At 57.5% G+C, this 57,321-nt stretch carries 54 protein-coding genes (1 of these 54 only partly in view); 21 read left to right on the forward strand and 33 right to left on the reverse strand.

What is annotated here, in order from left to right; genetic code table 11:
• From acnA to RJT48_RS15310, 3 genes are all read left to right on the forward strand, one after another.
• Positions 1-2,497: aconitate hydratase AcnA (gene acnA / locus RJT48_RS15300; protein WP_311173222.1), on the forward strand; the 2,497-nt coding region annotated here is incomplete at its 5' end.
• 160 nt (positions 2,498-2,657) lie between these two features.
• Positions 2,658-3,212 (forward strand): DoxX family protein, encoded by a 555-nt coding sequence (locus RJT48_RS15305; protein ID WP_311173223.1) that lies wholly within the window; start codon positions 2,658-2,660, stop codon positions 3,210-3,212.
• Positions 3,213-3,245: 33 nt separating this feature from the next.
• Entirely contained in the window at positions 3,246-3,947 is a 702-nt protein-coding gene (locus RJT48_RS15310) for a methyltransferase family protein (RefSeq protein ID WP_311173224.1), read from the forward strand.
• A gap of 300 nt (positions 3,948-4,247) precedes the next feature.
• On the opposite strand, the gene RJT48_RS15315 is transcribed toward RJT48_RS15310, so the two are convergent.
• Complete coding sequence (locus tag RJT48_RS15315; RefSeq protein WP_311173225.1) at positions 4,248-4,397, reverse strand: hypothetical protein; 150 nt, start codon at positions 4,395-4,397, stop codon at positions 4,248-4,250.
• A gap of 32 nt (positions 4,398-4,429) precedes the next feature.
• On the opposite strand from RJT48_RS15315, the gene RJT48_RS15320 reads away from it, so the two are divergent.
• From RJT48_RS15320 to RJT48_RS15330, 3 genes are all read left to right on the forward strand, one after another.
• Entirely contained in the window at positions 4,430-4,729 is a 300-nt protein-coding gene (locus RJT48_RS15320; protein WP_311173226.1) for a hypothetical protein, read from the forward strand.
• 91 nt (positions 4,730-4,820) lie between these two features.
• Positions 4,821-6,125, forward strand: a complete 1,305-nt coding sequence (locus RJT48_RS15325; protein WP_311173227.1) for an APC family permease — start codon at positions 4,821-4,823, stop codon at positions 6,123-6,125.
• A gap of 60 nt (positions 6,126-6,185) precedes the next feature.
• Entirely contained in the window at positions 6,186-6,707 is a 522-nt protein-coding gene (locus RJT48_RS15330; protein WP_311173228.1) for a metal-dependent hydrolase, read from the forward strand.
• A 134-nt stretch (positions 6,708-6,841) separates the two neighbouring features.
• Here the strand turns inward: RJT48_RS15330 and RJT48_RS15335 are convergent, their stop codons facing one another.
• From RJT48_RS15335 to RJT48_RS15375, 9 genes are all read right to left on the reverse strand, one after another.
• On the reverse strand, positions 6,842-7,282 hold the full coding sequence (locus tag RJT48_RS15335) for a cupredoxin domain-containing protein (RefSeq protein WP_311173229.1): 441 nt from the start codon (positions 7,280-7,282) through the stop codon (positions 6,842-6,844).
• 77 nt (positions 7,283-7,359) lie between these two features.
• Positions 7,360-7,668 (reverse strand): cupredoxin domain-containing protein, encoded by a 309-nt coding sequence (locus RJT48_RS15340; RefSeq protein WP_311173230.1) that lies wholly within the window; start codon positions 7,666-7,668, stop codon positions 7,360-7,362.
• Positions 7,669-7,803: 135 nt separating this feature from the next.
• Positions 7,804-8,538, reverse strand: coding sequence for a CPBP family intramembrane glutamic endopeptidase (locus RJT48_RS15345; RefSeq protein ID WP_311173231.1), 735 nt, complete (start codon positions 8,536-8,538; stop codon positions 7,804-7,806).
• Positions 8,535-9,272 (reverse strand): DUF1405 domain-containing protein, encoded by a 738-nt coding sequence (locus tag RJT48_RS15350; protein WP_345784756.1) that lies wholly within the window; start codon positions 9,270-9,272, stop codon positions 8,535-8,537. Before RJT48_RS15350 ends, RJT48_RS15345 begins: the two co-directional genes overlap by 4 nt.
• A 13-nt stretch (positions 9,273-9,285) precedes the next feature.
• Positions 9,286-9,735: a hypothetical protein gene (locus tag RJT48_RS15355; protein WP_311173232.1), complete on the reverse strand. Its 450-nt coding sequence runs from the start codon at positions 9,733-9,735 to the stop codon at positions 9,286-9,288.
• A gap of 11 nt (positions 9,736-9,746) precedes the next feature.
• Positions 9,747-10,748: a DUF63 family protein gene (locus tag RJT48_RS15360; RefSeq protein ID WP_311173233.1), complete on the reverse strand. Its 1,002-nt coding sequence runs from the start codon at positions 10,746-10,748 to the stop codon at positions 9,747-9,749.
• Entirely contained in the window at positions 10,745-10,969 is a 225-nt protein-coding gene (locus tag RJT48_RS15365; protein WP_311173234.1) for a DUF7123 family protein, read from the reverse strand. Before RJT48_RS15365 ends, RJT48_RS15360 begins: the two co-directional genes overlap by 4 nt.
• Before the next feature lie 22 nt (positions 10,970-10,991).
• Entirely contained in the window at positions 10,992-13,592 is a 2,601-nt protein-coding gene (locus tag RJT48_RS15370; RefSeq protein WP_311173235.1) for a heavy metal translocating P-type ATPase, read from the reverse strand.
• A 92-nt stretch (positions 13,593-13,684) separates the two neighbouring features.
• On the reverse strand, positions 13,685-14,275 hold the full coding sequence (locus RJT48_RS15375; RefSeq protein ID WP_311173236.1) for an AsnC family transcriptional regulator: 591 nt from the start codon (positions 14,273-14,275) through the stop codon (positions 13,685-13,687).
• Between the two features lie 134 nt (positions 14,276-14,409).
• Between RJT48_RS15375 and RJT48_RS15380 the strand changes: the two genes are divergently transcribed.
• Positions 14,410-14,607 (forward strand): heavy-metal-associated domain-containing protein, encoded by a 198-nt coding sequence (locus RJT48_RS15380; protein WP_311173237.1) that lies wholly within the window; start codon positions 14,410-14,412, stop codon positions 14,605-14,607.
• A gap of 276 nt (positions 14,608-14,883) precedes the next feature.
• Here RJT48_RS15380 and RJT48_RS15385 read toward each other — a convergent pair whose 3' ends face one another.
• Positions 14,884-15,093, reverse strand: coding sequence for a hypothetical protein (locus tag RJT48_RS15385; protein WP_176329441.1), 210 nt, complete (start codon positions 15,091-15,093; stop codon positions 14,884-14,886).
• A 33-nt stretch (positions 15,094-15,126) separates the two neighbouring features.
• On the opposite strand from RJT48_RS15385, the gene RJT48_RS15390 reads away from it, so the two are divergent.
• Genes RJT48_RS15390 through RJT48_RS15405 form a run of 4 tightly spaced genes read left to right on the forward strand, consistent with a single transcriptional unit; the run spans position 15,127 to position 19,982 of the window.
• On the forward strand, positions 15,127-17,076 hold the full coding sequence (locus RJT48_RS15390; RefSeq protein ID WP_311173238.1) for a copper-translocating P-type ATPase: 1,950 nt from the start codon (positions 15,127-15,129) through the stop codon (positions 17,074-17,076).
• On the forward strand, positions 17,073-18,179 hold the full coding sequence (locus tag RJT48_RS15395) for a saccharopine dehydrogenase family protein (RefSeq protein ID WP_311173239.1): 1,107 nt from the start codon (positions 17,073-17,075) through the stop codon (positions 18,177-18,179). The genes RJT48_RS15390 and RJT48_RS15395 overlap by 4 nt, the downstream gene beginning before the upstream one ends.
• 10 nt (positions 18,180-18,189) lie before the next feature.
• Complete coding sequence (locus RJT48_RS15400) at positions 18,190-19,323, forward strand: succinylglutamate desuccinylase/aspartoacylase family protein (RefSeq protein WP_311173240.1); 1,134 nt, start codon at positions 18,190-18,192, stop codon at positions 19,321-19,323.
• Positions 19,320-19,982, forward strand: a complete 663-nt coding sequence (locus RJT48_RS15405; RefSeq protein WP_311173241.1) for a class I SAM-dependent methyltransferase — start codon at positions 19,320-19,322, stop codon at positions 19,980-19,982. Before RJT48_RS15400 ends, RJT48_RS15405 begins: the two co-directional genes overlap by 4 nt.
• 69 nt (positions 19,983-20,051) lie before the next feature.
• On the opposite strand, the gene RJT48_RS15410 is transcribed toward RJT48_RS15405, so the two are convergent.
• Positions 20,052-20,402: an SAM-dependent methyltransferase gene (locus RJT48_RS15410; protein ID WP_311173242.1), complete on the reverse strand. Its 351-nt coding sequence runs from the start codon at positions 20,400-20,402 to the stop codon at positions 20,052-20,054.
• A gap of 747 nt (positions 20,403-21,149) precedes the next feature.
• Between RJT48_RS15410 and RJT48_RS20645 the strand changes: the two genes are divergently transcribed.
• The 3 genes from RJT48_RS20645 (at position 21,150) to RJT48_RS15420 (ending at position 25,096) form a co-directional block, all read left to right on the forward strand.
• On the forward strand, positions 21,150-21,425 hold the full coding sequence (locus RJT48_RS20645) for a halocin C8-like domain-containing protein (protein ID WP_345784758.1): 276 nt from the start codon (positions 21,150-21,152) through the stop codon (positions 21,423-21,425).
• 353 nt (positions 21,426-21,778) lie between these two features.
• Positions 21,779-23,362: a transposase gene (locus RJT48_RS15415; RefSeq protein WP_311173243.1), complete on the forward strand. Its 1,584-nt coding sequence runs from the start codon at positions 21,779-21,781 to the stop codon at positions 23,360-23,362.
• A gap of 450 nt (positions 23,363-23,812) precedes the next feature.
• Positions 23,813-25,096: a tyrosine-type recombinase/integrase gene (locus RJT48_RS15420; RefSeq protein ID WP_311173244.1), complete on the forward strand. Its 1,284-nt coding sequence runs from the start codon at positions 23,813-23,815 to the stop codon at positions 25,094-25,096.
• An 86-nt stretch (positions 25,097-25,182) separates the two neighbouring features.
• Here the strand turns inward: RJT48_RS15420 and RJT48_RS15425 are convergent, their stop codons facing one another.
• Positions 25,183-25,755, reverse strand: coding sequence for a DUF8160 family protein (locus tag RJT48_RS15425; RefSeq protein ID WP_123623062.1), 573 nt, complete (start codon positions 25,753-25,755; stop codon positions 25,183-25,185).
• On the reverse strand, positions 25,752-26,552 hold the full coding sequence (locus tag RJT48_RS15430) for a ParA family protein (RefSeq protein ID WP_311173245.1): 801 nt from the start codon (positions 26,550-26,552) through the stop codon (positions 25,752-25,754). The genes RJT48_RS15425 and RJT48_RS15430 overlap by 4 nt, the downstream gene beginning before the upstream one ends.
• A gap of 637 nt (positions 26,553-27,189) precedes the next feature.
• Between RJT48_RS15430 and RJT48_RS15435 the strand changes: the two genes are divergently transcribed.
• Complete coding sequence (locus RJT48_RS15435) at positions 27,190-28,350, forward strand: restriction endonuclease (protein ID WP_311173246.1); 1,161 nt, start codon at positions 27,190-27,192, stop codon at positions 28,348-28,350.
• 194 nt (positions 28,351-28,544) lie between these two features.
• Here the strand turns inward: RJT48_RS15435 and RJT48_RS15440 are convergent, their stop codons facing one another.
• Both RJT48_RS15440 and RJT48_RS15445 read right to left on the reverse strand, forming a co-directional pair.
• Positions 28,545-29,447 carry a hypothetical protein gene (locus RJT48_RS15440; RefSeq protein WP_311173247.1) on the reverse strand — a complete coding sequence of 301 codons (903 nt, stop codon included), beginning with the start codon at positions 29,445-29,447 and terminating at the stop codon, positions 28,545-28,547.
• 68 nt (positions 29,448-29,515) lie between these two features.
• A complete protein-coding gene (locus RJT48_RS15445) occupies positions 29,516-29,809 on the reverse strand; it encodes a PadR family transcriptional regulator (RefSeq protein ID WP_049984640.1) in 294 nt (97 codons plus the stop codon).
• Positions 29,810-29,938: 129 nt separating this feature from the next.
• Between RJT48_RS15445 and RJT48_RS15450 the strand changes: the two genes are divergently transcribed.
• Positions 29,939-30,106, forward strand: coding sequence for a DUF1931 domain-containing protein (locus RJT48_RS15450; protein ID WP_311173248.1), 168 nt, complete (start codon positions 29,939-29,941; stop codon positions 30,104-30,106).
• 78 nt (positions 30,107-30,184) lie between these two features.
• Positions 30,185-30,745: a TATA-box-binding protein gene (locus RJT48_RS15455; RefSeq protein WP_311173249.1), complete on the forward strand. Its 561-nt coding sequence runs from the start codon at positions 30,185-30,187 to the stop codon at positions 30,743-30,745.
• 74 nt (positions 30,746-30,819) lie between these two features.
• Here RJT48_RS15455 and RJT48_RS15460 read toward each other — a convergent pair whose 3' ends face one another.
• Entirely contained in the window at positions 30,820-31,629 is an 810-nt protein-coding gene (locus RJT48_RS15460; RefSeq protein WP_311173250.1) for a PD-(D/E)XK nuclease family protein, read from the reverse strand.
• 138 nt (positions 31,630-31,767) lie between these two features.
• Here RJT48_RS15460 and RJT48_RS15465 point away from each other — a divergent pair, with 138 nt between their 5' ends.
• Positions 31,768-32,286 carry an ArsR/SmtB family transcription factor gene (locus RJT48_RS15465; RefSeq protein ID WP_312620712.1) on the forward strand — a complete coding sequence of 173 codons (519 nt, stop codon included), beginning with the start codon at positions 31,768-31,770 and terminating at the stop codon, positions 32,284-32,286.
• Positions 32,287-32,871: 585 nt separating this feature from the next.
• Here RJT48_RS15465 and RJT48_RS15470 read toward each other — a convergent pair.
• The 3 genes from RJT48_RS15470 to RJT48_RS15480 all read right to left on the reverse strand — a co-directional run bounded on the left by RJT48_RS15470 (position 32,872) and on the right by RJT48_RS15480 (position 34,783).
• The gene (locus tag RJT48_RS15470) at positions 32,872-33,228 is read right to left on the reverse strand and encodes a hypothetical protein (protein WP_311173252.1); all 357 of its coding nucleotides are present in this window, start codon (positions 33,226-33,228) and stop codon (positions 32,872-32,874) included.
• A 14-nt stretch (positions 33,229-33,242) separates the two neighbouring features.
• Positions 33,243-33,614, reverse strand: a complete 372-nt coding sequence (locus tag RJT48_RS15475) for a hypothetical protein (RefSeq protein WP_311173253.1) — start codon at positions 33,612-33,614, stop codon at positions 33,243-33,245.
• Positions 33,615-33,871: 257 nt separating this feature from the next.
• Positions 33,872-34,783, reverse strand: a complete 912-nt coding sequence (locus tag RJT48_RS15480; RefSeq protein ID WP_311173254.1) for a hypothetical protein — start codon at positions 34,781-34,783, stop codon at positions 33,872-33,874.
• A gap of 9 nt (positions 34,784-34,792) precedes the next feature.
• Here RJT48_RS15480 and RJT48_RS15485 point away from each other — a divergent pair, with 9 nt between their 5' ends.
• The 3 genes from RJT48_RS15485 to RJT48_RS15495 all read left to right on the forward strand — a co-directional run bounded on the left by RJT48_RS15485 (position 34,793) and on the right by RJT48_RS15495 (position 40,494).
• Complete coding sequence (locus RJT48_RS15485) at positions 34,793-35,260, forward strand: hypothetical protein (protein WP_311173255.1); 468 nt, start codon at positions 34,793-34,795, stop codon at positions 35,258-35,260.
• Positions 35,261-35,808: 548 nt separating this feature from the next.
• Entirely contained in the window at positions 35,809-36,507 is a 699-nt protein-coding gene (locus tag RJT48_RS15490) for a zinc ribbon domain-containing protein (RefSeq protein WP_311173256.1), read from the forward strand.
• Positions 36,508-36,792: 285 nt separating this feature from the next.
• Entirely contained in the window at positions 36,793-40,494 is a 3,702-nt protein-coding gene (locus tag RJT48_RS15495) for a hypothetical protein (protein WP_311173257.1), read from the forward strand.
• An 88-nt stretch (positions 40,495-40,582) separates the two neighbouring features.
• On the opposite strand, the gene RJT48_RS15500 is transcribed toward RJT48_RS15495, so the two are convergent.
• The 13 genes from RJT48_RS15500 to RJT48_RS15560 all read right to left on the reverse strand — a co-directional run.
• On the reverse strand, positions 40,583-43,633 hold the full coding sequence (locus RJT48_RS15500; RefSeq protein ID WP_311173258.1) for a VWA domain-containing protein: 3,051 nt from the start codon (positions 43,631-43,633) through the stop codon (positions 40,583-40,585).
• Positions 43,634-43,720: 87 nt separating this feature from the next.
• On the reverse strand, positions 43,721-45,223 hold the full coding sequence (locus RJT48_RS15505; RefSeq protein WP_311173259.1) for an AAA family ATPase: 1,503 nt from the start codon (positions 45,221-45,223) through the stop codon (positions 43,721-43,723).
• A 242-nt stretch (positions 45,224-45,465) separates the two neighbouring features.
• Positions 45,466-46,305: a hypothetical protein gene (locus RJT48_RS15510; RefSeq protein WP_311173260.1), complete on the reverse strand. Its 840-nt coding sequence runs from the start codon at positions 46,303-46,305 to the stop codon at positions 45,466-45,468.
• 179 nt (positions 46,306-46,484) lie between these two features.
• Positions 46,485-47,999, reverse strand: a complete 1,515-nt coding sequence (locus RJT48_RS15515; RefSeq protein WP_311173261.1) for a hypothetical protein — start codon at positions 47,997-47,999, stop codon at positions 46,485-46,487.
• Positions 48,000-48,168: 169 nt separating this feature from the next.
• The gene (locus RJT48_RS15520; RefSeq protein WP_311173262.1) at positions 48,169-48,465 is read right to left on the reverse strand and encodes a hypothetical protein; all 297 of its coding nucleotides are present in this window, start codon (positions 48,463-48,465) and stop codon (positions 48,169-48,171) included.
• 104 nt (positions 48,466-48,569) lie between these two features.
• Positions 48,570-49,037 (reverse strand): hypothetical protein, encoded by a 468-nt coding sequence (locus RJT48_RS15525; protein ID WP_311173263.1) that lies wholly within the window; start codon positions 49,035-49,037, stop codon positions 48,570-48,572.
• Positions 49,038-49,147: 110 nt separating this feature from the next.
• Entirely contained in the window at positions 49,148-50,374 is a 1,227-nt protein-coding gene (locus tag RJT48_RS15530) for a hypothetical protein (RefSeq protein WP_311173264.1), read from the reverse strand.
• A 168-nt stretch (positions 50,375-50,542) separates the two neighbouring features.
• Positions 50,543-50,917 carry a GIY-YIG nuclease family protein gene (locus tag RJT48_RS15535; protein WP_164471138.1) on the reverse strand — a complete coding sequence of 125 codons (375 nt, stop codon included), beginning with the start codon at positions 50,915-50,917 and terminating at the stop codon, positions 50,543-50,545.
• 256 nt (positions 50,918-51,173) lie between these two features.
• Entirely contained in the window at positions 51,174-52,205 is a 1,032-nt protein-coding gene (locus RJT48_RS15540) for a transcription initiation factor IIB (protein ID WP_311173265.1), read from the reverse strand.
• A 140-nt stretch (positions 52,206-52,345) separates the two neighbouring features.
• Positions 52,346-53,848: a hypothetical protein gene (locus tag RJT48_RS15545; RefSeq protein ID WP_311173266.1), complete on the reverse strand. Its 1,503-nt coding sequence runs from the start codon at positions 53,846-53,848 to the stop codon at positions 52,346-52,348.
• 137 nt (positions 53,849-53,985) lie between these two features.
• The gene (locus RJT48_RS15550; RefSeq protein WP_311173267.1) at positions 53,986-56,604 is read right to left on the reverse strand and encodes a DEAD/DEAH box helicase; all 2,619 of its coding nucleotides are present in this window, start codon (positions 56,602-56,604) and stop codon (positions 53,986-53,988) included.
• 116 nt (positions 56,605-56,720) lie between these two features.
• Positions 56,721-57,053, reverse strand: coding sequence for a hypothetical protein (locus tag RJT48_RS15555; RefSeq protein ID WP_311173268.1), 333 nt, complete (start codon positions 57,051-57,053; stop codon positions 56,721-56,723).
• Between the two features lie 79 nt (positions 57,054-57,132).
• Positions 57,133-57,321 carry the 3' portion of a hypothetical protein gene (locus RJT48_RS15560; protein WP_311173269.1) on the reverse strand. 18 nt of this gene lie beyond the right edge of the window, so 189 of the gene's 207 nt are visible here — the last part of the coding sequence; its start codon lies beyond the right edge, outside the window; its stop codon occupies positions 57,133-57,135.

A 57,321-nucleotide genomic window follows, 5' to 3' on the forward strand; every position in this document is an offset into this window, starting at 1 on the left:
TCCCGCCGTCGTCGACCTCGCGGCACTCCGCTCGGCGGTTGAGCGCAAGGGCGAGGATCCAACCCTCGTCGAACCGGAGATCCCGTGCGATCTCGTCATCGACCACAGCGTTCAGGTCGACTACTTCGGCTCTGAGGACGCATACGAGAAGAACGTCGAACTGGAGTATGAGCGCAACGGCGAACGCTATCGAGCGCTCAAGTGGGCCCAACAGGCCTTCGACGACTTCCGCGTCGTACCGCCGGGAACCGGGATCGTCCACCAGGTGAACCTTGAATACCTCGGCCAGGTCGTCCACGCCCGAGAGCGTGATGGCGAGCAGTGGCTGCTCCCCGACACCCTCGTCGGAACTGATAGCCACACGCCGATGATCGGTGGTATCGGCGTCGTCGGGTGGGGCGTTGGCGGCATCGAGGCGGAAGCCGCGATGCTTGGCCAGCCCATCACGATGAAGCTCCCCGAGGTCGTCGGCGTCCGACTCACCGGCGAACTACCCGAAGGTGCGACAGCGACCGACCTCGTCCTCCACGTCACCGAGCAACTCCGCGAGGTCGGGGTTGTCGACCGCTTCGTCGAGTTCTTCGGACCGGGCGTGTCGAACCTCACTGTTCCGGACCGGGCGACCATCGCGAACATGGCACCCGAACAGGGTTCGACCATCTCGATGTTCGGGGTGGACGAGGCGACTCTCGATTATCTCGAGCTTACGGGACGCGACGAGGAGCACATCGAACTGGTCCGTGAATATCTCGACGCCCAGGGGCTGTTCGGCGAGCAGAACCCCGAGTACACCGAAACAGTCGAGCTCGATCTCTCGACGATAACTCCCAGTCTCGCCGGGCCGAAGCGGCCTCAGGACCGCGTCCCGATGGACGACATGAAGACGCACTTCCGTGGATTGGTCCACGGTGAATTCGAAGACGAATTGGACGAAATCGACGAGGACGCGCTCACCCGATGGCTTGGCGAAAGCAGCGCTTCCGATGACCGACCGGACCCCGATCTTCCGGAGCTGGACGTCGGCGACCTCGACAAACGGGTCGAAGTCGACGTACACGGCGAAACGACTGAAATCGGCCACGGGAGCGTCGTAGTTAGCGCCATCACCAGCTGTACGAACACGTCGAACCCTTCGGTGATGCTCGCGGCAGGACTCCTCGCTCGCAACGCTGTCGAGCGTGGGCTTGACGTCCCCGCGTACGTCAAGACGAGTCTCGCTCCGGGAAGTCGTGTTGTCACCCAATATCTCGAGGAATCGGGCCTCCTTCCGTATCTCGAAGACCTCGGCTACAACGTGGTCGGCTACGGCTGTACGACCTGTATCGGGAATGCCGGACCACTGCCCGAGCCGATCGAACGCGCGATCGACGCCGAAGACCTCTGGACGACGAGTGTCCTCTCGGGCAATCGCAACTTCGAGGCACGCATCCATCCGAAGATCCGGGCGAACTACCTCGCCAGTCCGCCACTCGTGGTCGCCTACGGCCTCGCCGGCCGCATGGACATCGACCTCGAACACGACCCGCTCGGAACGGACGCTGAGGGCGACCCAGTCTACCTCGCAGACATCTGGCCCGACCCCGACGAGATTCATACGGCGGTTCACGATAGCGTCGACTCGGCGATGTTCGAGGAGAAGTACGCCGAGGTGTTCGAGGGGGACGAGCACTGGGATGCGCTCGATGCGCCGAGCGGTGACGTCTACGAGTGGGACGAGTCTTCGACGTATATCCGAGAGCCGCCGTTTTTCAAGGACTTCCCGCTGGAGAAACCCGGCGTGGCGGACGTTGAAGACGCCCGCACACTCCTGTTGCTCGGGGACACGGTCACCACGGACCACATCAGTCCCGCCGGACCGTTCAGTCGCGAGCAACCGGCTGGGGAATGGCTCGTGGAGCGCGGTGTCGAACCGCACGAGTTCAACACGTACGGTGCTCGGCGAGGGAATCACGAGGTGATGATGCGCGGGACGTTTGCGAACGTCCGCATCGAGAATCAGATGCTCGACGACGTCGAAGGTGGCTACACGATTCACAACCCCACGGACGAACAGACGACGGTCTTCGAGGCCAGTCGTCGCTACCGCGAGAACGACACGCCGCTTGTCGTGTTCGCTGGCGAGGAACTCGGAACGGGATCGAGTCGTGACTGGGCTGCGAAGGGGACGGATCTGTTGGGAGTCCGTGCTACCATCGCCGAAAGCTACGAACGAATCTTCCGTGACAATCTCGTCGGTATGGGTGTCCTCCCGCTGCAGTTCCAAGAGGGAGACTCGTGGGAGTCGCTCGGCCTCGACGGCTCGGAGATCGTCGCGATCCGTGGCCTTGATGACGGGTTAGACGTGAACGACGAGCTGACCGTCCTCGCAGAACGGGCTAATGGATCGACCGTCGAATTCCCGGTTACTGCCCAGGTCGGTACGCCTGCAGCCGTTCGATACGTCGAAAACGGAGGCATCCTTCATCTCGTCCTCCGACGGCTACTCTCCCAAAAATAGGGACACTTCCCCGTTTCTCCGCTCGAACTCGAGACAGCTTGAAGATTGCCGGATGTGATACACTACGGAGCCGGCTCCTTCTCGAAAAACAGTGGCACCTCCTCACGTGAATCGGAGGGGAGACGCATCTTTATATAATTCCTACGAATCAGTCTACGGTATGTCATCACAAGAAATCCAACTACAAAGCTCAATTGGCGGATTTACGGCGAGCGGGAAGCTTCACACCCTGAGCGTCTGGTTCATCCTTGCACTACGACTGATGATGGGGATCGCGTTCTTCCAGAGCGGTGTAGATAAGGTCCTTTCCGGCAGTTTCAACGCGGCCGGCTACCTCCAGAATGCGCCGCCCGCGAACGGCAGTCCGCTCGCCGATCTCTTCGTCTCGATGGGCCAGACGGGTTGGTTCGTCGACTTCGTCAACATCGCCGTCCCGTGGGGCGAGGTTCTCATCGGCCTCGGCCTGATCGTGGGTTTCCTCACCCGACTGGCCGCGTTCTGGGGCGCGTTCCTGATGCTACTGTTCTACTTCGGGAACTGGGACACCGCACACGGCTACATCAACGGGGACTTCGCGTACATGCTCGTTTTCCTCTCTGTCGCCGCTTTCGGCGCAGGACGTATCCTCGGTCTTGATGCGTATATTGAACAGTACAAGGTTGATGGTGTACCACTCGTGGAACGGTATCCCTGGACCCGATACATTCTAGGATGAGTTATTTACTCTGGTAGAGAATCGACCCATAGAATGTCTCTGAACGTCTTGATGGTTTCAGCAATCGATTTTTCCGTTACTAACCCCGCAGCCTGGGGACTCGCACTAATCGTTATCGTCGTGGTTTCCTGGTTCTTCTATCGGTATTTTGCTCCAGATAGCTGGCGCGAGTGGGTCGGGGCAGGTGTGGTGCAGGCGTTTATCATCGCGTTGTATGCAGAGATGTACGGATTTCCGCTCACGATCTATCTGCTAGTCAGATTTTTCGGGTTAGATCGGGAGTATGTCAGCACAAACCTCTGGTCGACGCTGATTGGTTTCGGCGAGGCCGGGATGCTTGTATCAATGCTGCTCGGCTACACGGTGGCATTCGTCGGCATCGGATTGTTTGCTCAAGGCTGGCGACAGGTCTACCGTGCACGGCAGGACGATCGACTTGTTACTGATGGACTTTACAGGTACGTCCGCCACCCACAATACACCGGTCTGTTCATTGCAATGTTTGGTGAAGGAATTATTCACTGGCCCACGATCTTTTCGGTCGCTCTGTTCCCCATCGTGCTCGTGGTATTCACGTGGCTTGCAAGGAAGGAAGAGCGCAATATGGTTGCTGCGTTCGGTGAGGAGTATCGAACGTATCAGGACAAGGTACCGATGTTTCTTCCCCGGGTGACTCAGTGGCGCGATCTTGTGGCCGAGTCTCGCACCCGCGGAAACGATTCGGAGAATCCCTGAGTTCAGTCAGTGATCGTCACGGTCTCGTTCTGTACTCTCTTCATACGGCTGGGCCTCTATCTGTAGAATATCTTGTTTTAGATTCCTCTAATCCTCTTGTCACTTTTTAATGGAAGCTAGAATTTAGGGGTGCGACATTTTCGATGCGGAGTAATGAACTTATAGCTGGCTGGTGAGAACAGCCATATGTTCACGTCCCCCAGCGAACTTCTCTTGACGAGTATCATCCTCGCGAGCACCGCGTACACGGCGAGCAAAACGCCCGCGATCTGGTCTCAGTACAAGGGACGATACGGCCACTTACTCGTTGGAGTGCCGCTCGTCACCCTCTTGTTCGGGATTGCCCATCTTGGGATGGTTACGCCGCTTTCGCACGGCCTGATCGCTGCCGTGGAAACAGGTGCTCTTCTCGGTGTTACTGCCGTAATCGGCGTACTCGGATACGTTCATCCGCGACTTGGATATTCTGGGGGAGAACTTCGATGACAGCGCTACTGCTTTCGCTCCTCTCGGCACTCGTCGCTGGTGGGCTTGCGTTCCTTTGCTACATCCTGCTCTATGGGGACACCGTGCTAGTGATTCAGCGTCCGTTCTTTTTCAGAATCGGTGTTGGTGCGCTCTGTGCTGCAGTCCTCGGGGTGAGCGCAGTAGCGGTCGACTGGGTTCCGACACACCTCGTTCACGCCGTCTTCGCCGTATCAGTCGCTGCGGCGGTCCAGGCAGTTCATACCGGTCTTCATCCAGACACTGAAGCGTGGTTCTACTCGCTCTTTCGAACCTGACCGTCGACGCAGCCGATTTCCGATTCAGGACTCGGCTGGTTTGGATTCGTAACGACAACTGGCCTAAACGGGGCACCCCAAGGGAGACACGATGAGCGAGAAGCTGGGCCTTCTCGGTGCAGTCTCGATTGCGCTAGGTGGCATGATTGGGGGTGGGATCTTTGCGGTGCTTGGCGTCGTTGCGGAAATGGCGGGGCCCGCGGCGTGGCTCGCCTTTACCGGCGGTGGTATCGTCGCTTTCTGCGCTGGCTACTCGTACGTTCGCCTCCAGCGGCTTGGGGACGTGACCGGCGGATCGGTCAGTTTCTTGGAGGAGTTCGTTGAGTCGACAACGGTCGCTGGGATAGTCGGTTGGACGCTTCTGTTCGGCTATATCGGGTCGATGGGTATGTACGCGTTCGCGTTCGGCAGTTTCGCGACGAAACTTCTTGGCGTCGAAACCGCTCTCGGCATTCCACTTCGCCCCGTCGTATCGGTGCTCAGCGTCCTTGGATTCGTGGTACTGAACGTCCTCGGTGCTCGGGCAAGTGGCGTGACCGAGGTGCTCCTCGTCGCCGCGAAGGTTGGGATTCTCCTCATTTTCGGTGTATGGGGCTTCTATTTTGGAGCACGGACAGGGCAGCTGACGACCGGACTCTCTTCCGTTGCTACCGGCGGATTGCTCATGTCCGCCGCCCTGTCGTTCGTCGCCTTTCAGGGTTGGCAGCTACTCTTCTACGACGAGGGAAGTCTTCGGAACGCTCGGACGACCATTCCACGGGCGATCTATCTCTCGATTCCTGTGTCCCTCGGGCTATACGTCCTGGTTACAGTCGTCACGACGGGCCTACTTCAGCCAGAAACGATCGCCGCGAATCCCGAGGTGTCGCTCGCTATCGCGGCCGAACCGTTCATGGGTCGGACGGGGTTCATCCTCATCTCTCTGGCGGCGCTGTTCTCGACTGGGAGCGCGATCAACGCGACGCTGTTCTCGGCGGCCCACTTTGCGTCGGGTATGCTTGAAGACGATCTCCTCCCCGATCGGATTGGAGACGCCAACGCTGACGGTATTCCTACGCGAACACTCCTCGTATTGGGCCTGATCACGGCTGTGTTCACCGCCTACGGGAGTCTTCAGGGGATCACGTCGTTCGCGTCGCTTGCCTTCATCACGGTCTTCGGGTCGATGAGTCTCCTCGCGTTCAGACATCGGGAGGGGTTCTCCACAGGTATTTTTCCTGTGGTCGGCGTGGTGGGTGCAGTACTGTTCTTTCCCTCGTTAGTGTACCACCTCGCAGTTATGGAGCCTGCCGTCTTTAGTGTGGTACTAGTTGTGACGGTCGTTCTTCTTGGACTGGAGGTCCTCTATTTCGAGCGCGAGACTATTCGCTCAGGAACCGACGGCATCCAACGATGACGGGATCGTGATCTCTCGTGGTGTTTGAATTATTATATAGTTCGAATCGTATTGTCGGGTGTGCTCTTTTGGGTCCACGCTGCAGTCGCGTATCTCGTTTACCGAACGAGTCTCTCTATTTCTGGACGTGGTGACATCGATAGAGGGGTGATGATTGCCCTCATGGCCGGTGCGTTGCTTCCTGATCTCATTGACAAACCGGTGTCATTCGTATTCTCGTCTGCCCCGAGCAGGTCGCTCGCCCACTCAATTTTCACAACAATTTTCCTCATCGCGGTTGTCGTCTACATTAGCCGTCGTCTCGGCCGCTCAAAGGACGCATTAGCCTATATTCTCGGTCACTTCTCCCATCTCGGTGCAGACCTCGTTGATTCTCTTTTTATTCCAGAGGAGACGTTCGTGTTCTTGTTCTGGCCGCTGATAACTGACTACCATCATATCGACACCGTTCAGGAGCTACTTTCCCTTGTCACACCCACGCCGTACGTACTTGCACAGACCGGAATAACGATTCTCGCAGTTGCTCTCTGGCTCTACGATGGGAAACCAGGGTATGGAAGTTTTGGTTCAACGAGATACTGACTATGATGGCTTTCAAGATAGCTATTGGATCGTACCCAAGGCAACCACCGCTATACAAAACAGCAATTGAAGACCACGGAAACTACGCTTCCCGTTCGACATGCGATACGACGCGTAATTTCTTCAGGGATCGTTCAGTATGGGTCTTCACCACTGCCCCCGCTGTCGCCACCGAGTGAACTTTCGATTGTGGCGTCGCCGACACCGACTTTCATGCCCATCCCCGATAGGTCAGATCCGCCGCGGATCGTACAATATACATCGTACACGCCATTGTTCTCGAACGTGTGTGTCGTTTGACCCTCACCAGAGACATTCGTGTCTTTGTCCCAGTTATCCGAAGCACTTGTGACAGTATGATCGAAGTCGTCGTCGTTCGACCACGTGACTGTCGTCCCAGCGTCGACGTGGATGTTCCGGGGTTGGAACTGGTTGCCCGTCATTGAGACATCCGATGTCTCTTCAACAGTAGCACCATCTCTCCCGCTTCCCCCGTTGTTTGCTCCCGTACACCCAGCTACGAGAGGGACTGTACTCGCGGCTGTAACTGTCAGGAAACGCCTCCTCCGAATCATATTTCTAGTTAACAAACTACATTGTTGCAGTCATTAGTTGTTTTGATGAGGACACCACATCCAGTTCAAACAGCGTCTCACTCCACGATGACGGTGCCGATCATCCCGTTCTCCTCGTGTGGAAGGCAGAAATACTGGTACGTCCCGGTAACCTCAAACGCATATTGATACGTTTCGCCGCGTTCGAGAAAGCCGCGTGCCGACGTGCTCTGTCGGACAGCCTGTTCGGATTCGTACCCACCGCTGGCAAAATACGCTGCTCCCTCTGGAAGCGACTCCTCGTACGCTGACGCCGTGTGAGGGGCCCCACTCTCGTTTTCCCACGTCACAGTCTCTCCAGATTCGATGGTGACCTCGGCTGGGTCGAACCGAAGGTCGTCAGTCATAGTCACGGTCGGGCCCGAAGAGCCACTGAGCCCACCGAGACACCCCGAGACGACGGACATTCCGGCCGCTACACCGATTCCACCTTGGCGAAGCACCGACCGTCGTGAGTGTGTGTTCGATGGCATCTGGGCATCTTACAATGCAGTACCCTGTGTAACCGTATAGTATGCAAGGCCGAACTGGGCTGCATTGTATGCGCCGTGGATAAGTGCGGGCACAGCGAGATTATCGGTGAGTTCGTACGTCACCCCGAGCACGAGGGCGAGCGTAAAGACCACGCCAATATATACGAGTTTCCCACTCCCCTGGAGTGAAAAGACGTGGACCATCGCAAAGATGAGGCTCGCCAAGACGACCGCTCGCATCGGATGGAACGATTCTCGCAATGTCCCCTGAATGAGCCCTCGAAACAGAAGTTCCTCGCCGGGGCCCACCAGCAGAAACGAGAGCGGGATCAGCACCAGAAAGACGGTTGGCTCTTCCCGCCCGACTTCGATGATCTGGTTGCTGGCGTGGTCGAATCCGAGATACGCGATGATCGCCGAGAGTGCCCGGACGGCAACCAGTAACATAATGAATCCCCCTGTGACCCAAGCGATATCACGGCGTGTTGGAACGCGAACCCGGATAAATTCCAAGCCAATATCGCGGGCCTGTAGATAGAAGAGGGCAACACCGCCAAACGTCACTCCCTGGAGTAACACTGTGCTCACTCCCAGACGGAGCGCCGGACGATCCGAGAGAGAAATCCCGACGGCACTGAGCGCCTGTGAAACGAGCATCAAGAGAATCGCCCCCACGACAAAGCTCCCGAGCGCGATCCCGAGAGTAATCCCCACGGCACGGATTTGCTGCCGACCGTTCGTCACGGCTCGACACCCCCTCCATTCGAATCAGTTGCCGATCCTCTCTGTTCTGGGGCAGGTGATCGTTGAAGCTCGATCTTTTTGACCCGTGTTGCCAGTGCGAGGAACGTTGCGACAAGCGTGAGCGTCACCGCGGCGGCCGCTGCGAGGTCGTGAGCCCGGAGCGCATGGTTGAGCGTGCCGTCGACGAGTTCGGCCCGCAGGAACGTGTGATGGAATTCCCCGACGAGTGGCACGAAGTAGTCAACGATATCGTTGAACCCGTACCAGACGGTTGCGACGGCGACCGCTCCGACCGAGAATTCGGCATAGCGATAGATCAGGAACGACTGGAGGCTCATCGCGAGATGGCTCACGATGAGGAACCAGTAGAGCCAGGGTTCGATACCCCCCGGACCGTTGAGAAACAGCTGGACGAACGGCGTCCAGAGTCCGAGTTTGATGTTGCCGAAGAAGGCGAGCATGTGGAGCCACTCAATGTCGAGGTCCAGTTTCCACGCCGCGAGACTGAGCGCGACGAGCAGCGTCGCGGCGGGGCTGTCAGGGACAAACGGCCACATGACCAGCGGAGTTTGGGCGAGCTGGAAGCGGTAGTACCAGAACCCGAACGCGGTCCCCGCGAGGTTTATTATGACAATGAGCCACGCATATCGGAGTGCAAGATTCTCCAGTTGCCGGGGGAGTGGGGCAAGGTAGTTAGGCAGACAATCTGTGGTCGCTGTAGGTGTGGAAGGCATTCGTCTCGCTGAATTACATCCCGGAACTGTCGGTTCGCCGGTTCGTCATAATAACCCCACTGAGAAGCATCAGCACTGCGAGCGCGACCATGCCGAGATCCCAGCCCATTCCGGCAGTCATCGACGAGCCCATTCCACTGCCCATCCCGCCGTTCATACCGCTGCCCATTCCGGAACCCATACCCCAGTCCATACTCCCGGTAACGCCGACGAGTGCCTGATTGAGCAACATTAGGAGCGAGTAGCCGATCATCAGCGGCCCACTCGCGTTCCCGAGCCAGCTCGCGTAGGGTGTCAGAAGAACGACTCCATGGACGAGCACGATGACACCAAGGAGCGCCATGAGGAGCCCGCTGTTCGAACTCATCATTCCACTGCCGGTTGTCACCGAGAGCAGCGAGTACAGTCCCGAGACGAGTGCGATTGCCGCGCCATACTGTCGTGTCGTATCATCTGTGTTCATCGTATCCATTGTCAGACACCGAGCATCATCCGGAGTGACCCACGGACTCCCATCGGGAGTCCGATCGCCCCGATGAAGAACGTCATGAGCCACCACCAGGTGTGGTTCATCTCGTCTTTCGCGTCCGCAAGGTACCAGACGATTCCGCCGGTCACGAGGAGTTTGAGGACGAACGTCGATCCGGAGAAGCCAGTCGCTTGATACACGAAGTTCGTGATGACCAGCTTCGGCGAGTAGCCGAGGAACGTGACGCCGATGAGGTTCTGTGCGGCGTCCCACGTCTGTCCGAAGACGGCCAGCAGGAAGAGTGGATGCCGGAGGTGTGCGACGTCGACGAAGCTCGTCCCCCAGTAGTAGAGAGCAGTCACGGTGAGGGCGATTCCCGTCGTCGCGACGGGGACCCACAGGCGAAGCGGGGTCGCCGTCGAGAGTCCGTACCAGAGTGCCCATCCGACGGCGCTGACGGCCCAGACTGTCCCGACGACTCCGACCGTTGCCGGGATGGATCCGATGCCTCTGTCGCGCACGAGTGTGCCAAGGCCGAGCGCGAAGACTGTGACGCCTGTGACGACGAAATAGATCGACGGGGTGATGAACCACACCGCGTAGTCACCGAGCAGTCCGATGTCCTCGAGTGCACGCATCGCCCCGCCGGCGACGATTATCGGCGCGAACCCGTATGCGAGTCGCGCGTCGAGCGTGACACCGAGGTGGTTGAGATACGCTCGGAGGCCGGGAAGGCTGTACACGACTGCACCGAGATAGGTCACCGTGTTCACGGCATTATACCCCCGGACGGCCCGTATCCCCTCGTGGGTGACCGGCTGGCTGGCGGCGTCTGCGACGACCGGCCCCCAGAGATACTGCCAGACGAATCGATCGTAGACGAGCGTTGGGAATGCGAGGAGCGCTGCACCGATGAGGACGACCGGGGCAAGCAGATACAGCGCCCACCACTCGCGAGTCCCCGTGTCGGGGAGGACGGTTTCGACGCGCTGTGTGACAGTGCTCACGACTCGTCCACCTCGACTCGCCACGTTGTGCTCTTCGACCGACCCCACTGTTCGAGCGAGACGTCGGCGAGGTCGTCCTGAAGCTGGCTCAGATACTGTGCGACGGCTTTCGGCGATCCGTTGAGGTCGCTGGCGATGTCACGCGCCCGGAGGTAGGTGGGCTCGGTATCGGCCGTCTCGACGAGGTATGCGTGTACCGCACGACGTGAAATATTGGACATGATGGACTGGAACGACGCGTGATTACCGGAGCTTCCCCAACAGTTCGTAATCGTGGTCGGGCGTGTACCGACGGAACAGCAGGCTGTTCGACAGCACCGAGATGCTGGAGAACGCCATCGCCGCCGCAGCCAGAACCGGTTGGAGCAGTCCGAGGGATGCCAGCGGGATCATCGAGGTGTTGTAGCCCAGTGCCCAGACGAGGTTCTGCTTGATCTTCTGCAGCGTCGCGTCGGAGATGCGGATCGCCTTCACCACGTCCAGCGGATCGTCCCGCATCAGCGTCACGTCAGCCGCCTCGATGGCGACGTCCGTCCCGCTCCCAATCGCCGTACCCACGTGTGCGACGGCGAGTGCGGGGGCGTCGTTGACGCCGTCACCGACCATCATCGCCTGCCGCTCCTCGGCCTGAATGGACTCGACGGCATCGGATTTGTCCTCTGGGAGCACCTCCGCACGCACGTTGGTCGGGTCGATACCGACCTGCTTCGCGACCGCACGAGCGGTCCGTTCGTTGTCGCCCGTGATCATCATCACGTCGACATTGCGCTCCTGGAGCGCGCTAACCGCGTCCTTCGCGGTTTCTTTGACCGTGTCGGCGTCGGCGACGACGCCCACCAGCTCACCGTCGACGGCGATCAGCATCGCAGTCTTGCCCTCGTTCTCGAGGCGCTCCATCGTTTCCGCTGCGGGCGCGGGGTCGATGTCGTTGTCGCGGAGGAGTTTGCGGTTGCCGACCAACACCTCGCTCCCGCCGACCGTGGCACGGATCCCGTGACCGGGGACGTTTTCGAAGTCCTCCGGGCCGGTGACGTCTAACCCGCGCTCCTCGGCACCCTCGACGATGGCGCGGGCGAGCGGGTGTTCGCTGCCGCTTTCGGCGCTGGCCGCGAGCCGCAACACGTCGTCCTTACTGAGTCGGTCACGAGCTGTCAGCTGGCCCCCATCGGCAGCAGGATCCCCACCGTCGGTGACAGGCTGGCCATCTCCGTCGAAGACGACGACATCAGTCAGCTCCATTTCACCCTCGGTGAGCGTGCCGGTTTTGTCGAAGACGACGGTGTCGACGTCCTTGGCGCGCTCGAGAATGTCACCACCCTTGAACAGGACACCGTTCTGTGCGCCGATTGTGGTCCCAACCATCGTCGCGGCGGGCGTCGCCAGCCCCAGCGCGCAGGGACACGCGATGAGGACTGCCGAGGCGAACACGATTATAGCGAACTCGAACACCGTGACGGTTCCGCCCACGGGCCCCCCGGCGACCTGCCCCCACAGCGGGAGCCAGTCGACGAAGCCAGCTAGTGCCTCCGGGAACAGGAACCAGACGACGCTCCACAGCACGGCATTCGCGATGACCGCCGGCACGAAGTATGCGGAGATGCGGTCCGCGAGATTCTGAATGTCGGGCTGACGGGACTGGGCCTCTTTGACCGTCTGGACGATCTGCTGGAGGGCGGTGTCCCCCCCAACTTTCGTGGCCTCGACGACGAGCACGCCGTTCTCGTTGATCGTCGAGCCGACAACCTCATCGCCCTCGCCTTTCTCGACGGGCACGGACTCGCCGGTCACCATCGATTCATCGACGGCCGACTGCCCGTCGACGACGACACCGTCGGTCGGGATCTGCTCGCCGGGCCGGACTTTCATCCGGTCACCGACTTTGACGTCTTCGAGCGGAATCTCCTCTTCGTTGCCGTCTTCGTCGACGACTGTCGCCGTCTCCGCCTCCATCTCTAGCAGCTTGCGGAGTGCTTCACCGGCCTGTCCCTTCGAACGGGCTTCGAGGTAGTTGCCCAGCGTGATGAACACGAGGATAAGCGCCGCCGTGTCGAAGTACAGACCGCCGGCGATCACCTCGAGTAGCACAGTAACGGAGTAGACGTAGGCGGTGGTCGATCCCAGCGCGATCAGCACGTCCATGTTGGCACGCTTGTTGTTCACCAGCGCATTGTACGAGTTCTTGTAGAACGGCCAGCCGAGAAGCGCCTGTACCGGTGTCGCGAGCAGGAACTCGACCCAACCGAGTTCCACGCCGAAGACGGTCTCGGGGACGAAGGCGCCGCCGAGAAGATAGTTGTCGATGAGGAAGAACAGCAACGGCGCAGAGAGGACTGCCCCGAACAGTGTCAGTCGGAGCTGTTTTCGTATTTCGGCCTGCCGCGCGGCGTCGCGCGCGTCCTCACCGGAGTCGCCGTCGTCGCCGTCCTCTCGGACGGGCGAGTAGCCCGCGCTCTCGATGGCATCGTAGAGCGCATCCAGCGACGTGTCCGCGGGATTGTACCGGACTTGGGCTTCGTCGGTGGCGAAGTTCGCCTCGGCTGCGATGACACCTGGCGTGTTCTCAAGGGCAGTCTCATTGGTCTGTACACAGTTGGCACAGGTCATATCGGAGATGCCGATAGTCACCGTGTCAGACACTGCCCCGTACCCGGCATCTTCGATCGCCTCGTATATCTCTTCGAGCGTTACCTCGTCAGGATCGTACTCGACGGAGCCCTCATCCGTGGCGAAGTTCGCGTTCGCCTCGCTGACGCCGTCGAGGGACTCTAGCGCGTCGCCAACTGTCGCCGAGCAGTTGGCACAGGTCATCCCTGTGATATCGAGATGTGTAGTTCGGCTTGTCATACTCATTCTACTATAGGGGGTCCATATTTAGACGGTTTTCTGTTACGAGAAAGCTGGTTTAGGCCCTGTCAAAATTAAGATTTCAAAGTCGGTTATACGCCTTCTTCTAATCGCTGATATCGGTCTTCGAACCGTGACAGACAGGACGAACAGCAGAAGTGATAGATCTCGCCGTCGATCCTCGTCGTCTCACCCTCATTATCGACGGTATTGTTACACTCGGTACACGTAAGAGCGAAACCAACCCCATCGACGGATGGTGTCCACTCGACGTCGTCAACGAGTGTGACTGTATACTCCGTTATCTCGATCTCGTCGAAGAGTCCATTCACCCACCGACGAATGTTCTGTGCTTCGACGCGAGCGTAGAACCAAAGTTCTCCCTCAGATGTCGTAAAGACGTGTTCGACGCCGTCTGACTCGCGAACCTGGGTACGGGCTGCCTCCAGCGATCCCGGACTGATCTCGGCTTGGATAAACACTGGAACACCGGCCCGGAGGTGGGCCCTATTGACATCGATCGTGAAATTTTTGATGATGTCCGCTTCCTGTAACCGTTTCACTCGATCAGAAACCGCTGGCCCCGACAGGTCGACTTCCTCGCCGATATCGCTAAACGGGCGGCGAGCGTTTTCAGCCAGTAACGAGAGAATTTCAAGATCGGTTTCATCCAAGTTGCGCATACTGATGCCTCGTCTCGCGGATTACATTATTGTTGTCCACAAGACGCCTTCGACACTACTGATCTACGACATAATTTACTTTGGAATCTAAGCAGAAAACCACATAGCATATCCTCCCCTATTCATTAGTGGATATGAGCCAGACCATCACCGTCGAAGGGATGAGTTGTGGGCACTGTGAACAGACTGTCGAAGATGCGCTTCAGGAGGTTAGCGGCGTAACTGATGCGAGCGCCGATCGCGAGTCCGGACAGGCAAACGTTGACGGCGACGCTGACGTCACGGCACTCGTCCAGGCCATCGAAGACGCTGGATATACGGCACACGCCTGAGAACCACCGAACCGTCGTCACCGGAGGCCCAGCCGTTCCTTCGACTCCGGATCTTCTTGACCTCCTTCGCGATGTCGGGGGCAGGACTAAATCATGGGGGACGGCACCAATACACAATAAATGAGCAACAATCCAAATCACGAGAAATCCGATACATCCGCATCGGATTCTCAGACATCTCCCCAGACCGACGGCCCCGTCTACTGCTGCCGAGTCTGCCAGTTACACGCAGACGAAGAAGCGCGTCCAACGGCTCGTGCGACATCCGAGCAGCACTCACATTCCCCAGAACACGATGCTCACGCGACAGGGGACGAGGCTCGTACTGAATCCGACTCCACGGAGGAACACGCACAGCACGATCACGACGCCGAACACGGTCACCATCACGCCGACACTGAATCGCCACCTTCTGCAGAGACAGAGCCTATTCACGACGGGCACGATCACGGTGCAGACGTCGACGAGGACGGACACGACGATCATAGCGGACACACGGATCACACTGGTCACGAGCAGATGTTTCGGCGGCGGTTCTGGGTGTCGCTCGTACTCTCACTACCAGTCATCTTCTTCAGCGAGTTCATCCAGGATGTCTTCGGGTACACTGCGCCGTCGTTCCCCGGCAGCGTCTGGATCACGCCGGTTCTCGCGGTGATCGTCTTCGCGTACGGTGGCGTGCCGTTCCTCTCGATGGCACGTACCGAACTGAAGACTCGCGAGCCAGGGATGATGATGCTCATCTCGCTGGCGATTACCGTCGCGTTCGTCTATTCGGTTGCGAGTCTGTTCCTCGAGGGGACGACGCCGTTCTTCTGGGAACTCGTGACGCTGATTGACATCATGCTGTTGGGCCACTGGGTGGAGATGCGGTCGGTCCGGGCAGCCTCCGGCGCGCTCGACGAGCTCGCGAAGCTTATGCCCGATACTGCAGAACTCGTCACTGAAAGCGGGGATACGGAAGAGGTCCCCGTCTCCACACTTGGCGAAGGCGACGTTGTTCTCGTTCGGCCGGGCGCGTCAGTTCCTGCAGACGGTGAGGTCGTCGAGGGCGAGTCCTCGGTCGACGAGTCGATGATCACTGGCGAGTCCCGCCCTGTGGGCAAGGAACCCGAATCTGAAGTCGTCGCTGGCACGGTCAATCAGGACGGGAGCCTCCGGGTCCGCATCACGAAGACCGGCGACGAAACAGCGCTAGCGGGTATCATGCGGTTGGTCGAGGAAGCCCAACAGTCGAAATCACGGACGCAACTCTTGGCCGACCGGGCCGCAGGCTGGCTGTTCTACGTTGCACTCGCTGTCGCTGCTATCACGGCCGTCGCGTGGGTCGTCGCGGTCGGATTCAACATTGCAGTCCTCGAACGCGTCGTGACGGTCCTCGTCATCGCATGCCCCCATGCGCTCGGGCTCGCTGTTCCCCTCGTCGTCGCGATCAACACCTCCACAGCTGCGCAGAACGGGATGCTCATCCGCGACCGCATTGCCATGGAAGAATCCCGTAATCTGGACACGGTGATGTTCGACAAGACCGGGACACTCACGAAGGGCGAACAGGGCGTCGTCGGTGTCGAGACGGCAAGTGACTGGAGTGAAGAGAGAGCGTTCGAAGTCGCCGCTGGTGTCGAGGGTGACTCCGAGCACATGATCGCTCGCGCCATCCGGGACGCCGCCCAGGAACGGGACATCCAGCGAGCGAGCGTTTCGAACTTCGAGAATTTCCGCGGTCTCGGCGTCAGAGCCACTGTGGACGGCGAGACGGTTCATATCGGTGGCCCGAACCTAATTGAGAAATTCGGTATCGAACGATCCGACGGCATCGCTGCCTTCGCGGAGGAAGCTGGCTCGAACGCAGAGACGGTTATCTACCTGGTTCACGACGAATCCGAAGTTGTCGCAGCATTCGCCCTCGCGGACGTCATCCGCGAAGAGAGCCGGCAGGCTATCGAGGCGCTACACGGGATGGATATCGAGGTGGCGATGTTGACTGGTGACTCCGAGGACGTCGCGAAGGCTGTCTCGGAGGAACTCGGCATCGACCAGTACTTCGCGGAGGTCCTCCCCGACGAGAAGGACACGAAAGTCGAACAGCTCCAGGCCGAGGGTAAACTGGTCGCGATGGTCGGCGACGGCGTCAACGACGCCCCGGCGCTCACGAGAGCCGACGTCGGGATCGCCATCGGCTCCGGGACCGACGTGGCCATCGAGTCGGGCGACATCATCCTCGTCGACAACAATCCCCTGGATGTCGTCCGTCTCATCAAGCTCTCGAAGGCAAGCTACCGGAAGATGCAGGAGAACCTCGTCTGGGCGACCGGCTACAACGTGTTCGCGCTCCCGCTCGCGGCGGGGATTCTCGCGCCCATCGGTATCCTCCTGTCGCCGGCGATCGGCGCCGTGTTTATGTCGCTGTCGACGATCATCGTCGCGATTAACGCCCGCCGACTCGGGGGAATCGACCTCTCGGTATGACAACGCTGATCATCGGTGGCTACGGGTCCGTGGGCCGGACGATAGCAAAAGAACTGGCCACGGCGTCCGATGGACCGAGCTCAGTGGTCGTCGCTGGCCGCGACGGGACGAAGGCGGCCACTGTCGCAGCTGAACTCGGTGAGAACGTCTCTGGCATCGCGTTCGACCTCCAGAGAACTGACTCGTACGCTCGTTTGCTCGAAGATATCGACCAAGTAGTGATGTGCGTGGACCAGTCCGGAACAGCGTTCGTCGAGGCGTGCCTCGAACGGGGAATCGACTACCTCGATGTGACGGCCTCCGACGAGTTCTTCCGCCAAGTCGAAAAGCTCGGTGCTGACGCGCAAGACAACGGTGCGACTGCGGTACTGAGCGTGGGACTCGCGCCCGGCGTCACGAATCTGCTCGCGAAACGCATGACCGACCAGCTATCGACGGTCTCGGAAATCCGGATCGGCGTGCTCCTTGGTCTCGGCGAGGCGTTCGGTCCTGCGGCGAGTCGGTGGACGCTCGAGCGAATCGGTCGAGAGTTCACGGTTCCCGACGCGGGACGCTCCCGGCCGGTCCGTGGCTTTGTGACGCCAGAATCGATAGAGTTCCCCGGGTACGGTCGTCGTCGGGCCTACAGCTTCGACTTCGCGGACCAACACGTCCTCCACCGGACACTCGACGTGCCAGCAAAGACGTATCTGTGCTTCGACTCCCGGGCCGTCACCACGGCAGTCTATGGGCTCTCACGATTCGAAGTGTACCGCCCTGCCGTCGAGGCAATCGGACTTGACCGGCTGACGGAACTCGTCTCGACACTCTCAGTTGGCGGGGACGACTTTGCCGTGACGGTTGAGGTCGATGGGGAGCAAGATTCGACCCCGAAGATGCTGCTGACGGCAATCGATGGGGAAGAACAGAGTCGGGTGACGGGACTCGTGGCGGCAACCGTATCGATGACTATCCGCGATACGACGGTCCCTGACGGCGTCCACCACGTTCACGAGATTCTCGATTCCGAACCGATACTTGACGTCCTGCGGGAACGGGGGTACCGTCTCACGAATAGCGAACGGATTCGCGGAACAAGCGATCCGGCCACCCCAACACCATGAAGAGGCAATGATGACGACACATTCAATCACCGTCGGTGGGCGTACAATCGACTCAGGCGAAAAGCGGACCTTCCGCTATGCGTGCAGCGAGACGTATCATGGGGATGCACTCGAAATTCCAGTCACAGTTGTCAACGGCACCTCGGAGGGACCGTGTGTCTTCCTGACCGCGGCAGTCCACGGTGATGAACTCAACGGCGTCAAAATCATTCAGGAAGTCGCGGATCGCTACGATCCCGAGGACATCCACGGGGCGCTCGTCTGCCTGCACGTGCTGAACGTGCCGGGATTCCTCGCCCAGCAGCGCTACATCCCGATCTATGATGAAGACCTCAACCGGTCGTTCCCCGGTAACGCCCGGAGTACGATGGCCAAACGGCTCTCGAACACGATTTACGAGGAGTTCATCTCGAAGTGCGATCTTGGCCTCGACTTCCACACGTCGACGCGCAACCGCACGACGATGTACCACGTCCGCGCCGACATGCGGGACCCGACCGTCGAACGGCTCGCTCGAGCGTTCGGAACGAGCGTCATCCTCGACGGCGAGGGGTCACGAGGGACACTCCGACGCGTGGCCTGTCGGGACGGTATTCCAACGGTCACGGTCGAGATGGGGCGGGCCCACCGATTCCAGACGGCGCACCTCGATCGGGCGCTCCACTGCGTCGCGAGCGTCCTCGCCGAACACGAGGTCCTGCCAGATCGACCGGTCTCCTGGCCCGGCTGGACGCGCGTCATCGCCCGTGATGGTGAGAAGACGTGGCTCCGCGCCGACACTGGTGGGCTCGTCGAGATGAAGTGGGGCCCACACCCCCTCGTTGAAGATGGCGAACCGCTGTTCACGATTTCTGATCACTTCAAAGACGAAGTCGAAGTCGTTCGTGCGCCGTCGACTGGCCTCGTCGTGGGGGTCCTTGAAAATGCAGTCGCATATCCGGGCCACCCGCTGTGTCACTTCGTGAGCGTCGACGAGACGACCGCTGACATCATACGAGACGACATCGAGCGGGGCGTTTTCGATGTCTACCGTGAAGGCGGTTTCCAGTGGCCCGAGTCGCAGTGGTACGCAACACATGGACATGGCACTAAGTCAAAACATGCAAGAAATATCTCAGAAACTGAACGGGAGGAAAACAGATGACTGACCCATCTCATCCGATATTCGCAAGACTGTACGATCCGGTGATGAAGCCGGCGGAGCTATCGGTACTTGCCGACCATCGACGCTACCTCGTGGACAAGCTCGCCGGAAGGGTTCTGGACCTCGGTACGGGGACGGGCGCGATGTTTCCGTACTTCACAGAAGCCGCTACTGATGGTGACGATCTCACGTTGTTCGCGATTGAGCCAGACCCCCACATGCGCCGGCAAGCAGTCGAACGAGCTCGCGAACTGGGACTCGATATCGAGATAGAGAGTGCCGGGGCGGAAACACTCCCGTTCGCGGACGACTCGTTCGATGTTGTCATCGCATCACTCGTGTTCTGCACCATCCCCGATTTCGATACTGCGCTCTCCGAGGTTGCACGGGTACTGAAGCCGGGCGGCGAGTTCCGGTTCCTCGAACACGTCCGCGGAGAGGGTGCTATCGGTGTCGCACACGACGTACTCGCTCCAGCGTGGCATACCGTCGCTGGCGGTTGTCACCTGAATCGCAACACCCACGAGATATTCCGGAACGACGAGCGATTCGAACTCGTCGATTACACGCGACTGGAGAACATCCCGCAGGTCGTTCCAACCGTCCGTGGAACGCTCAAACGCCGACGCGGAGGCTCGATTCTTTCTCGGTTCGTGTGAGGAGCGAAGGTCACCTCTTCGCAACAAGGATGACGTGCTGGAGGAACGGCAACGCGTGGTGCGCATTTCTCACCTGCTTGGTAATCGCCGCTCGATGTTGTACGGAACGAGGTCTAGTCCAGTGACGCTGAATCCGAATCGATCGGCGAGGTGGATCGCCGGACCACCCCGTCCACACCCCACACCGAGGAACCGAATGCCGTCCGTGGCGGGCAGGTACGACGCGACCCTCGATCCGACCTCCCCAACAAGGCGACGCTGACTCGACCCGACGACATGCGGTTGGTACCACTCCGAGTAGCCGAGATTAAGAAACTCGTCAGTGTCGAGCAGGAGGTCGAACGCCCGCCAGATGCCGGCCCGTTCACCGCGGTAGGAGAACTGGTCGGTGACACGCTTGCGGAGGGGGTTCTTATCCATAGAAGGCCTACTCGAGTCCGGAAACCTCCGAGTAACAGTACTCGGACTCGTCGCAGTAAGCGAGGTCGGCACACCCGCGGGGGCGCTGGTACTCTATTCCCTTGTGCCGGCGGAGATACGTCACGTATCCGTCGTCAACGCGGTCGAGAATGTCGTGACAAATCCACTTCTCACCAAACCAGTTGGCAGCCAAATTCCATTATGGACACAGGAAGATCGTCCGCTCAACTGAATCGACTTGCGGCGTCTCGACGATCCGGACGCCGACGATTCGGTACGCCACGCGGAGACGCTTGACGACCGATTCCGGTGTATTCGCGCCGACAAAGAGAACATATGCGATCACATATCCGATGTCGTAGAGGCAACGAGGATCCTCGAGTCATAATCGTTCCTTTCGAGCCCGTGGGTAACCGGGCAGTTGATCCGCGCGACACATCTGTACAAGGCGACCCAGCGAACGTCGGCGCATTGTTTGCTGTCACTATTGACCGAGATGATAAGCGCCGGGCGGCAACCGCCTTCGGTATCGCTTCTCACCCAACCCTGTCGGGGGCAAAAACAATCGAAAAGGTCAATAACGGTACTTCAGATGCTGAGCAGTTTCAGGCCGAGCTGATGACGTTCGGCCAAGATCAGAGCACAAAAGAGCCCGCAATGGTCGGAACCCGGACGACCAACCTTCCTATTCGAAACGCTCGCCGCCCGAATAGGGACCAGAGCGGTTCTGCTTCTGTGAACTCAGTGATGGGTGCCTCTGAGGCTTTCTCTACTGCTCAGGTCTCACAGAGTTCGCTGCTCTTCTGTTTCCAATGTACTACGCTGGTCGGTATCCTGTGTAAACTCGGGGGCGGCCGCCTCAGCCAAAGTACCTGTTTGGTTCGATGTCTACCCTTGATCACCACTATCGGAGGATATCTGATCTGTTCCGGGGCCTGTTTATTAGTCGTCGAGGCGATCTCACGTGATGGCTGTGGGCTTTCTTTGGGGTACGTCTGTATTGTCGCGGGCTATTGTAACTGAACGCTTATTTTTCCAGCGAATACAGCTAAGACATGACTCAGACAAACACAGATTCTGCGCGGTTTCGCACGGCTAAGATTGCCCTTTCTGTCATCGGTGTGGTGGCCGCCGCTGCCCTCGGTTACCTGCTTCGGGGCCCAGAGGTTGCACTCGCTATTGGCGCTGGCGTCCTCGTCTCGGAACTCTTTGTTCTGCTATATGGACACGTTCGATCAAAGTAACAGTTATTTGATCTAGCTCATATACTATTTATTTTTAGCCGTCCGGTTATATAGTACATTATCGATCTTACTACCTTTCCAAGCTAACGTATGGTCACTTCGAACGATTCATCCTCTACTGAAAATCCTCAAATGCGCTCCCTGTGTGAATCGTACCAGCTAGGAATCGCCATCCGGAACGAACTCAAAGAAACTGATCTCGTTACTGTGTTCGAGAACCTCGATCACGCGATAGACGCGATCGAAGACGGGTATCCAGCGTGGCATCCTGCGCCACTCTCCTTTCGCGCGATGATCCTCTCATTCGTGTTCATGGAGATCACTGGGGATTCGTACGCTGACTTCACTCGACGACTCACCCGGCAACCGGAAGTGGCGACTATCCTCGGTTTCAGCCGAGTGCCCGACGAATCGGCGTTCTCGCGGGCATGGCGGAACCGGTTCGACGACGAGACCCACGAATATGTCCACGCTGCTGCCCACTTTGTTATCAAAGAAGTTCACGATCGCGATATCTCAGCGTCTGAGGTTCGCCCCAAGAAAGAGATCGTCGAAGGTACTGAAGAAAACATAGACTCAGTCGAAGACGAATCATTCTCACAGAACGCAATCGTCCAGACAACGCGCCTCGCGCGTGATCACGCCTTCGGTCATTTCGACTCTGATCGGGCGTCAAACACTACCTACGAAGACACGCAATTTTTCGAGTTACAGACGTTCATGGGGATGGTTCGGTGCGGAACCGCGCAAGGAGCGACTCGCTTTCAGTACCGTCGTGGTGAAGAGTATGGACCCCACGGCGACACCCACCTCCGCGCTGTCAAACAGTTCGATCCTGAAGGCCTCGTGAGCGGATTTAACGAGACGACGGATCGCTTACTCTCCGTGATCGCCTCTGAAGCATCGTTCCGGCGTCCAGTCACGGCCGCGATCGATATTACAACTATTCCCTACTACGGAGAGGTCGAAGGAATGCCGATGGTCAGCGGGACGAAGGATAGAGACGGTCGAGCGTTCAAATTCGCAACCCTCTCGATCATCGGGCAGAACATTCCGCTCGTTCTCGCCGTAGAACCGGTCCGAGAGAGCTCTGAGTGGGATGAGAACTCGTCGAATCAGATTCATCGCACTGTGCGGCGACTGGTTCGACAAGCGAAAGAACACGTTCCGATTGAGACAGTGCTGTGTGATCGGGAGTTCGATTCGATACGCGTGTTTCAGACGCTCTCAAACCTCGATGTGAACTACCTCATTCCGAAGCGAGTCTCCAGCTCTGAACGGGATGTACTCGAACAAATGGAGGAAGACGACCAAGAGGTGGCCGTTGAGTCAGCTTCTGTCCATGTGGAATCTGGATCGCATCCAATGCGGCTCCTGTACGTGCCGTCGACGAGTGGTGAGGGGACGGCCGTCTTCGCGACGAATCTCCGAGTCGGTCCGGAGGAAGCCGAGTCGTTCTGTCAGCGCTACAGCCGCCGGTGGCAGATCGAGAGTGAGTACAAATCGATCAAAGGTGACTTTCTCGCCAAGACCTCCTCGAAAGACTACCGCGTTCGCCTGTTCTACTTCGTGTTTGCCGTACTCTTGTACAATATCTGGCGGCTCACCGACTTCCTGCTGAAAGCGGACGTTGACGGCGAGATGGACTACGCACCTGTGATTACTGCGGGTGAGTGTGTTGAGCTCGTTGCCTCAGCATTGGTTCCACACGACTAACCCGCTAAGATCTCGCTGAGTCTGCCGTTCGGGAGTGGCAACTCTATTCAGGAGCGCTAAAATCCATACAATTTCGTACGCTTGTCTGGTAGTTCAAACTCAGAGATTCAAAAACGGTCCGTGAGTGGTGAAAATAACCATGAATAGATGGCGATTCAACCCAAAACTAGCTCATCCTCCGAGACTGTGGTGCGGGCGAACCGGATTTTGGATATAGCAATATGCGGTTTATACCTATGGTGCATTAATCTGGCAATTTCTGTCCGGTTATCGTTTTCTCGTGTAGAAAACAGTAGAGGACAACCTATAAGTAAATCGAACGAAACACTCTATCCACCGAAACCACCAGACTTAGAATCGCTACCGCACGGAGTACGTCCGCTCCTGCTGGCGATTTCACTCACGCTCACACTCGAGTCTCTCACCGACCGCGACGACTACACGAACACTATGACCGAAACGACCGACACTCCACGCTACAGCACGATGGACCTCGAGGACGCCGAGGCCTTCTACCACGACGAGATCACGCCACAGATGCGCGCCGAGGGACTCGCTCCTGACCACGAAACCCCCACCTATTCGTGGCTCGAATCGCACTTTCCAGGGTTCATCAAACATCTCTCGCGGCGATTCGACCTCTCACCGGGTGACTTCTACGAGAAGATCGACGTTCCGGTTGAGTCCAAGCCGGAGGAGCGACCGTTTGACTTCGTCGACGACGACGAGACGCGTGCAGCCCTCGAGGACTACCTCGTCGAGCTGCGCGATCGGCAGGGGCGGGCGGAGTCGACGGTCGCTACGCGCCGCTCTGCGCTCCGTCTGTACGTCCGGACATACAAGGACGTCAATGCCACCGATGATCTGCTCAGACCGCTACACGACGACGCTGCGCGGGCCGACGAGATGGATCGCGTCGCGGATACGTTCGACGTCCTGCGTCGCCGCGAGGACACGCTGACAACGCACGCGTCGCGACGGAAGTACGTCCAGGAAGTTCGGCAGTTCTACACCCATCAGGTGACGTTCAAAGGCGCACGTCACAACCCGACCGACCAGCTGGAACGTCGCTTTGGGTGGGATTCGACGCCTGAGTGGGACAATCAGGCTCTTGAGGCTGATCAGATACGAACACTCTATCAGACAGCCACCGATCCGGTCGACCGTCTCATCGTGATTGGGGTCTGCGGATGGGGGCTTCGACCGAGCGAGGTTGCGTCGCTACGCGTTGATCAGCTGGTTCTCGACCCACCAGAAGACGACACGGAGGCCGGACCGTACATCGAATTCGGGAGTGAGCGGAAGAACGGACCCGGGACGGTCGCACTCCTCACGGGTGTTGAAGATGCAACCGCACGGATCGACACCGTCGTTGAGGAGGCGGGCGACGACTGGATGGGCGCTGTGTTCCCGTCTTCATCTGCGGAGAGCGGGCACCTATCGACGTCGACGGTTCGACGTCGATTCAAGAACCTTGCAGAACGCGCTGGAGTGACTGTCGATGGGGAGGTCCCGACGCCAAAGATGGGGCGACGATATTGGTACACGGCGTACGGAGAGGCGGTGCGTCGTGTGGCCGAGCGGTTTGCAGATGTCGCTGAGGAGCAGGGGTCGAAGTCAGCGGAGGTCGTGTTGGATAACTACCTCTCAGAAGCGGAGAAGCGCCGGCATCGCCGTGAGGAGATCCGAGAGGATCTTGAGGGCTTATTCAGAGAAGAACCCGGTGTCCAGTGACGTAGGGTTCGGATACGCTAAGACCTGAAACAGAGGAATACGAGCTCCTTCTCTCGAATTTTGGGGAATAGATCCGACGAGAGCAGTCAGTCGATCTCGAGTTCTTCTTTCAGCTGAGGGCTCTGAAGCCCAGCCCGAAAGACGGCGTTGAAGAAGTCCTTGTTCTTCGAGAGATCTTCACCGTGTGCGGCGAAATACTCGGTATCGAGTTCCTTGTACTTCACACGCATCTCCTGATAGACGCTCTCGTAGAGGTAGACGTTCACGTTGTGAAGGTCGCGAACAACAAGGCCCTTCGCGTCTGCGTCGAGTGCCATCTGCCGGACGGTCTCTCCGTCGGCTTCAACAGCGGTGTCGTCGATCTCATCTGACGTGTCTGATGTATCTGACGTATCTGCTGTGTCTTCGTCGCTACCGCTATCGGACGTAGTGGACGCGGGTTCGTCACCAGATATATCTGAGGTATCTCCCATTTCTGAGGTATCTGAGATATCTGCGGGTTCTGCGGTGTCGGACGTAGTGGATGCCGATTCTTCGTCGGCTGTATCTGAGGTATCTTCTGTGTCTTTCGTCTCTGTACCGCCGCCTCGAACTTCGTCCATACTCCAAACGTCGCTTTTCCGCTCCTCGAGGTCATCGTCGCCGTCGTTGCTGCTCATGCTTCCACCTCCGTAGTATGACGTTCGAGCATTTTCGCTATCTCGGTGTAGGCTTCGCGTGCGTCCTCAGTCTTCGCGTCGTCCTCGTGGAGGAAGATGGAGACGCCGTTGTTCCAAGCACGCCGGATGGCGACGCGCTCAGGCACCTGAAAGACGTCATATGGAGCGTCATTGAAGAACTCGATCATCTGCTTAGTATCGTTGTTCTGGACGCTCTCGACGGCGTTAATGACAATCCCGAGGATATCGATGGTGTCGATTTGGCCCGGGAAACTGTTTGAGAGGTAGGCAATCTCCTCGTTCATCTTCTCGATCGCACGGATGGAACGTCGGGTTGGCTCGACGGGGATGAGGACTTGTTCGGCGGTGAGGAGGGCATTATCAAGGATTTGGCTGAGATCAGGCGGGCAGTCAATGAGGATGAAATCATAGTCGTGGTCAAGCTCGTCGACGGCAATTTTAAGTCGCATTTCGCTGTTTGCGACCTGAGTGACGAGCATATCTTTGAGCCCGTCCATTGCTTTGTTGGACGGAATGACGTCGAATTCGTCGTGATGCTCGATAATCTCATTGATCTCCTCAGTGCGTGTTGGTTCGACCATCACTTGGTGGAGAGATGGGATCTTCTGATCGTAGAGGTCACGGAGGCCCGTGCCTTCGGTGAGGGTTCCCTGCGGGTCGGCATCGATGAGGAGGACATCGTGGCCTTGGTTCGCGAGCGCACCACCGAGGTTGATTGTGGTAGTGGTCTTTCCGACCCCACCTGCTTGATTTGAGATGGCGATTATCTGCGTCATATGACCTATGTATCTGAGGCGTCTGATATAATTGTTTGTCAGACGTACCTGCTGTATCTGACGTATCTGAGAAGACTGATTGAGGAATAAGACAGGTTGAGAAGTTCTCGGGAGAAACCTAGCTGGTGTATCTGAGACATCTGACGCATCTAATACTATTCCCGTAAACACGCCATCTCACTACGGTATCTGAGATAACTGATTGCTGGTCCGTAAGTAGTGTGACTGAGATAACTGATATATCTGGGGTATCTGAAAATGAGATAGATAGCTCAATGATGGCCGACTTCCCTTACTGATATATCTGCTATATCTGAGATTGCTGATGTTCCCAACGTGACGGCTCTGTGGTGACTGCGATATCTGATGTATCTGAGGAGGGAAGAATGGGGTGTGTGAATAGTAGTCGGATTAGCAATTCCAATTGATTGGATATTTCTACCGATGGAACAAATAGGTGCATCCCGAGTTAGCATCCACGTATGACTGAACGAGAAGAGCTGCTACAGCAGGGGAATACCGTAGATCAATGGCCCTATAAATGGATATAACGGCGTCTTCAGCTCGGAAACAGCGTTCAAGTCGATATCCTCAAAGAAGTCTATACAACTAACCAAAACAAAGAGGATACACAACTATGTCGAACAGCCGAATTGAGGTCGCTCTTCAAGCATTAGGCAGTGACCGGTTTGAGCGGTTGATGCATGATTTATTGGAGCGGGAAGGGTACACAGTTGATCCAACGGGGACAAGCGGTCCCGATGGCGGTCGCGACGCCTTCCTCCTAGATGGTGACCGAGACGGGATCCTTCATTGCTCTGTGCAGAAAGACAATTGGGTCAGGAAAGCCCACGACGACATCGAAACAGCTGTTGAGAACTTCGATCGTGACTTTGACTTCTACATTTTCGCCACAACACAAGACCCCAGTACGACCAAACGGGATCGGGTTGAAGAGGAGCTCCACGAGGAATGGGGAATCCCCACGACGGTTTGGGACTTCTCAAAAATCCGGAACAGCTTGGTGGGCAATCGTGAGAACAACGATCTGATCCGGGAACACCTCCGTGTCGACCCCAATCGACCGTTCGTAGATATTGAGTCAGAAGTAGATGATCTCTATGAGGATTTGCTGGATCGTGTGAAGCGCCGACAAGCTCCCGATGGGACAATTGTCGAGGACCCTGCCTTAGTTGTCGTCCATGTCATTCCTCAGGAGGCCGTCGACGACCATCACGACCGGTATGCAGGCGACCTCCCCCACCCACCTCAGTTCGAAAAACGTGATGCATACGCTGTAACACGACCGAAGGTGAAGATCACCGAAAATAATCGACGCTTCCATGATGGCACCGAGAGGGAGCGATACACTGCTATCCATCGGGACGGGTGGACTGAAGGTATCTTCACAGCTCTGTATCCCAGCAACAATCCCCAACTCCGGACATCTATTGATCGGCTCATAGCGAACTTCGTTCACACTGCTCTCGGGACGTTTGATGAAGCAGACATCTACCCGCCCTACTATGTGTACGTTAGCATACTGGGTGCCGAGGGGTACACACTTTCCCGACCAAGTGGATCAAACCGACCACCCAGCAATGTGCGACCTTTCACCGAGGACGAGATACGGTTGAATCGCGTCCAAATCGACAATCCAGATATCGATGTCCCGGATGTGATGCGGAAGACGTTCGATCAGCTCTGGCGACATGGTGGCTGGGACCACTCAGTCAATTATCAAGCCTCCGAGACAGATGATGGTGAAACTGTCTTCGAGTGGAATCCATACCGATAACAGTATCCACAGTAACAGAGCGAGTCGAGCATAATTGCTCTCCTGAATTGGTTTCTCGATCAGTCACGGCATGGTCCCCATCGGAATTACGCCACGATGAAACCTATTGAGGACAGCCGCTGATCCCTAGGAGTAGGACCTTGAACAGATCGATAAGCTAGCTGAAGACTCGCCTTCGTCCGTCAGGATGGTTGTTATTGATGATAGAGACGCCAGAGCCAGCCGGGTGTTGAGGCAGTGATTTCGTCGATAACTGATGTCCACGGGTGGTTGCCGTGGAACGCCCGGGCATAGGGAGCCGAGATGTCCGTTGCCTCACTCACAAGGAGCAATGAGCCGAAAAGGACGTATTCGGGGAGGAATGCAACATCACTCCACAAGTACCGCGGACGAAGATATCCGAGAGGCCGCCACAAACGGTGAGATCGAAGCGCAGCCAGCTCCTCGTCGGTAACACCGAGTTCACGAACAGCTGCCAGTGTGATCCCGCCTCGACGCGTTCCGTGGGCAAGGACGCCCTCCAAGAGCGTCTTCGTATGCTGTCTCTCCGCGAGATGAGTCAAGAAGTCGTACTGTAGCTCAGTGGCGAAATGTGCTTGCGTACGGACTGACACTGCCTGCTCGAAACCTTCCTGCAAGTATGGGTGTTTCCACGTTGGTGAGTCGAACTGGTGCTGATACGCGTGGCACAACTCCGACGCTAAATACGTGTACGCCGTCGTCTCGGGGAGCTGGCCTGGACTCACGCCGATTCTGCCCGTCCGCGCGGAATATCGCCCTTCGATGAACACGAGCGTCAATGAGGCCGGCAGATCGCTCGTGAGGAGTGCGAGACGCTCCCTACGCGAACAGTCGTAAACGAGATGCTTGCGCCACATCTCGCGGTACGGTGTGGAATCGACATCGAGGAGGTCGTCGTAAAATCGCGTGAGTTCATCGAAGCGTTCGTGGAGGTCAGCCTCGCTCGCGAGGGGGGCATCGGAATTCTGTTGGAGTGACTCGGTCAGGGGTGGTGCGTCCGGGTACTCCACCCGGTACGACTCAACAGCATCTGAACAGATTGACCGTAGCTGTTCGAAGAACGTCTTGTCGTCCATCTGAATGGATATAATGGTGGAGGGAAGTAAACTTCGTTCGATAGGTTGGATTGGCTGTTTGAGCGTATCTATGCAGGAGCTGACTCTGCGGGTTCGACGTACTGGTACTCCCACTCGCGTCGAGCCTCGATTTCACGACGCCCACGACGCGTAAGCGTATAGACATTCGTTCGCCGATCTTTCTCTCCTTTCTCGACAAGCCCTTTCTCAACAAGCGTGTCGAGGTTCGGGTAGAGTCGGCCGTGATGGATCTCTTTCTCGTAGTAGTTTTCGAGTTCTTCCTTGATGGCGAGGCCGTGGGGCTCATCAAGGCCAGCGATCACGTACAGGAGGTCCCGTTGGAATCCAGTCAGATCGTGCATCGTCCTACTACTTGATACGTAGTGCTATTGAATACGTCTGTTGCCCTGAAAGTGGCCGTGAACACTCCTAGAGGAACCGAGTCAGATATCTGTATGTTTATACAGAGGACGAGAGAACAACCCGAGCGTATGGCAGACCTGATTGTCAAATCGGCCGTGAAAGAAGCGCTCAATGACCACAACGTCTCGGCGGATTTCTACGAAGCACTGGACGACGAAGTAACTGAAGTGCTCGAAGATGCAGCCCGGCGTGCCGAGGCAAACGATCGGAAAACTGTCCAGCCCCGCGACCTCTAGCTCGGTCAGAAAGTACTACCCCCATCGCTCGAATTCACCCACCTGTTTTTAAGACACTCGTGACTGGTAGATATCTCTATGAGTATGACAACGGAGTCAATTCAAGTCGAGAACGTCGTTGCCTCGTCCGATATCGGTCAAGAACTCGACCTCGAAACGCTCTCTGGGGATTTAGGAGCGACCGACTACGATCCCGATAACTTCCCGGGACTCGTCTATCGGATGCACGATCCCAAAGCTGCAGCACTCATCTTCCGCTCGGGAAAAGTCGTCTGTACGGGAGCGAACAGCGTTGACGACGTGACGACTGCGCTTAACCACGTCTTCGACGAACTCCGCAAGTTAGGGGTCGATGTCGTAGCCTCGCCAGAGATTGAAATCCAGAATATTGTCTCAAGTGGGGATCTCGACCATACCCTCAATTTGAACGCCATCGCGATCGGTCTGGGCCTCGAAAGCGTCGAATACGAACCTGAACAGTTCCCGGGGCTTGTCTACCGACTCGATGACCCGGACGTGGTCGCACTCCTCTTTGGAAGTGGGAAACTCGTCATCACTGGTGGAACACAACTCGATGACGCTGAAAAAGCCCTCGTAAACATCGAAGATCGGCTCAACGATCTTGGGTTACTGAGCTAATCTGAGTTCTCGATAGAATTCATCAAAGCGGTTTGCCGGAGACAGATGAGAATGAAGGCGGTAGATAATAGTGTTCAGACGTCAGCAGGAGATTGGGAGACTTCACTACTACTTGTAGCGTCCCCGCTGTTGTCATCCTCAGTCGCTTCGAAGTCCGTTGTATCGTCGCCTTCTACTCCGAGTGCGTTGCGCGCTACGGTCGAGTCGGTATCCATTTGGATATGATCGAAGCGAAGGGATTCCTTCTCGCAGAGCCAGCAGTCGCACGTCTTGAAGGGAATGTCTTCTTTGCTCGTCGGGTAGCCCTCGTCGATAATTGTGGCGGCGATGTGCTTACCTTTCTCGAGAAGGTCCTGGACACGCCCCGGGTCGGGACCGAAGGCATCAATGCCGGCACTCGCCGGTGGCCACGTCCGAACCTCAAGATCGGACTTCGCGAGGTACACAATCTGACCCTGAGACGCGCCAAGCGCCTTCATATATAGATAGATCTGATCCAGATGGCGCTCGATGGGTGGATTGAACCGATACCAGTTGGCTCGCGACTTGTAGTCGTAGGCAGTGTTGGTGCCGGGCTCGTACAGGTCGGCATGGCCGATGATCGTAAGCCCGTCCACCTCCATCTCGATTGCGACTTCGCGCTGGGTTTCGACGTCGAGGTCTGGGATGACCTCGTTTTCCATAAACTCGTGGATAGTGGTTCCCGTGTGGAAGGTGCCAAGCGCGTCGGTATGGTCGAGAAGACCGAGTTTTGAGTTGTAGCATTGGCGGGGGCACTTCGCGAGCTGACTCGGGTGGAAAGTGTAGGGGTCGAGCTCGGTGTGGCTATGCTCGTCGTTGAGCTGGATGAGTGTTGACTGGATTGCGGACTCGAAGTCGATCATAGTGAATCTCCTCTTCGAACGGCGTCGCAGCGATGGATGCGAGGCCCGTTCGTCGGTATGCGGGCGAAAAACAAGACTAATTCAATATTTTGAACTAGGATTCAAAACAGTAATGGTGCTGGAGATCCGAATACGTGTATGAGCGACTCTGGAACCACGGATCACACGGCAAAGGTCGTCCGGATTCGGGAGGTTGCGATGACGGTTCGTGAACCAAAAAATGCGGGAGAGATAGCTGAGGCTGCTGATGTTGCCCGAAACACGGCTGAAAAGTATCTCACGCAACTGGTCGAAGCGGATAAACTCGCGACGATCCAGCGGGGCCGCGAGACCCGCTACTATCCAGATCCAGTCACCCAGTATTTCGATCAGATCCGTGACCTCGTCAACGACCATCGAAAAGACGAACTCACGGCTGAACTAGATGCAATCCGGGACGATATCGACGAGTGGAAAGAGGAGTACGATGTGGAGTCCGCTGACGAACTTCGGGCGACCGTCGGTGATGATCTTCCGGCATCCGAACGCCAGCAGCGGCGCCACGACGCGGAGGATTGGGACTACTATGAGCACCAAGCGATGCTCATTAAGCAGGCGATTCAGCTCTATGATACGATTGAGGCGACTCGTGAGAGTCGTATTGCCTCCGCCAACTGACTCGGTGACAGTAAAATGGGAAATCCACCGATTTCTGGAGACACGCATCTCCACCGATACGAGGTCCACAAACGAGTCACAAATCGACTTCAACGGGAAGCTGGCGTGACGACCGTAGAAGCCAAACCAAGTCCGATGCGGCCAGTCCGTCTCGTAGCGACCCTCGATCGCGCGGTCTTTTTTGACCAGAACACGGACGCTGGCGACGCGACACTTGAATTCGAGTGGCGCCCCAATTCCAAGCGCGATGAGTTCCGCATTCAGTATAATGAACCCGGGACCCCGTGGTCATGTGGCTGGCATCAGGACAAAACCCACGAAAAGCTCGGCCCAAGTCATTTCCAAGTTGACCACGATGCGTGGCCAGCACCGCACCGTGAGTCTGCATCCTTCACAGATTCGAATCCGATGGCAATCCTCGAAACCTGCCTCACTGAGCTTCGCGACCGTGTCCCGAGTCTCCCTGACAGCGTTCGCCCGAGTCCGTAGGTCGCTACGCGATGGGTTCGGCCACGACTATCTCGTGCTTGAGGCGGGGGATTTTACGTTGGCCGTCGGTATCGAACTCGATGATATCAGCCTCGATCAGTATCGCGTGTCGCGCGGTCGCCGCCCGCGAAGGCGACCCGGTGTCTTCCCTGGCGGCTTCGGCGGCGGCGTGTTACGATCGACATGACTGTCCCAGTGCTCGACCGCGTACCGACCGTCGTGTGTATCGTAGATGTAGCCTTTGTACGTCCGATAGGTCGGCGAGTAGAAAGTCTCTGTTCGCGTGAATCGGAACTTCGCGTCGGCGTTCGGCTTATCCTCTGGATCCTCGGTGATTCGCTTGTGCTTGTACGCGTAACTGTAGCTGTCTCGTTCGTGCTCGCGACACCACCCGTCGATGAACGCCTCGAGGGCGTCCTTTGGGGTATCGCCGATGAATCTGTCTCGTGGCATCTGTCTGTGTGTGGTTAGGCGGTGATTTGGTGGTCGTCGACGGTCGTCCAAGTGTCCTCCCTGGGCCCGCGGCGCTCGTGAACGACCTCGAAGCCGTCGCCGGGTTCGATAGGGCGAATAACGACCCGATGCTCGGTGTCGCTCCGGTAGCTCGCCATCGCGATCCCTCGGTCGTAGCGTGTTTTCACCCACGTACAGAGCGTAGTCGTGCTTCGGTGGACGAGTGGGTGAACTTCCTCGAGATCCGCTGTCTGCCAGTTGTCGCCTGCGCCAACGCGCTGTTCGTGGACGACGCCGACCTGGGGACGATCAGACCATTCGCAGATGACGACGCGATGGGACTGATCGTTCGAGTCGATGGCGACGTTGGTCGCAGTACCGACCATCGTCGATCAGTAGCAGAGGGTCCTCTTCGAGGGCTGTGTGCACATAGTTTCATCGCACCGGGCGATTCAGTGTGGACGAGGAGAAATCCGAGGAGAGGTGTGTTTTGGCCTACTCATTAATGCAGTTGTGGGGGAGAAACTCGACCATATATTCTCACAATCGGTATCGAGGACGGCCAGAAGTAGCGTCTTCGAGACGGTTGTCAACACGTAATGGATGGCCAGTAAGAGATAGCAACAAGACTCAACCATAATCTTCAGTCCTCTGGGTCTAGAATATAAGGAAGTATATAGTCGAAATCTATCTTCTTTTTGAAAGATTCGTCAATCAGATCCTCAAGCGTCATTCCCTCACTGAGTTCTGATTCAGCTTCCCACAGTTTGTTTCGAACGTGTTCTCCATTGATCATCTGATATTCGAAGAATACCCAATACGCAATTGTCTTGAAGTCTGATTCAACCATTTTGGCAGCAATCGAAGGGAAATCTGACGAGAGAATGTTGTTCGACTTGATTTCTCCGTGGAATAGTAGTTCGCCGGTGAATGGACGTGGTTCGCTATCCGATTGAAGTACACCGGTTTTGATGGCTCCGTTATTAGGGTTCTCTGGGCTCAACCGCACGCTCCCCTCGATAATTGGCTCCTCGGGTGGCCAATTCGCGTACATCACAATACGAGCAACTAGGTTCGTTGCCGGACCATTCCCCACATTTCGTAGATAGAAAGGCATCTCGTTGTCGCGCGCTTGCCATCGTTCGATGGTGACGTGAGGGCGGTAACCTGCTTCCATCCACTCTTCTTGCTGCTCCATTATCTCCGCCTGCTGCTCTTGAATATCTACAACATCTTCCTGGAGTCCTCTTTGGCTCTTCATTTCATTGAGTTGATCCTGCTGGATTCTACCGAGGCCTTGATAGACGACGATGAGAGCGAACGTCAGGATAAGCGATGCGAAGATACTGGTCGCAGTAAGCCTATTTCCACCAGACTGAATAGGAATAATAGCATAAAAACCTGAGACTGAGACAACCAACCCAAGGAAGCGTGATACAGTCCAATACTTCTGCCACCATCGATCCGGAACGAGTTTCTTTTCGATGCAAAACATAACGGTAGAATAGACACAGGCATCAGGATAGTAATAAAGTTGATTTAGATGCCGAGACATTTTCGCTGTATGACCTCTGAAGAAGGACAAAGCCGGTATATTTTCAACCTGGATCGCGGCGAGGAGTCGGAGATCAGGGCCATAAGAGCGGGAGTCAAGTGGCTTTTACAAGAAATCGAAAATGGTGAATCCGATACTGGGTTTATAGGAATAGACGCGAAAAAGTACATTCAGGATTCAGTAGGCAAGGCACTGGAAGGCATCGGAGATACATTAAGAGAAAACCACTTGGCTGAGATCGACGGTAACAAAGTGTACCTTATTACAGAGCACAAAAACTACTCCACGTCGTATGAGACTGGTCCAGCAGTCGTGATTCGACCATCGGATAATCTTTTAGCAGATATGGAGGCAGACGACCGAATCAATGATATTCTAGTGATCTCGTGGCAGACTGGTGCGTATGACGACTGCGAGGTGTGGCGAGAGAAGTACGAACCACTACATACAGAACTCGCCGGAGGTGAGGATACATAGAATGTATTAGATGCTCGGTTGTAGTGGGGCCCGTCATCTCCGCAGGACCCGCTGATCTCAGTACCGGTTAGATGTTATATTCGCAACTTGTATTCAGTACGTAGTTCTTGAGATCGATCGCTTTTTCATCATACTTGACTTGTCTCGAATAATGCGTAATTTCTCACTTCGGTGGCATAGGGATGGTTCTACTCCACCCTCTGTTCAGAGTAAGAGTGTTAAGCAAGGGGACAGCACTATCTGAATAAGGCTGATGAGTTATGCCACCGGACAGCACGCGGGGAGGGATAGAGTACGATGTCATTACACTGTTCGCGACTGCGGAGGTAGACTCAGAACAGCGACCGGGAATTGCCGAGGCGTTACGCGAATCGCGCACGCAACTATCGAGCCAGACCGGCTATCTGATGCGCTTCGGAGACGCTTCGCATCGTGAACTGACTGTCTTCGACGTCGTTTCGCTCCCGATCAAGAGCTACCCGGTGTCTGAGTCCGCATATGCATCTCTCCCAGATCGCGTTCGCGAGCAGCTCCAAGATGTCGGTGCCGTGCAGATCGTCGCCGATTATGACTCGGAGGCAAGCGTCTTCCGCGATGTCGTGTGGCCGGGTGCGGAGTCACCAGGAGACACCGCAGACTCAGTCGAGACGATAGACGGCTCGTCAAACGATGGTTCGACCGAACGGTCGGCAACGGCGGGCGATGGAGTGGGTACGGACACGATGGTTGAGGAGTACGACTCGGATGATTCGGCGCAGACGTATCGCCCGATCACACGTCGCGAGTTCGAGACGTTCCTTGAGGGTGTCAGCGTCGATTTTGAGCGGAAAACGTACGGCTGGACGGACGAATGGGTGTACGAATCGATTCTGGATGACGGGGAGAAGTGCCTGCGGGTATACTCGTCGATCGACCGCGAAGACAACGCGAGTCGTGAAGCTGGTTCAGACGCGATAAAGTCAGTCCTCCTGCTGAACGTGGCCGACGCCGGCGAGGAGCCGACGTGGCGGCCGCTGCGGAAACCGAAGCGGACGTATCGGATACAGACGTGGCCACAGAATCTCCGTGAGAAACTTGAGAACGCGGTGGCAACGCAGGACGAACTAAAGGTCTGCTCGGATTGTGGTCGGCCCATGGTGCTCCAATCTCCGAAAGGGGAGAACCGCCAGTTCTGGGGGTGCTCAGGGTACTATGAGAAGACGGCAGGTAGTGACCGGGCGTGTGAGAATACCGCGCCCGTTCAGTAGGTCAATGGTTGACCGCGGGGTCAAATGAGCGACAAGCCCAATGTCGCCCATATCTCGGAGAGAATACGATGTATCAGATTTCCACCCGATAAATAACCTAATAACGATGACTTGTAGATGATCGAGTCATTTGGCTACCAACAATCAGGTCTACGGTGATTTCAGCACTCCGTAAACCGATGACCGAGTTGATATGTAGAGGCCAAACCCAAGTACTACGTATCGGTCTAAAAGAAGAATGATGCGGCGGTAATGTTATACCTCAAACTCCGTTTTCTATCTACAATGAGACAAGGGATCGAGCTGGTGGATGAGGATATTTTATCATTTGAACCGAAGCAAGCAGTCAAATTCTTTCGTGATCTAATCTGGGCTTCTGCGCCCGATGCGGGAATTCAATCGGAGACCCACGTGAATCTAAATATCTACACGTCAGATGGAGGAATTGACGCTGAGGCAGAAAATGAATTTGAGGTAGAAGTGACCACTGCTGACAAAACAAATCTAATTCCGGAGGGAAGAACCGGATACCAAATAAAAACTGGCAGCAAGCCATCAACGTCAGATTGTCAAAATGAATTGTTGAATAGTGATGGTCAGATTAAATCATATGTGAAGGATGTCGTGTCTTCTGGTGGGAATTATGTATTCGTCACGTTCTCTCAACTGACCTCTGAAGAGAGGGATGAACGCATCTCGGCGATTGAAAACCAGCTCAGTGAGAAGGGCTATGACAAGGGGAATGTACAGCTTTTCGCCACCAACCAATTGGTCGAATTTGCCAATCAGTTCCCCGGCCTCATTTTCAAATACACTTCTATTGAGGGGGGCGGTATTGATATTGGGACTTGGTCTGAACGGAGATCTAATCGAGTTCCAGAAACCTTTGTCGAAACCGATGATCGAAGAGAAGCCAAGGAGAAGCTAAGATCCCTTCTCAAAAGAACGGATGAGTTTGAAGACATTGACAAGTGCCCAGTTTGCAGAGTCCGAGGAACCTCTGGGTTGGGGAAAACCCGCTTAGTATACGAGTCTGTAAATCACGAACAATTTTCGAATCGGGTTATCTACGAAGACGCAGATGACTTTGAAGGATGCGAGTTAGCGACGACCCTGGAGATGGATGAGAGTCGGCAAGCAATCATTATCCTCGATAACTGTTCAAGAGAACAGCACCGGGCCTTCAACAATAGGTACGGTTCCTACGATCGATTGGCATTGATCACAATCTCGACTGACCGAAGCAAGGTCGCTTCTGATCTTACTTTGACGATTGATCGGTTGCAAAAGGATGATTTGAGGGAGATTTTAGAAAATGAGTATCCAGAGGTACCAAGCCACACCGTGGACCGCTTCGCAACAATTGCGGACGGGTACCCTGAGATGGCATTGCTTTTAGCGGAGCGGTACACCAGAGATGATACGGAAGAGAGCGTCGTTGAAGTCTCTGATTCGACGATCTTTGACCGTCTACTGGTGGGGGACGAGCAAGATGCGCCTGAGCTCAGAGCTGTAAAGCGGATCTTGACGCCCTTTGCATTCTTTGACCGGATTAATTGGTCAGATAACGAGAGCCATCGAGAGTGGATTGTCCGAGCGTTTAATCTGAAATCTGATTACTCCGATGAGGTCATTTCTGAAGTTGTTCAGTATGAAAAGAATCGGGGTGTGCTAAGCGGTGACGACGTACTCTCGCTGCGAACGATTCCATTGGCAACCTACCTGATGAGATCTGCGCTTGAAAGGGATGCTTCGATTCTTGATTCAATATTCCATGAGAGTTGTCCGCCGAGGCTGTTGTGGAGCTTTGCTGAGAGAATTCCCTATGCCAACACCATAGACCAAGCGGTGGAGTGGTCCACAATAACACTCCTCAGAACAGAGTGGTTTGGGAGCTCTGGATTCAAAGCGAACATTGGGCCAGTCTTCCGAGGTCTTGCCGAAGTGACTCCGGGAGAAGCTTTAGAGATACTAGAAAGGTTCTTGGGACCGATGGAGCGTGAAGAATTGGAGAATATTGAGGGACGGAGACCTATCCTGGAAAGCCTGCGTCGAATTGCGGTTTGGGAGACGCATTTCTTTGGTGCAGCTCTACTCCTCAAGAAGTTGGCCGAGGCTGAGAATGATGACAAATATGTAAACAACTCTACAGGATTGTTCGCGGATTTATTTTCGCCACACTATGGCCCATACGCTCCAACCGAGGTTGCTCCAATGGATCGATACCAGCTTTTGGAGGATTTGCTAACTTCGAGGGACTCCGAAAAACACAGGGTGGGATTAGAGGCAGCCGAGCAAATATTGTCGATTAGAGGCAGTAGGGGTGGTGGAATACCCCACCGACAAGGTGCCAAGCCAGCACCAGACTTGTGGATACCCAAAAATAATGAACAGAGAATCGAATATTTTAGAGAAGTATGGAAGCTAGTAGAAAGGAACCTCGGACGGTTCCAAGAAAAGCACTTTGAGAAGGCACTAGCTATTCTCTTGAACAATTGCCGGAAGCTGGCTGAGAGCGAGGACCTCACCCCCATTATTCAGGATACGTTTCGTAATTTGCTGGACCACAAGGACGTGGACGCGAACGACGTGATCTCCGCCACAAGTGGGATTGTCCATTATGACGCAGATGAATATCCGATAGAGCTCCGCGAATCTTGGGAGGAGTTCGAAAAAGAGATCACAAACCGCGATTTCCACACGAAGCTTAAACGATACGTAGCAGGCTATAACTTGGTAGATCGTTCCGAAGAGCGTGAAGAAATAACCGAGAGGAGGATTGCCTCTCTTGCCGAGGAGATCACGGAAAATCCGGCCCTCATCACCGATGAGTTAGAATGGATGCACGAAGCCTCTTCTGAAAATGCTGGAGACCTTGGTCGGGAACTGGCAAAGCGAGACAACGATCTCGAACTTATTGATGTCCTCCTATCCGGTTTACATTCGGTCGAACCAGATGCCTCGTGTAGGCTATTTGGAAGCTACCTATACGAAGTGGTAGATTCCTGCGAGGAAGCCCCCAATAACGTTTTTGATCGAATGATAGATGATCAGCATCTCATCAACTTCTTCCCCTTCTTAGTTCGCAGAGCAGACCCATCGGACGAAGCAGCTGAAATGATTTTAGATACTGTCCAAAATGGTGATATTCCACTCCGTAAGATCAGCCAGATCGAGACTATTGCGCGAAGTGGAAAACTATCTGAGGAAATGTTCTTAGAGATCGGATCTTACTTGATCGATAAAGATTCAGGTGAAGCAATTGCGATATTGGTCAATTTGGCGGAAGACTTCTATAGGCGGGATGAGGCTCCGAGTATCAATGAAGATTTAATTATACAGGCACTCACTCACCCCAGTCTCGTCAATAAGAAATCTGAGGTGGCCGTGGGCGGGCACTGGATCGAGTGGGAACAATTAGCAGAAATGACAATTGAACAAGATATAACTAACGGATATGACATCGCTGGTCCAATCATTGGTTCATTGGGAACGAAGGGAAGCATCGCCGGAATCCGAGATATCCTTGACATCGTCTTACGACCATTGTTGGAAGAAGATCCGGAGAAGGCCTGGGAGCTAGTTGTGGATGGATTCGACACTGACTCCAGCCGAGTTAGAATAGAAGCTTGGTTAGCGGGAACTGGAATAGATTCAGATGATCCTGCTATTCTGTTAGTTCCTGGATCTGTCTTATGGGATTGGGTTGATGTGAACCCGGAAGAACGTGGTCCACAACTAGCACGTTGTATACCTCCAATGGAACACGACGGATGGTGGAATTTAGCTCACGAAATACTCATTCGTTATGGGGATATCGATGACGTTGTTGAGGATTTGAACGCCATAGAACAAGGTGGAAGGTGGGGGAATAACATATTCCGAAGTCGTCGAGATAAATTACAGCAGTTGCGTTCGAAATCTTCGGACCAAAACGTTCGCCGATGGATATCGCAGGAAATTCGTGAGGTTGAGCGATTTCTATAACCTTTCCGGGAGTCTTCTGTGATGCTAATCCAGCTCGATACCCGATGAAGGATATCCACGATGGATGAAGCGGTGTCGGTGCTCATCGTTAGAGGCCGTCGAACATCACGGCGAACTGGTCTAGGCGGCGGTCGAGGTCGTTGGTGTCGTGGACGCAGAGGTGGCGGTCGTAGAACTGCTCGACATCCTTCGCTCGCTCCGGAGCTTGTCCGTGGGGAGTGTCGAGAGCGAGCGTGAGTCCGCAAACAGGCGCGTACGTCTGCTGGAGCTCCTGCTGGTAGTCGTCTGCGGAGCCGGGTTTACCATCTGTGATGATGATGACGAGGGGGGAGTCGCGGCGCTGGTCAAGGAGGCGGCGGGCGAGTCCGAGAGCATCAGTGAGAGGTGTCCCGCCAGCCGTCTCGCCGCTCATCAGACTCGCTTGGACGTGATCGGTTTCGACGCTGAATGGTTTGATGAGGCGGGCGTCCCCGTGGACGAAGTCCATAATGGCGACGTTGATGCCGAGGTCCTCACAGGCGAGGGCGAACCGTGCAACAGCGTCTTCGGCAGTGTCGATGAGATTGCTCATCGAGCTGGAGCGGTCGAGGACGAGGACGAGGTCGTACTGTTTCTCGTCGCCCTGCTGGCGGACGCTGAAGGCGTCGACGTCGCCGCGGGCGAGGGCGCCAGCGCGGCGCCGGTCGAAGCTCCCGCTGGTGACACCGCTGCGGGTCTGGTCGCGGCGACTCTCTCGGAGCGCCATCCGGAGGGTGCCACCGACGGCGTCTGCACCCGCGGTCGCGGCTTGCCACCTCGCGGGAGGTGCCTGCTCACCGATCTGTGGGAGGATCGAGAGCGAGTCGAGACACCCCTTTCCTGCGCCGGCGCCGCCACGTCGCCGTGCGGTCGTTGTGTCGGGGCTCTCGTCGGTGTCGCCGTCGTTCGCGAGATCTTCGAGGGCGGCTACGGTTTCTTCGAGGTCGCGTTCGAGCGCGTCCTGATCAGGAGTGGCGCGGTCAGCTTCCTCGTGAGCGGCGTCGTGGTCCGTGCTGAGCGCGTCGGCTCGTTCGTCGAGGGAATCATCGTACGCTGGCTCGGCGAGCGGCGCTGCGGCTTCCTCGGCCAGCTTGCCGGTGTTGTCCATCTCGCCGTTTTGCACAGTGCCGTCATCGGTGGGGTCGTCGAGCGTGTCTGAGTCGATGTCCGCTTCATCCTCACCTGCCGTGCCGGTGCTTTCGTTCTCCGTGGCGTCTGTGTCGCCACCGTCCGGGCCGCCAGCCGCGTCTCCGGCCACTCCATCGTCTCCGAATGGAACGCCGTCAGCGCGGTCGTCGGGCGCTCCTGCGCCATCTGTGTCTCCACCGGTAGTGTCGGACGTATCTGAGGTATCTGAGCCATCTGGGGTCGCCTCCTCGTCGGTACTCGCGGCCTCATCGCTGTCGCGCCCGGCGCTGTCACCGCCGAGGAAGTCCGAAAGCGACGCCTGCCCGTTCGACGGGGCACTCGACGCATCGGACGCTCCGCTACTGTCTGCGGCGCCCTCGGTGGGCTCTCCGTCTCCCTGCTCCTCAATGCCGCTCTCTTCGGCCGCCGACCCTCCGATCTCGTCGGACGTGGATTCAAGATCTTTGGCGCTGGACTCTCCAACACCACTGTCACGTTCTCCTTCCACGGAGTTTGCACTACCAGCACCCGTCCCCGACTCGTCCGGCGAGGCGTCCGTCGACTCGGGCTGGGCGTTAGGCTCGGCATCGGACTCCACATCGGACTCGGACGAGGCTCCGTCGTCGTGTGCAGAGGCCCCGGCGTCGTCGGGAGCGAGCTCGTCAGCGGTGTCTGCCGTCCCGATGTCCGGGTAGGCGAGGACGTCTGTGGAGTGCCCGTCCTGAGTCTGCTCGAGAGAGACGTTCTCTGGGTCGAAGTCCGCCGGCGGCTCCGCGGAAGCGTCGTCACCCGATGCCTCCGAGGGGTCGCGGTCAGCTGGCGACTCACCCTGCTCGCCGTTAGGAGTATCTCCGGACGTCTCCGGACTGTCGCCGGTTGGCGACTCCGAGACGTCACTCGGGTCGGCGTCTGCGGCGCCGTCCCCACTGGGTGCATCCTCCGGCGACTCATCGATTGCCTCTGCGTCCGTGTCGGGGTCAGCGGACGGTTCGATCGACTCGCCCTGTTCGCACTCGTCGGGTATCGACGAGTCGGACTGAGAGGGCGATGAGGGCGTGTTCGGACTACTGCCACCCGTTGCGGCGGTGTTTTCGTCTTCTTGACCCTTCTGGTGGTAGTCCTCGTCCATCTGGTTGAGGAGCGGCTTGATAGTCTGTTCCCAGCAGTCGAGCACGGCATCCCCACGCTTCACGGAGTCGGGTTCACTGAGGACGGTCGCGAGGAGGTCATCGAGCGCGTCTTGTGTCTGCGCGAATGCCGCCGCATCATCCTGGGACTGGAAGGTGATCCGGAGGTCGTCCGGGTCAAGGAGGACGTCACTCTTCCCAGAGTCGTAGATGCCGTGGTCGTAGAGGTAGGACTGGATCGCGTCCCGGTAGGTGAAGGTGATGGTAGCGGTGTCGGGGAGATCGCTCGCCATCTGAGTGAGACTCCGGTTGACGAGTTCGAGGCGGTCGGCCGCGAGCTGACTTTGTGCCGCTCGGAGTTGGTGTTCGATCGCGGCATCCTCGGCGTAGTTGATGAGGCCATGGACGAACTCCTGGTACTCCTCGTCGACGCGCTCGTTAAGATGGTCGGCGACGACCGAGATGTTCGTGTAACGGATGTGGCCGAGTTCGTGTAGTGAGAGGCCGAACTGTTGGGCACGGTCGGCCGTGAGCTGGTCGTCGAGCGGGAGGTTATCGAGATTCGCCGGACTGGTGGAGATGAGAACGAGGTAGTCACCGTCGACGGCATCGACGAGCTGCTGAGCAGCCTGCTGGTCGAAGTCGGTCGCATCGGCGTCGATTAGGCGATCGGCGTCAGCCGGGAGAACGCACGCAGTCTGGACGTGTGATGTGAGGACGACTTCGATGTTTTCGCCGGTGTGAGCCTGGATGTACTCGGTCAACCGTCGAGTTCGCTTTTGGGAGCGGCGGGCTTGCGCTGGACGGTCGGGGAGAACGGACCGTGCGGTGTCGGCGCCGCTCGACGTGGCTGTGAGTGATGGCATAACTGGAATCACCTCTGATGAAGACGGGGGGACACGGCTACGTGCCGTCGCGCGAGAAACCCCTGCTGGCGACGGCAGGCCGGGGAGTCAGGTGTCTTCGAGTTTGTCGTAGGTATCGTCGGGGTTCTGGTGGGGTTCGGCGCTCGCCTTCACGACGTGCTTGAGGGCACCGCGAACGCTCGCCCCCATATCGTACCAGTCGATGGCGTCTTCGAGCTTCCGGGTGGACAGTGTCGGCCACGTTTCGTTGTCACGGGTGGCGTTTGCGAACTCGACCATCCGACGGAGGCTGTCTCGGTCGATGCGCTGGCGACTTGTGTTGTACTTTTGATCGAGAAAGTCGATCTCGTCCTGGGGGTCCATATATTCGAAGAAGATAGTTTGGAAGCGGTCACGAGTCGCGGCGTTCATCGGTTCGCTCCCTCGGTATTCGCGCGTTGGTGGGTTCATCGTGACGACAATCCGAGCGGCCGGGTGCGGGATGATCTCCTCGCCGGATTCTTTGACGGTGAGGACGTTCTGATTGAGGACCTTCTGGAGCGCCATCATCACGCCCGCCGGCGCGGCGTTCACCTCGTTGATGACGATCGTGTAGCCGTGCTTCATCGCTTTCGTGAGAATGCCGTCGCGGAAGACGACGATGCGGTCCTCGTTGACCGTAGAGATACCGAGGAGGTCCTGGGCGAGCATCGAGGCGTCGGCGTCGACGCTGACGAGGACGCGATTCGTCTTGTAGTGGAGATATTTGAGGAGGTAGTTCTTCCCGGCGCCGTGAGGCCCGACCAGTCGGAGACCGCGGTTGCCGCGGGCGAGCTTCATCGCAGTCGCCTCAAGCGTGTCGAGCTGGACATCCTCCATCGTCGTCGTCTTCGGCGCGATTACCTCACCGGCCCGCGTGGGCATATCGCGCTTCCGGACGATATGTGGGTGGTCGTTGTCCTCAAGAATGGGGAGCCCGTAGAAGGTCCCCTCTTCAACCGGCATCGAGGAGTCGACGATGGCAAGCGGGTCGCCGACGTCCTGATCGACGTCAGTGATGGAGTAGACGGTCGCCGAGCCGGAGGTGTCATCGCCGAGGCGTTCACGGTATCGAGTGAGGGCGTCTTCGGCGATCTTTGTCTCGACCTGGACGTGCTGGCCGGCCTGCTGGACGATGAGCTGGGCTTTGCTCCCTGTGAGGGTTGGGATATCTGTGAGGTCCTCAGGGTCTGCACGGTGGAGTTCGCCGAACGTGGTGTACCCCGCGTCGATGAGGTTCTGCTCGACGCTCTCGCCGACACCGTCCAGGATGGTGAAATCAATACTGTCGGCAGAGGCAGTGAGAGCGTCGACGTGTGCGGCGAGTTCGGTCGGGCAGTCGCCTTCTGGGGAAACGCTCGTGATGCGCTGACCGCCGTCGCTGTCGCGGTCAAGCGTGTAGATCCCGTTGCTAGCCCCCTCCTCGGCGAGCTGCGTGACGGTGTCGCCGTCGAGGTCGAGATAATCGCTGGCGCGGAGGTGAAGTGTCTCGATTGGGAGATCTCCGCCGGTTTCTTTGATGAGGCCGGCAGCGAGGTGGCTGAGGAACCGTTGCTGATCGTCGGTACTCATGGACTGTGGAGCTGCTTGTGACATAAGTGGTCAATCGCGTTCACGGACTGAGGTGCGGGAAAAACGGACTACAGTGAAGCCGTAGAAGGAAGTGGAGTTGAGAATTGAGCACTCACTAGTCGCAGATACCACCGCCATACGAGCGTAGGTAGGTAGGAGAGAACCGATTCAGGTGGTATACAAAACCAAACGTCAAATTCAGCAAGTAATCTATTTTCTCGAATACAGCATCTTAGAAAGGCTTACTGAATTTCTGCTTCATAAAAGATTGGCTCTAAATCATCTATAGAAACCGCCCGGAAGTCAGATATCTTTGCAGATTGAGCTTCATTCTCTACCAGATATGATTTTGCAAACAATTGGTTTGGAGATTTGAACGCCCCCCAGGCATTTTCAGGAACATTGTTTGAGGTGATGGGGTTTTCAATTGCTACGGTCTCAACACTTGAATCACTAATGGAAATGATAGGTCTCACAACCTCCGTAGCTCGTTCTGGAATCTCTGTCACTCTATATCGTTTTGTGTTCACTTCCTCAAGATAGGGAGGTTTCTTCACCGGGCTTGAATCGAAGATCTCGTCGTATCGGTCCACTCCAAACGGTACATCTGGATGGAATATTCGTAATTCAAATCGTTTTACTGAGTCAGTACTACGTCCATAATAATAGACGCCGGTATACAAGACAGAACCATCAGCAAGTCTGGAGTGTGCACGAATGAATGGACGATGGAGCGAGAAGTTCTCCCTGTCTCGGAATACTTCTTCAACCTTTGATGCTATTTCTGGAATGTTTTCTGTCCCATGCGTCAAGGATTCCACTCCTTCTCCAAAAACCTGGTACGTTGGATCCTCATCTACATCAGATGACCGGCCGAATTGGATAGTGAACATCGGGCTATCCGGACAAATATTGGAGGAGTATATGTCTGCTAGATCAACTTGATCAGACGAGAACGAACCCTTCCAAGATCGGGATTGGTATTTTGCCTCCTCTAAATCTAGAATGGCATTCGAGGGGATTGGAGATTCGTACCCCCCAGTGGTAACAGCATAAGACTCCCCATCGAGTTCTATTTGCATATCATTTTAGTTGAGAAAGGCATAATAAGTATCTTGTGTGGACCCAACCCGAAAGAGTGGTCTCGCAGCACCCTTTGTACACCATATCGGTCACGCCAATCTTAGCTCATCCAAGGTATGCTACGTAAGAAAACCATGAGAACTTGGGCTAATCTCGATTGGGAAGAGAGTATCTCGGGCTACTGATTGAAAGATTCTTGGATGGTGTTCTGGACGCGCTGGGCGTCAGTATCTGAGAGGTCGCGCTCAGAGGCGGCTTCGACGCCGGGAATAGCGAATGCCTCACCGAGAGCATCACTAAGCGTCTGCTGGTCGGGCGCGATGCTCGGTTCGGCGTCATCGGTCTGCAGGTCATGCTCGCGGGCGGCAAGCTGGATGGATTTGCCGGGTGAAAAGAGAATGTCGCGGGCAACCTCATTGTAAGCCTGGAAGGTGTCGGAGGCCCGGGCGCCCTCGAATTCACCGAGGGCGACAAGGAGCGACAACTGGAGATTCCAGAGTGTGGGACAGGAGTCAGGCATCGCGATGCGCGCAGCTCGAGTACTCGCGCTCTCGGCGTACGTGCTGGGGATACCGAGGTAGACGTAGAAGTCGTCGACGTCGAAGGGGAGTTCCTCGAAGTCGATCGCAACCGAGCGGGCGCGAATGAGGACGTCGTCAACGGTGGTCGTTCGCGCGTCGAGATCGTCGTAGATGTTCCCCCACCACTCCATAATGGGGACGCGGTCGTGAGCGCGTTCGTGCGCAGCGTTCGTGACATCGCCGACGTGTCGCCGCGAGTACCGCTGGCCGACACCGTACATAACCGTCCCCGATCCCGGGAAGAAGAGGAGGGGCTTCGCCCACATCGTCTGGGAGCCACGGAAGTCGTATCCGGTCTGGATACCACCGTAGACCGTCACAGTCGCTGTCTCGTCATCCTCGTCGCGACCATCGCTCATCGTGGGGTCGACATCGGCGAGCGCATCGTGTTCGCGAATAGCGGCCTTCGTCGAGCCATCCGACTGGCTCATATCGAGTTCGCGACGGAAGCCTGGGAGGATAACGGTGAGCTTCGCGACGCCACCCCAGTCCCGCATATCTGCCCAGCCAAACGCCTCGTCTGCGCCGTGTTTCTGGAGCGCCCCCATCAGTGGGAGGTAGACCTCCCCGGGGTTGACGATCGAGTACGTGGAGGTCGCGATTTGCCAGCGGAACTTGACGGGGTAACCGAGCGCTGCGAGGGCGAGGCGACGGCGGTCGATGATATCCTGATGATCGGTGACGTCAAGGAGACGGTCACTTGGCGCGTTCGCGGCGAGCTCCTCAATGGACTGGCCGGTCGCGGCTTCGAGGAGGTCAGCGTTGAGGCCGTCGACATCACGAATCTCTTCGGGGTCGACCGTCTCGTCCGCTGGATCAACGAATTCGTTGACCGCGTGGAGTTCGCCGCTGCTGGCCTGCGGGAGCGCCTTGATGACGGCCTTCAGGGATCGGGACTCGCTTGCGTCCGTGTTGAGAAAGCGGCGACCAGCGGGCTCGATACCGTCCGGATAGTCGGCTGTTGTCGCGTCCGCGGGGGTGAGCCCGAGGAAGGGTAGTGTCTGCTCCTTCGCGATGAGTGATCGGACGTCGATGCTCTCGTCGACTGCGAAGTCACGGTCGCTCCGTGGCGTCTCGCGGTGCTCTGAGCTGGGGTGAGTTTCAGCTGACATCATGGATGACCTCCTGGATTGGGGTCTGCGTGGGGTGGTGGCTGCCCGCCTGTGTGCGGACGGGCGTTTGCACCGCCCTCTGCCACCCGATCGGGGGGAAGAAAACTGCCTACGTCGTGCGGTGCTGTGCGGGGGCGGGGCGGTGGGGGTTCGGTCGGTCGTGGAGCGCCTACGTCCGTTCGGGGTGGTGCTCGACGACCTCGTCGCGCTCCGGAGACCGACGAAGCACGGTGCCGTCTTCGAGGACGGCCGCGTTCGGGTTGGTGACGTCCATAATTCGGTTCTCGAGTGACTTCCGGTTCGCGAGATTCGTCTTCCGGACACTTCCCTTTGAAGCGTCCCAGCCTCGGAAGTGCGGGTGGTCGGCTGCCAGCTCGCGGACCGCGGCTTCGCTCTCGCCTTCGATAAAGCACGCAAGCCGCGTCGCGCCTGCGCCGACGTCGGGAAATCGGACTCTATAGTACATTTTTGAATACGCCTCACCTCCCGTGGGGGGAAAGAAAACCGGAGGGAAGCGTCGAGATTAGTCAGTAGGCGGTTCGGTGTTTTGTAGTCAAGATGGCAAGCCAGTCACCCGATGCTTCGATGCTCGCCGCAGCTCGTGCAGCGTTGGTCAACCGAACCTGCTGGCCTCGACGAGGATGAGATTTCACCCCCGCAGTAGGGGAACTCAGCGTCGTCATCGGGCGTGCTGGGAAGGTCGTCACGACTGACGTTGTCGGCGATGGCCTGCCGGTAGAGTGTGAAGGCTTCAGCGAGGTTCCCTGCTCTCCACTCGTCCGTTGGGACGGCGAGGCCTTCGCCGAGAGCACCGTGCCAGAGGTAGATGCGACCATCAAAGCCGTAGAGATCGATGGTGAAGACACGCCATTCGGAAGTTTTCGCGAGCAGAGTGATGTAGTCCTCGTGGAGTGCATCGGCGTGGATGTCCGGGTCAAGCTGGGGATGGTTTTCGGCGAACGCCGCGACCTCGTTTTCGTCGAGTGGGAGCGGGTGCTCTGTCAGTACTGTGAAGGTCCGTGGTCTGGTGTTGGTCATACTGAGTTACCTCGCGGGTCACCTGTAATGGTTGGAGAGAAATCCGACGGAATGATGGAAAATTCTTGTCGTCGGGTTCGCTCTCGGAGTCACACACGGGGCCCGCCGAGTCACGAACGGACGTCACGGATTCGAGCGGCAAGTTCTCGACGAAGAGTGACGAGTTCGTCTCTGTGCTGGTTTCGCTCGATGGTTTTCTCTCTGAGTTCGCGGTGGAGGTCCCGCAGCGACCGGCCGGATGTCGGGGATGGGGAGGGGGCAGGTAGGTCGGACACCTCCTCGTGGTCGGAGTCGGCTTCGTACTCGGGGATGTCCGCGCCACGAGCGCGGAGTTCGTCGACGGCCTCCCAGAAGTCCTTCCCGGATGGATACTCGCCGGCGGTCGTGATGATGTCTTCCTCGAGAGCGACGACCTGGAGGGCGTCGAGAACGATGAGTCCGTCCCGATAGATCCAGCCGTCTTCCATCTCGGCGAGGCGGGTCCCGGAGTCCGAATTCGTCCAACAGGGGTTCCGTGATTTCGTGCCGTCACTACGAGTTTCCGTAATTGGCGAGTCAAGGCGGATTTCGGACGGTCGCGTCGTCTCGACCGCCCGGTAGACATCTTCGATATTGGTCGTGAATGTTGGCGGTGACCGTTGAGATAGAGACGGTGAGGGGGCCTCAGGCAATACGTCCGTGGGCGGCTCTGAGACCTCAGATGAGGTATCCGCCTGTGGCTGCGGGGTCGTGAACGCGTCGACAACGTCGTCAATGAACGTTTGCGCCAGCTGGGCTTCAGTGGGCATCCCGACGAGATGTTGACCGGACATCGCGACGAAGCGGGCGGAGTCGTAGACTTCGATAGAGGCGTCCGGAAAGGTGTCGTAAGTGGGAAGATAATCGGCAACGGTCGTAACGTCATCGGGGAGCTGACCTCGGCAAAGGATGTGGACGCCTGTTCCAGAGGGGGAGACGTCGGCGTACGAGTCTGCAGTCTGCAAGTGCTTATGGACGACGGGGTGGATAGCACCAGTTTCCGGATTACGAGCATCGTCGTAGTCGACGACGACGAGGTCTTCGTCGGGGTACTCGTCACGGTTGCGGATGACGTACGCAAGCGCGAAACCGGCGGAGAGCTTCTCGACCCAGTCTTGGGCGGTCTCGAAGTCCGTCCAGACCGTGGGGTTCTGAGCATCGACATACCGCTTGGGCCAGTCCGGATGAGCGTAGGGCGCTCGTGGGACCTTTCGGTCGTTGTCGGTTGGCTTCCAAGTCAACCACTGGTCGTGGTCACGACAGTCTGCCGGATAGGTGCCCGTCTCAAGCGCGGGGGTCGGGGGACTCGTGAATGGCATAGTGGAGAGTAAGGGTCGGCTCTGTCGGTTCGCAGGACCGTATTCGCCGTTCTCGGAGGCAAGGAGCGACGAGAGTGTCTGCGCGTCTGCTGCCAGTAGCGCAGGACAAACCAGCAGATGACCAGACCATGGTCTACGGGCGCAACACTACTGTCTAGATCGTATTCTCTAATCAGACGGGTACCTAGGTTTGAGCCTGTTCTCAACGACTCGCTCGACATTTTGACGCTTAGTCTTGTCCTCTTCAATATTGACCCAACTCCACTCGGTCCACTCCCACATTCGCCCCTGTTCCGTCTCACGTTCCAACTTTGAATCGTCTTCAACGAGTTCTCGGACAGTTTTGCTCTCTTGCTTCAATCGGCAGTGGTGATCATATAATCGCTGATACACGTTCTTGGTTTCCCCTACGTACAATGGTTCTCCGGATATGCCATCATAGAGGACATAGACTCCGGGATACACAGTGCTCTCTACTGGCTCATCCTGCAGCTTATCAGCATATTCAAGAACGTCATCCGGGTGGAAGTCTTCGAGACCCATAATCAAATGCCGTGGTTGTAACCAAATAAATACCATATATAGATCCATAGGCCAATAGATATCAGTGTAGTAGAATCTGCTACTGGTGGGCACGACATGTTGATGATCGGCATTGGAGTCGGAACGCAGTGGCTCCGGGGGCAAAACAGGGCATCAACAGCCGTGTGGAGTAACTCTAAGGTGCCGACAGGGAAGAGAGGCTGCCTAGGCTTGCCGGTCTTTGCTGGAGGTGTGAACGGCGCATTCGAGAGACAGGCTAGATTTCGACCATCGGGTGACAGGTTTCCTGGATGTCGTGGTAGCGGTTGCGGATCGTAACCACACTCACGTTCGCGGCCTCCGCAAGTTCGGATTGCGTACATGAGTCACTGGAAGGCAAATCTGAGTGGTGCGTGGCGACGTAGAGGGCCGCAGCGGCCATCCCGACGGGATGCTTCCCGGAGTGGATGCCTGCCTCCATAACGTCCTTGAGGAGTTCCGTCGTAAACCGCTTGGTCTCCTGGCTGAGATCGAGTTCCGAACAGAGGCGAGAGAGATAGTCCCGTGGATCGGGCGGCGGGACTTCGAGCTCGAGTTCACGGACGAGATACCGGTAGGTGCGCTTGATGCGGATTTTATCGTCGATTCGACTGACCTGCGTGAGGGCTTCGAGATCGTGTGGAAGGCCAGCTTGCCGGATTGCGGCGTAGACGGCTGCAGTCGCGACGCCTTCATAACTCCGACCGGGGAGGAGGTCCTGATTACTGGCCCGGCGGCAGATGACGGCGGCGATGTCGTAGTCATCGTCGGGGAGATCGAGAGCGGCGGCCATACGCTGGATTTCTGAAAGCATCGCCTTGAGGCCGCGTTCCTTCGAGTTCCCGGTCCGGGACCGTTGTTGCCACGTGCGAAGTCGGGTCAGCTGCGCTCGCCGTTGTGAGGAGATGGTGTTCCCGTGGGCATCCTTGTTGCGCCAGTCGATCTCGGTGCTGAGGCCAAAGTCGTGCTGGGTTGGCGTGAGTGGGCTCCCTGTGTGGGACTTCTGTTCGCGTTCGTCCGCAGAGAAGGCCTGCCAGTCGGGGCCGCGGTCGATAGCATTCTCCGTGACGACGAGTCCACAGTCAGCACACCGGGTTTCTCCATGAACGTGGTCGACGTGAAGATCTCCGTCGCACTCGGGACACGTAGCGGTCCTAGCAGCGACGGCGGCGTCAGTGGTCTCGGATGGTCCAGTCGTACGCTCCGAGTCGGGTATCTTGCGAGTCCGAATCCGGTTGCTATCGGGAGTGGATGAATCGTTCTCGGTCATAGTGAGGGACGGAGAGGGATCGGTGATGACTCCCGCCACCTCACGTCGGGGGTGAAAAACAGGAACCGAGAGGTAAGACGGTGGATATGGCTTTAGGATAGGGTGTACACCCCTGGTACCGAGTGAAAATCACCAGGTGCTCAGCGGGAAGTTGAGGACGAGGAGTCCGAGCGAAGCAAGGACTTGAGACGAGCGAGACGTCCACCTGAGTCGTCGGCTGTGGAGTGCTCGAGATTGCCATCGTCGTCAGCGTGGGTGTCGGCGACATATTCAACGATCGCGACGAGCGTTTGTTCATCCAAGATGTCGACGAGCGTGTCAGTGTCGAGGGCATGGACTTGGACTTCGGCGTCGTTCTTGAGGGCGTCTTCGAGTTGGGAGTTCCGGACGTGGATACGCCGAAGTTTCTTTGTTCGCTCATCGAGTTCGGCTTCGAGTTCGTCTATCCGCTCCTCTCGAGCTTCGAGTTCGGCTTCAAGGCGGTCGATTTCTGCCTTGTAGAGTGATTCTGCACCCTCGCCGCGTCGGGGAGAATCGCGGCCACGCGTCCGACCGCTGCTGTGGGATGACCCCGGGTCGGACGGTGATGAACTGCCCGTCGCCTGGGCGTCGGCGTCGCGGTCAGGGGTGTAGTCGGGGGCAGAGTCGGGAGCAGGCGACCAGTCGCTTGCCGATGGGGCGGCCTCCGACTTGTCCTCCTCGTACACGGGGATGTGCGCGCCGCGAGCACGAAGCTCGTCGACGGCCTCCCAGAAGTCCTCCCCAGAGGGGTAATCTTGTTCGTCGGTGATGATGCCATCCTCGAGGGCGACGACTTGGAGAGCGTCGAGGCCGATTAGTCCATCACGGTACACCCAGCCTTCATCGAGTTGGGCGAGGCGCGTGCCAGACGAAGAGTTCGCCCAGGATGGATCCAGTGACTGCGTACCGTCAGCGCGCTCCTCAGTGACAGTCGAGCGGAGGCTGATGTCTCTCGGTCGGACGTGCTGGATAGCGTCGAAGACGTCCTGAATGTCGCTCGTGGTCTCGACGTCTTCGATGTCCTCGCGAGTGGTATCCGGTTCAAAGGCGACTTCATCGGGGGTTGCTGCAGAGACAGTCGCATAGTCCTCGACGAGCCCATCGAGGAAGGCTCGGCAGTCGCGCGTCTCGGTGGGTGTACCGGCGATGTGTCTGCCGGTCATCGTGATGAAACGCGCGGATTCATAGACCTCGATCGACGCCTCGGGAAAGGCCTGGTGTTCGGAGAGGTCGTCAGAGATGGTCTTGACGCGCTCGGGGAGCTGACCGCGGCAGAGGATGTGAACGCCGGTTCCAGACGGAGAGACATCGGCGTAGGATTCGGCGTCAGCAAGATGATCGTGGACGAGGGGATGGATTTTACCCGTGTCGGGGTCGCGGGCGTCGTCGTAGTCGATGACGACGAGGTCGGTCTCGAAGTCGTTGCGGTCGGGAATGACGTACGCAGGTTGGTGATGGGGAAGTTTATCCGCCCACTCTGCTGCGGTCTCGAAGTCCGTCCAGATGGTTGGGTCCTGCGCGGAGACGTACCGATCTGGCTGATTCGAGTTGTGATAGGGTGCACGGGGAATCTTGCGGCCGTCGTCGGCTTCCTTCCAGGTCAGCCATCGTGAGACCTTCATACGGTCCTCGGGATAGACGCCTGACTTGGTCGGTGGGGCGGGGAGATCGCTCGCCATGAGCAGTCAACTCGCCAGAACATATGCAGTTCTCTGACTTTAGTCCATGGGAGGGTGTCGCGAAGAGGACGATGTAATGGTCAGGCTGCCTGCGTATCATCGAGGAGGAGTTCCGCAAGGAGGCGCGCGCCGACCTTGTTGAGCGTCTGGTTGCTCGAGGCGTCGTGAGGGTGGTGGATACAGGCCGGGCATCCCTCATCACATTCGCAGTCGGCAACACGAGTCTGTGCGAATTCGAGGGCATCCTCGAGGTGCTGGAAGACGCTACGAGCGAGGCCGACACCACCAGGATGGTCGTCGTAGAGGACAATCGTAGGGTGACCGGTTGTGTCGAGACGCGAGATTGCGAGCCCGCGCATATCGCTGCGGTCGCAGAGGACGGTTACTGGAAGGACGCCCAGCAGTGCGTTCGTGAGGGCGTAGAGGCTCCCCTCGAAGGACGGCGATGGCGCGTCAGGGTCATCGGCGTTGGGATGCTCCTCGGTGAAGGCATCCCGAATGGCGGGCGGGATGGTGATGACGAGACCATCCGAGGAGAGTTCGGTTTCCGGAAGGTCGGTCTCGATCGGAACAGGTCCATTCAAGCTCCCGGACTGGTGGGTGTAGTAGCTGACGACGGTTTCGCTGACGGTCAACTCGGTGAGCTGGACGGCGGGGGGTGCTGTGTCGGCGCTTGCGTCACCGCCGTCAGTCGCAACCTCAGGGTCGGCTGTGCCGGGAAGGCCGCGTGACTCGTCGGCGTCTTGGAGCGTGAGCGTGCGGTCTGTGACCGCGCTAGTCGTGTAGGTCGCGTTTGTAGGCTCAACCCACGCGATTGGCGAGGCAGAACCGGATGCTCCCGGCGAGGTTTCCGGATCGAGATCGACGTCGATGACGCGGTATCGCTGGCCTTGATGGAAGTAGATCGCGCCGGGGTGGGCATCACGAAGACCGGAGGCGAGTGGAAGTTCACCGAGGACATCGAGCTCGTTACTCGCGGGGATATCCGGGGAGGACTGGTCGTCCGGTGTCACAACGATACGGAGCGAGCGCGAGTTGATCGACCGGAGGGAAACGTGCTGGCTCGGCGGCGGTCCCCCGTCGGGGACGTACGTCCACGTGATATCTGTCGATGTGAGCGAGCGGTCGAGGACGCCGGCATCGGTGAGTGCTGAGACGTACTTCGGGAGGTCGTCGCCAAACCAAGTGTTGTCGTCGGTGGAGAGGGGGGCTTCGGCGGCGGCTGCCGGGAGGTGTTCGGTAAGGACATGGGGGTTCTGGGGGTTGCATTCGACGGATTCGACGCTGCCGTCAAGGAGATCGTCCGGATGGTCGAGTGCGTATTGGTCGAGCGGATCTGCGCCGCCGACGAGGCCGACAATGCTTGGGTCGGTCCCCCGGCCGGCGCGGCCGGCTTGCTGGAAGAGTTCCATCCGTGTTCCCGGATAGCCGTCGACGAGGACGGCGTCGAGGTTCCCGATGTTGATCCCGACCTCGAGGGCGTTCGTGCTCCAGACGACGCGGATGTCGCCGGAGTGCAGCCCGGCTTCAAGTTCTTCTCGCCGCTCGTCCGAGAGTGCGGCCTGATATGCGGCCACGTCGGCGGCGAGGCTGGGATAACCGTCACGCTGGAGGCGGCGAGCGGTGGCCTGAGCGTACTGTTCGGCCGCTTGTCGGCTTCGCGTGAAGACGATGGTCTGGAGACCGCGTTCGACGAGCGCCGCTGCGAGACGTGCGGTCGTCCAGTGTGTCGATCGAGCTTGCCCCTGCTGGCCGCGGGGCGGTTGCCAGAAGAGCCAGTGCGTCGAGCCACCGGCACTTGTGTCCTGGTCGACGACGTGAACGTCGGCCGGGTCGACGCCAGTCAGCTGGACAGTGTGCTGTCGGGGGTTGTCGATCGTGGCTGAGCAGGCGACGATCGTCGGGTCAGCATCGAAGGTTTCCGCGAGCCGGCGGAGTCGTCGAAGGACGACGCCGACGTGACTACCAAAGACGCCACGGTACTGATGCTGTTCGTCGATGACGATCAGGTCCAAGTTGGAGAGGAACCAGCCCCAGAGTTTGTGGGCGAACGGGAGGATGGAGTAGTTGATCATATCAGGCGTCGTCGCGAGAACGTGCGGTTGCCGCTCGCGGACGCGGCGTTTCTGGTGTCGAGAGAGTCCGCCCGTGTAGCGGCCTGCGTCAAGATGGGGGTCGACGTTCTGGAGGAAGTCGTAGAGATCGTCGGCTTGGTTGTTGATGAGAGCGCGCGTCGGTGCGATATAGAGAGTACGGGCGTCGTCGACGAGGGCGCGCTCGGCGGCGAGGATCGAATACGGGAGTGATTTCCCCGACCCGGTCGGGGTCGCGAGGGTGACGTGTTTGCGGAGTCGAGCGTGCCGAATCGCTTCCGCCTGATGGTCGTAGACTTGATCGATGCCCTTCTTGCGGATCGCCTCGGAAAGCTCCGGGCGCAGAGGGACATCCGTAGTCTGTGCTGACCGTCCAGTCATCACGCGGTGGTTCACGAGGGTTCCACCGACGGTGGCCTCGTTCTCGGCGAGCCAGTCGACAGTATCGTGGATCGAGGGGCGTTCGCCGGCTGATCCATCGAAGGCGCGTGTCCCTGTTTTGAGCTCTACGTGCTGGGAGACTGCCGCGTCGGTGCTCGGCTTGGAGCGACTCTTCGAGCCGGCACGCGATACGTTCGACTCTGACGGTGGTGACTCCTTCGTCATAACGTCCTTCACCTCCAGTGGAGGGAGAGAAATGCCGTGCGGGGATGCCGGAGATCAGTGATGGTTCTTCGGATGACGATGCCTCGACGAGCGGAGCGAGATGTTCTCAAGGCCGACTACGGAGTAGCCTCAACGAGTGCACTTGTCTCGTCGTCCGTCGGCGTCGAGCGACGTGCGCGCACCGCCGTCGGGGGAAGGAGTTCGAACGCGATATGGCGGAACTGCACGAGTCCGCACGACTCGTTCGGGCAGACGATAACGTTGGCGTCGGCGTCGATCGCGCTGCCGGGGACGGCGGGAGCGTCCTCAGGGAGGATGCTGTCTTCACCAGGGTCGCGCTCGTTGTCGTAGAGGGCGAGATCGGTGTAGTAGTAGATCCCCTTGTGCTCGCAACGGGGGCAGCTGTACGCGAGGATCTGACCAGCGGGGGCAGCAGCAGAGGGTTTCACGGGCAATCAATCGAAAGTGCGTTGCCCGGACGTTTAACCTCAGGGGTGCAGCCGGGGCCGGGCGGTACGAGAGCGGGGATCAGGGATCGGCTTCCCAGTACTGGATGGCGAGGCGGCCGTTGCCGAGATCGTCGACATCGTAGGCAACGTCGTCGGGGATGTTGAGGTCGACGATGGCTTCACCCTCGACGAGCTGGGAATCATCGAGGCCAGTCTGTTCGGCGCTCGTTTCGAGTTCAGGATCGAGTGGTGGAGTCGAATCGGACGT

This window comes from Halobellus ordinarius, from assembly GCF_031823395.1.
Classification (GTDB): domain Archaea; phylum Halobacteriota; class Halobacteria; order Halobacteriales; family Haloferacaceae; genus Haloquadratum; species Haloquadratum ordinarius.

Excerpts from the sequence above, each read along its gene's own strand:
- RJT48_RS15305 (WP_311173223.1), top strand. The coding sequence starts at position 2,658 with ATGTCATCACAAGAAATCCAACTACAAAGCTCAATTGGCGGATTTACG.
- RJT48_RS15310 (WP_311173224.1), top strand. The coding sequence starts at position 3,246 with ATGTCTCTGAACGTCTTGATGGTTTCAGCAATCGATTTTTCCGTTACT.
- RJT48_RS15315 (WP_311173225.1), bottom strand. The coding sequence starts at position 4,397 with ATGAACGTATCCGAGTACGCCGATTACGGCAGTAACACCGAGAAGAGC.
- RJT48_RS15320 (WP_311173226.1), top strand. The coding sequence starts at position 4,430 with ATGACAGCGCTACTGCTTTCGCTCCTCTCGGCACTCGTCGCTGGTGGG.
- RJT48_RS15325 (WP_311173227.1), top strand. The coding sequence starts at position 4,821 with ATGAGCGAGAAGCTGGGCCTTCTCGGTGCAGTCTCGATTGCGCTAGGT.
- RJT48_RS15335 (WP_311173229.1), bottom strand. The coding sequence starts at position 7,282 with ATGATTCGGAGGAGGCGTTTCCTGACAGTTACAGCCGCGAGTACAGTC.
- RJT48_RS15340 (WP_311173230.1), bottom strand. The coding sequence starts at position 7,668 with ATGACTGACGACCTTCGGTTCGACCCAGCCGAGGTCACCATCGAATCT.
- RJT48_RS15350 (WP_345784756.1), bottom strand. The coding sequence starts at position 9,272 with ATGCCTTCCACACCTACAGCGACCACAGATTGTCTGCCTAACTACCTT.
- RJT48_RS15355 (WP_311173232.1), bottom strand. The coding sequence starts at position 9,735 with ATGAACACAGATGATACGACACGACAGTATGGCGCGGCAATCGCACTC.
- RJT48_RS15365 (WP_311173234.1), bottom strand. The coding sequence starts at position 10,969 with ATGTCCAATATTTCACGTCGTGCGGTACACGCATACCTCGTCGAGACG.
- RJT48_RS15370 (WP_311173235.1), bottom strand. The coding sequence starts at position 13,592 with ATGACAAGCCGAACTACACATCTCGATATCACAGGGATGACCTGTGCC.
- RJT48_RS15375 (WP_311173236.1), bottom strand. The coding sequence starts at position 14,275 with ATGCGCAACTTGGATGAAACCGATCTTGAAATTCTCTCGTTACTGGCT.
- RJT48_RS15380 (WP_311173237.1), top strand. The coding sequence starts at position 14,410 with ATGAGCCAGACCATCACCGTCGAAGGGATGAGTTGTGGGCACTGTGAA.
- RJT48_RS15385 (WP_176329441.1), bottom strand. The coding sequence starts at position 15,093 with ATGATCGTCGTGTCCGTCCTCGTCGACGTCTGCACCGTGATCGTGCCC.
- RJT48_RS15390 (WP_311173238.1), top strand. The coding sequence starts at position 15,127 with ATGTTTCGGCGGCGGTTCTGGGTGTCGCTCGTACTCTCACTACCAGTC.
- RJT48_RS15395 (WP_311173239.1), top strand. The coding sequence starts at position 17,073 with ATGACAACGCTGATCATCGGTGGCTACGGGTCCGTGGGCCGGACGATA.
- RJT48_RS15400 (WP_311173240.1), top strand. The coding sequence starts at position 18,190 with ATGACGACACATTCAATCACCGTCGGTGGGCGTACAATCGACTCAGGC.
- RJT48_RS15405 (WP_311173241.1), top strand. The coding sequence starts at position 19,320 with ATGACTGACCCATCTCATCCGATATTCGCAAGACTGTACGATCCGGTG.
- RJT48_RS15410 (WP_311173242.1), bottom strand. The coding sequence starts at position 20,402 with ATGGATAAGAACCCCCTCCGCAAGCGTGTCACCGACCAGTTCTCCTAC.
- RJT48_RS20645 (WP_345784758.1), top strand. The coding sequence starts at position 21,150 with ATGGGTGCCTCTGAGGCTTTCTCTACTGCTCAGGTCTCACAGAGTTCG.
- RJT48_RS15415 (WP_311173243.1), top strand. The coding sequence starts at position 21,779 with ATGCGCTCCCTGTGTGAATCGTACCAGCTAGGAATCGCCATCCGGAAC.
- RJT48_RS15420 (WP_311173244.1), top strand. The coding sequence starts at position 23,813 with ATGACCGAAACGACCGACACTCCACGCTACAGCACGATGGACCTCGAG.
- RJT48_RS15425 (WP_123623062.1), bottom strand. The coding sequence starts at position 25,755 with ATGAGCAGCAACGACGGCGACGATGACCTCGAGGAGCGGAAAAGCGAC.
- RJT48_RS15430 (WP_311173245.1), bottom strand. The coding sequence starts at position 26,552 with ATGACGCAGATAATCGCCATCTCAAATCAAGCAGGTGGGGTCGGAAAG.
- RJT48_RS15435 (WP_311173246.1), top strand. The coding sequence starts at position 27,190 with ATGTCGAACAGCCGAATTGAGGTCGCTCTTCAAGCATTAGGCAGTGAC.
- RJT48_RS15440 (WP_311173247.1), bottom strand. The coding sequence starts at position 29,447 with ATGGACGACAAGACGTTCTTCGAACAGCTACGGTCAATCTGTTCAGAT.
- RJT48_RS15445 (WP_049984640.1), bottom strand. The coding sequence starts at position 29,809 with ATGCACGATCTGACTGGATTCCAACGGGACCTCCTGTACGTGATCGCT.
- RJT48_RS15450 (WP_311173248.1), top strand. The coding sequence starts at position 29,939 with ATGGCAGACCTGATTGTCAAATCGGCCGTGAAAGAAGCGCTCAATGAC.
- RJT48_RS15455 (WP_311173249.1), top strand. The coding sequence starts at position 30,185 with ATGAGTATGACAACGGAGTCAATTCAAGTCGAGAACGTCGTTGCCTCG.
- RJT48_RS15460 (WP_311173250.1), bottom strand. The coding sequence starts at position 31,629 with ATGATCGACTTCGAGTCCGCAATCCAGTCAACACTCATCCAGCTCAAC.
- RJT48_RS15465 (WP_312620712.1), top strand. The coding sequence starts at position 31,768 with ATGAGCGACTCTGGAACCACGGATCACACGGCAAAGGTCGTCCGGATT.
- RJT48_RS15470 (WP_311173252.1), bottom strand. The coding sequence starts at position 33,228 with ATGCCACGAGACAGATTCATCGGCGATACCCCAAAGGACGCCCTCGAG.
- RJT48_RS15475 (WP_311173253.1), bottom strand. The coding sequence starts at position 33,614 with ATGGTCGGTACTGCGACCAACGTCGCCATCGACTCGAACGATCAGTCC.
- RJT48_RS15480 (WP_311173254.1), bottom strand. The coding sequence starts at position 34,783 with ATGTCTCGGCATCTAAATCAACTTTATTACTATCCTGATGCCTGTGTC.
- RJT48_RS15485 (WP_311173255.1), top strand. The coding sequence starts at position 34,793 with ATGACCTCTGAAGAAGGACAAAGCCGGTATATTTTCAACCTGGATCGC.
- RJT48_RS15495 (WP_311173257.1), top strand. The coding sequence starts at position 36,793 with ATGAGACAAGGGATCGAGCTGGTGGATGAGGATATTTTATCATTTGAA.
- RJT48_RS15500 (WP_311173258.1), bottom strand. The coding sequence starts at position 43,633 with ATGCCATCACTCACAGCCACGTCGAGCGGCGCCGACACCGCACGGTCC.
- RJT48_RS15505 (WP_311173259.1), bottom strand. The coding sequence starts at position 45,223 with ATGAGTACCGACGATCAGCAACGGTTCCTCAGCCACCTCGCTGCCGGC.
- RJT48_RS15510 (WP_311173260.1), bottom strand. The coding sequence starts at position 46,305 with ATGCAAATAGAACTCGATGGGGAGTCTTATGCTGTTACCACTGGGGGG.
- RJT48_RS15515 (WP_311173261.1), bottom strand. The coding sequence starts at position 47,999 with ATGTCAGCTGAAACTCACCCCAGCTCAGAGCACCGCGAGACGCCACGG.
- RJT48_RS15520 (WP_311173262.1), bottom strand. The coding sequence starts at position 48,465 with ATGTACTATAGAGTCCGATTTCCCGACGTCGGCGCAGGCGCGACGCGG.
- RJT48_RS15525 (WP_311173263.1), bottom strand. The coding sequence starts at position 49,037 with ATGACCAACACCAGACCACGGACCTTCACAGTACTGACAGAGCACCCG.
- RJT48_RS15530 (WP_311173264.1), bottom strand. The coding sequence starts at position 50,374 with ATGCCATTCACGAGTCCCCCGACCCCCGCGCTTGAGACGGGCACCTAT.
- RJT48_RS15535 (WP_164471138.1), bottom strand. The coding sequence starts at position 50,917 with ATGGGTCTCGAAGACTTCCACCCGGATGACGTTCTTGAATATGCTGAT.
- RJT48_RS15540 (WP_311173265.1), bottom strand. The coding sequence starts at position 52,205 with ATGACCGAGAACGATTCATCCACTCCCGATAGCAACCGGATTCGGACT.
- RJT48_RS15545 (WP_311173266.1), bottom strand. The coding sequence starts at position 53,848 with ATGAAGGTCTCACGATGGCTGACCTGGAAGGAAGCCGACGACGGCCGC.
- RJT48_RS15550 (WP_311173267.1), bottom strand. The coding sequence starts at position 56,604 with ATGACGAAGGAGTCACCACCGTCAGAGTCGAACGTATCGCGTGCCGGC.